This window comes from Halolactibacillus halophilus (assembly GCF_900115605.1).
In the GTDB taxonomy this organism is placed as follows: domain Bacteria; phylum Bacillota; class Bacilli; order Bacillales; family Amphibacillaceae; genus Halolactibacillus; species Halolactibacillus halophilus.
In genome coordinates this window covers 1-57,094 of sequence record NZ_FOXC01000014.1, presented here as the reverse complement: position 1 = coordinate 57,094, position 57,094 = coordinate 1, and the positions used below count along the sequence as shown (strand labels likewise).

Annotated in this window: 70 protein-coding genes, 2 pseudogenes and 1 other annotated feature (1 of these 73 cut by a window edge); of the genes and pseudogenes, 66 read left to right on the top strand and 6 right to left on the bottom strand. The window is 40.1% G+C overall.

The genetic code is table 11. From position 1 onward, the window contains the following. Positions 1-559: the 5' portion of a hypothetical protein gene (locus tag BM098_RS06775; RefSeq protein WP_089831717.1), read on the bottom strand. Its footprint begins 38 nt before the window's first position; only the first 559 of its 597 coding nucleotides appear in the window; it begins with the start codon at positions 557-559; the stop codon falls past the left edge of the window. Positions 560-701: 142 nt separating this feature from the next. On the opposite strand from BM098_RS06775, the gene BM098_RS13690 reads away from it, so the two are divergent. Next, positions 702-926, top strand: a complete 225-nt coding sequence (locus BM098_RS13690) for a hypothetical protein (protein ID WP_089831715.1) — start codon at positions 702-704, stop codon at positions 924-926. Between the two features lie 267 nt (positions 927-1,193). On the opposite strand, the gene BM098_RS06765 is transcribed toward BM098_RS13690, so the two are convergent. After that, the gene (locus BM098_RS06765) at positions 1,194-1,451 is read right to left on the bottom strand and encodes a helix-turn-helix domain-containing protein (protein ID WP_089831713.1); all 258 of its coding nucleotides are present in this window, start codon (positions 1,449-1,451) and stop codon (positions 1,194-1,196) included. Between the two features lie 178 nt (positions 1,452-1,629). Continuing rightward, positions 1,630-3,336, bottom strand: a complete 1,707-nt coding sequence (locus BM098_RS13570) for an IS200/IS605 family accessory protein TnpB-related protein (protein WP_200795836.1) — start codon at positions 3,334-3,336, stop codon at positions 1,630-1,632. 263 nt (positions 3,337-3,599) lie between these two features. On the opposite strand from BM098_RS13570, the gene radA reads away from it, so the two are divergent. The 62 genes from radA to BM098_RS06450 all read left to right on the top strand — a co-directional run bounded on the left by radA (position 3,600) and on the right by BM098_RS06450 (position 50,812). Next, positions 3,600-4,967, top strand: a complete 1,368-nt coding sequence (radA, locus tag BM098_RS06755) for a DNA repair protein RadA (protein WP_089831711.1) — start codon at positions 3,600-3,602, stop codon at positions 4,965-4,967. 104 nt (positions 4,968-5,071) lie between these two features. After that, on the top strand, positions 5,072-6,175 hold the full coding sequence (locus tag BM098_RS06750; protein WP_089831709.1) for a PIN/TRAM domain-containing protein: 1,104 nt from the start codon (positions 5,072-5,074) through the stop codon (positions 6,173-6,175). Positions 6,176-6,336: 161 nt separating this feature from the next. After that, on the top strand, positions 6,337-7,809 hold the full coding sequence (gene gltX, locus BM098_RS06745; RefSeq protein WP_089831707.1) for a glutamate--tRNA ligase: 1,473 nt from the start codon (positions 6,337-6,339) through the stop codon (positions 7,807-7,809). A gap of 294 nt (positions 7,810-8,103) precedes the next feature. Further along, a complete protein-coding gene (gene cysE, locus BM098_RS06740) occupies positions 8,104-8,757 on the top strand; it encodes a serine O-acetyltransferase (protein ID WP_089831705.1) in 654 nt (217 codons plus the stop codon). Next, complete coding sequence (cysS, locus tag BM098_RS06735; RefSeq protein ID WP_089831703.1) at positions 8,754-10,145, top strand: cysteine--tRNA ligase; 1,392 nt, start codon at positions 8,754-8,756, stop codon at positions 10,143-10,145. Before cysE ends, cysS begins: the two co-directional genes overlap by 4 nt. A 3-nt stretch (positions 10,146-10,148) precedes the next feature. After that, on the top strand, positions 10,149-10,556 hold the full coding sequence (locus BM098_RS06730; protein WP_089831701.1) for a Mini-ribonuclease 3: 408 nt from the start codon (positions 10,149-10,151) through the stop codon (positions 10,554-10,556). Continuing rightward, entirely contained in the window at positions 10,553-11,299 is a 747-nt protein-coding gene (rlmB, locus tag BM098_RS06725; protein ID WP_089831699.1) for a 23S rRNA (guanosine(2251)-2'-O)-methyltransferase RlmB, read from the top strand. Before BM098_RS06730 ends, rlmB begins: the two co-directional genes overlap by 4 nt. After that, a complete protein-coding gene (locus BM098_RS06720; RefSeq protein WP_089831697.1) occupies positions 11,299-11,808 on the top strand; it encodes an NYN domain-containing protein in 510 nt (169 codons plus the stop codon). Before rlmB ends, BM098_RS06720 begins: the two co-directional genes overlap by 1 nt. Before the next feature lie 68 nt (positions 11,809-11,876). Beyond that, positions 11,877-12,542 carry an RNA polymerase sporulation sigma factor SigH gene (sigH, locus tag BM098_RS06715; protein WP_089831695.1) on the top strand — a complete coding sequence of 222 codons (666 nt, stop codon included), beginning with the start codon at positions 11,877-11,879 and terminating at the stop codon, positions 12,540-12,542. Between the two features lie 87 nt (positions 12,543-12,629). Beyond that, positions 12,630-12,776, top strand: a complete 147-nt coding sequence (rpmG, locus tag BM098_RS06710) for a 50S ribosomal protein L33 (protein WP_082394497.1) — start codon at positions 12,630-12,632, stop codon at positions 12,774-12,776. 45 nt (positions 12,777-12,821) lie between these two features. Continuing rightward, positions 12,822-13,001: a preprotein translocase subunit SecE gene (gene secE / locus BM098_RS06705; RefSeq protein ID WP_089831693.1), complete on the top strand. Its 180-nt coding sequence runs from the start codon at positions 12,822-12,824 to the stop codon at positions 12,999-13,001. Between the two features lie 190 nt (positions 13,002-13,191). Then, a complete protein-coding gene (gene nusG, locus BM098_RS06700; protein WP_089831691.1) occupies positions 13,192-13,728 on the top strand; it encodes a transcription termination/antitermination protein NusG in 537 nt (178 codons plus the stop codon). 164 nt (positions 13,729-13,892) lie between these two features. After that, positions 13,893-14,318, top strand: coding sequence for a 50S ribosomal protein L11 (gene rplK, locus BM098_RS06695; RefSeq protein WP_062321740.1), 426 nt, complete (start codon positions 13,893-13,895; stop codon positions 14,316-14,318). 177 nt (positions 14,319-14,495) lie between these two features. Then, positions 14,496-15,191 (top strand): 50S ribosomal protein L1, encoded by a 696-nt coding sequence (rplA, locus tag BM098_RS06690; RefSeq protein WP_089831689.1) that lies wholly within the window; start codon positions 14,496-14,498, stop codon positions 15,189-15,191. Between the two features lie 40 nt (positions 15,192-15,231). Then, positions 15,232-15,379, top strand: a sequence feature (ribosomal protein L10 leader region). Positions 15,380-15,430: 51 nt separating this feature from the next. Beyond that, complete coding sequence (rplJ, locus tag BM098_RS06685; protein WP_089831687.1) at positions 15,431-15,931, top strand: 50S ribosomal protein L10; 501 nt, start codon at positions 15,431-15,433, stop codon at positions 15,929-15,931. Between the two features lie 58 nt (positions 15,932-15,989). Continuing rightward, on the top strand, positions 15,990-16,352 hold the full coding sequence (rplL, locus tag BM098_RS06680; RefSeq protein WP_089831685.1) for a 50S ribosomal protein L7/L12: 363 nt from the start codon (positions 15,990-15,992) through the stop codon (positions 16,350-16,352). Between the two features lie 128 nt (positions 16,353-16,480). After that, positions 16,481-17,086 (top strand): class I SAM-dependent methyltransferase, encoded by a 606-nt coding sequence (locus BM098_RS06675; RefSeq protein ID WP_089831683.1) that lies wholly within the window; start codon positions 16,481-16,483, stop codon positions 17,084-17,086. Positions 17,087-17,549: 463 nt separating this feature from the next. Next, complete coding sequence (gene rpoB / locus BM098_RS06670) at positions 17,550-21,086, top strand: DNA-directed RNA polymerase subunit beta (RefSeq protein ID WP_089831681.1); 3,537 nt, start codon at positions 17,550-17,552, stop codon at positions 21,084-21,086. Between the two features lie 71 nt (positions 21,087-21,157). Then, the gene (rpoC, locus tag BM098_RS06665; protein WP_089831679.1) at positions 21,158-24,778 is read left to right on the top strand and encodes a DNA-directed RNA polymerase subunit beta'; all 3,621 of its coding nucleotides are present in this window, start codon (positions 21,158-21,160) and stop codon (positions 24,776-24,778) included. 159 nt (positions 24,779-24,937) lie between these two features. After that, entirely contained in the window at positions 24,938-25,189 is a 252-nt protein-coding gene (locus BM098_RS06660) for a ribosomal L7Ae/L30e/S12e/Gadd45 family protein (RefSeq protein ID WP_089831676.1), read from the top strand. 108 nt (positions 25,190-25,297) lie between these two features. Beyond that, positions 25,298-25,717, top strand: a complete 420-nt coding sequence (gene rpsL / locus BM098_RS06655) for a 30S ribosomal protein S12 (RefSeq protein WP_089831674.1) — start codon at positions 25,298-25,300, stop codon at positions 25,715-25,717. A 41-nt stretch (positions 25,718-25,758) separates the two neighbouring features. Then, the gene (gene rpsG / locus BM098_RS06650) at positions 25,759-26,229 is read left to right on the top strand and encodes a 30S ribosomal protein S7 (RefSeq protein WP_089831672.1); all 471 of its coding nucleotides are present in this window, start codon (positions 25,759-25,761) and stop codon (positions 26,227-26,229) included. 88 nt (positions 26,230-26,317) lie between these two features. Further along, on the top strand, positions 26,318-28,396 hold the full coding sequence (gene fusA / locus BM098_RS06645) for an elongation factor G (protein ID WP_089831670.1): 2,079 nt from the start codon (positions 26,318-26,320) through the stop codon (positions 28,394-28,396). 116 nt (positions 28,397-28,512) lie between these two features. Then, the gene (tuf, locus tag BM098_RS06640) at positions 28,513-29,703 is read left to right on the top strand and encodes an elongation factor Tu (protein ID WP_089831668.1); all 1,191 of its coding nucleotides are present in this window, start codon (positions 28,513-28,515) and stop codon (positions 29,701-29,703) included. A gap of 731 nt (positions 29,704-30,434) precedes the next feature. Continuing rightward, the gene (rpsJ, locus tag BM098_RS06635) at positions 30,435-30,743 is read left to right on the top strand and encodes a 30S ribosomal protein S10 (protein ID WP_089831666.1); all 309 of its coding nucleotides are present in this window, start codon (positions 30,435-30,437) and stop codon (positions 30,741-30,743) included. A gap of 28 nt (positions 30,744-30,771) precedes the next feature. Then, positions 30,772-31,407 carry a 50S ribosomal protein L3 gene (gene rplC, locus BM098_RS06630; RefSeq protein ID WP_089831664.1) on the top strand — a complete coding sequence of 212 codons (636 nt, stop codon included), beginning with the start codon at positions 30,772-30,774 and terminating at the stop codon, positions 31,405-31,407. A gap of 21 nt (positions 31,408-31,428) precedes the next feature. Beyond that, complete coding sequence (gene rplD, locus BM098_RS06625) at positions 31,429-32,052, top strand: 50S ribosomal protein L4 (protein WP_089831662.1); 624 nt, start codon at positions 31,429-31,431, stop codon at positions 32,050-32,052. Beyond that, positions 32,052-32,345, top strand: a complete 294-nt coding sequence (gene rplW, locus BM098_RS06620) for a 50S ribosomal protein L23 (protein ID WP_062321767.1) — start codon at positions 32,052-32,054, stop codon at positions 32,343-32,345. Before rplD ends, rplW begins: the two co-directional genes overlap by 1 nt. Positions 32,346-32,376: 31 nt before the next feature. Continuing rightward, positions 32,377-33,207, top strand: coding sequence for a 50S ribosomal protein L2 (gene rplB, locus BM098_RS06615; RefSeq protein ID WP_089831659.1), 831 nt, complete (start codon positions 32,377-32,379; stop codon positions 33,205-33,207). Between the two features lie 57 nt (positions 33,208-33,264). After that, positions 33,265-33,543 carry a 30S ribosomal protein S19 gene (gene rpsS / locus BM098_RS06610; protein ID WP_062321770.1) on the top strand — a complete coding sequence of 93 codons (279 nt, stop codon included), beginning with the start codon at positions 33,265-33,267 and terminating at the stop codon, positions 33,541-33,543. 20 nt (positions 33,544-33,563) lie between these two features. Then, complete coding sequence (gene rplV, locus BM098_RS06605; RefSeq protein ID WP_062321772.1) at positions 33,564-33,905, top strand: 50S ribosomal protein L22; 342 nt, start codon at positions 33,564-33,566, stop codon at positions 33,903-33,905. Positions 33,906-33,908: 3 nt separating this feature from the next. Further along, complete coding sequence (rpsC, locus tag BM098_RS06600; protein WP_089831658.1) at positions 33,909-34,550, top strand: 30S ribosomal protein S3; 642 nt, start codon at positions 33,909-33,911, stop codon at positions 34,548-34,550. A gap of 17 nt (positions 34,551-34,567) precedes the next feature. Further along, the gene (gene rplP, locus BM098_RS06595) at positions 34,568-35,002 is read left to right on the top strand and encodes a 50S ribosomal protein L16 (protein WP_089831656.1); all 435 of its coding nucleotides are present in this window, start codon (positions 34,568-34,570) and stop codon (positions 35,000-35,002) included. After that, positions 34,992-35,192, top strand: a complete 201-nt coding sequence (gene rpmC, locus BM098_RS06590; protein ID WP_018934219.1) for a 50S ribosomal protein L29 — start codon at positions 34,992-34,994, stop codon at positions 35,190-35,192. The genes rplP and rpmC overlap by 11 nt, the downstream gene beginning before the upstream one ends. 26 nt (positions 35,193-35,218) lie before the next feature. Then, a complete protein-coding gene (gene rpsQ / locus BM098_RS06585; RefSeq protein WP_089831654.1) occupies positions 35,219-35,482 on the top strand; it encodes a 30S ribosomal protein S17 in 264 nt (87 codons plus the stop codon). 46 nt (positions 35,483-35,528) lie between these two features. Next, positions 35,529-35,897 (top strand): 50S ribosomal protein L14, encoded by a 369-nt coding sequence (rplN, locus tag BM098_RS06580; protein ID WP_062321780.1) that lies wholly within the window; start codon positions 35,529-35,531, stop codon positions 35,895-35,897. A gap of 63 nt (positions 35,898-35,960) precedes the next feature. Beyond that, positions 35,961-36,272, top strand: coding sequence for a 50S ribosomal protein L24 (rplX, locus tag BM098_RS06575; protein ID WP_089831652.1), 312 nt, complete (start codon positions 35,961-35,963; stop codon positions 36,270-36,272). 26 nt (positions 36,273-36,298) lie between these two features. Continuing rightward, complete coding sequence (gene rplE, locus BM098_RS06570; RefSeq protein WP_089831650.1) at positions 36,299-36,838, top strand: 50S ribosomal protein L5; 540 nt, start codon at positions 36,299-36,301, stop codon at positions 36,836-36,838. Between the two features lie 30 nt (positions 36,839-36,868). Beyond that, positions 36,869-37,054 (top strand): type Z 30S ribosomal protein S14, encoded by a 186-nt coding sequence (locus BM098_RS06565; protein WP_062321786.1) that lies wholly within the window; start codon positions 36,869-36,871, stop codon positions 37,052-37,054. 29 nt (positions 37,055-37,083) lie between these two features. After that, complete coding sequence (rpsH, locus tag BM098_RS06560) at positions 37,084-37,482, top strand: 30S ribosomal protein S8 (protein WP_089831648.1); 399 nt, start codon at positions 37,084-37,086, stop codon at positions 37,480-37,482. A gap of 34 nt (positions 37,483-37,516) precedes the next feature. Further along, on the top strand, positions 37,517-38,053 hold the full coding sequence (rplF, locus tag BM098_RS06555) for a 50S ribosomal protein L6 (protein ID WP_089831646.1): 537 nt from the start codon (positions 37,517-37,519) through the stop codon (positions 38,051-38,053). Between the two features lie 64 nt (positions 38,054-38,117). Beyond that, complete coding sequence (gene rplR / locus BM098_RS06550) at positions 38,118-38,480, top strand: 50S ribosomal protein L18 (protein WP_089831645.1); 363 nt, start codon at positions 38,118-38,120, stop codon at positions 38,478-38,480. 21 nt (positions 38,481-38,501) lie between these two features. Further along, the gene (gene rpsE, locus BM098_RS06545; RefSeq protein ID WP_062321794.1) at positions 38,502-39,005 is read left to right on the top strand and encodes a 30S ribosomal protein S5; all 504 of its coding nucleotides are present in this window, start codon (positions 38,502-38,504) and stop codon (positions 39,003-39,005) included. Positions 39,006-39,017: 12 nt separating this feature from the next. Next, entirely contained in the window at positions 39,018-39,203 is a 186-nt protein-coding gene (gene rpmD / locus BM098_RS06540; RefSeq protein ID WP_089831643.1) for a 50S ribosomal protein L30, read from the top strand. Positions 39,204-39,228: 25 nt separating this feature from the next. Next, positions 39,229-39,666, top strand: a complete 438-nt coding sequence (gene rplO, locus BM098_RS06535; protein ID WP_089831641.1) for a 50S ribosomal protein L15 — start codon at positions 39,229-39,231, stop codon at positions 39,664-39,666. Next, the gene (gene secY / locus BM098_RS06530; RefSeq protein WP_089831639.1) at positions 39,666-40,961 is read left to right on the top strand and encodes a preprotein translocase subunit SecY; all 1,296 of its coding nucleotides are present in this window, start codon (positions 39,666-39,668) and stop codon (positions 40,959-40,961) included. Before rplO ends, secY begins: the two co-directional genes overlap by 1 nt. A gap of 47 nt (positions 40,962-41,008) precedes the next feature. Continuing rightward, positions 41,009-41,659, top strand: a complete 651-nt coding sequence (locus BM098_RS06525) for an adenylate kinase (protein WP_089831637.1) — start codon at positions 41,009-41,011, stop codon at positions 41,657-41,659. A gap of 265 nt (positions 41,660-41,924) precedes the next feature. After that, complete coding sequence (locus BM098_RS06520) at positions 41,925-42,260, top strand: KOW domain-containing RNA-binding protein (RefSeq protein ID WP_062321805.1); 336 nt, start codon at positions 41,925-41,927, stop codon at positions 42,258-42,260. Continuing rightward, positions 42,238-42,456 carry a translation initiation factor IF-1 gene (gene infA / locus BM098_RS06515; RefSeq protein WP_062321807.1) on the top strand — a complete coding sequence of 73 codons (219 nt, stop codon included), beginning with the start codon at positions 42,238-42,240 and terminating at the stop codon, positions 42,454-42,456. The genes BM098_RS06520 and infA overlap by 23 nt, the downstream gene beginning before the upstream one ends. A 33-nt stretch (positions 42,457-42,489) precedes the next feature. Continuing rightward, positions 42,490-42,603, top strand: coding sequence for a 50S ribosomal protein L36 (gene rpmJ, locus BM098_RS06510; RefSeq protein ID WP_089831635.1), 114 nt, complete (start codon positions 42,490-42,492; stop codon positions 42,601-42,603). Positions 42,604-42,627: 24 nt separating this feature from the next. Next, on the top strand, positions 42,628-42,993 hold the full coding sequence (gene rpsM, locus BM098_RS06505) for a 30S ribosomal protein S13 (RefSeq protein ID WP_062321809.1): 366 nt from the start codon (positions 42,628-42,630) through the stop codon (positions 42,991-42,993). A 25-nt stretch (positions 42,994-43,018) separates the two neighbouring features. Further along, positions 43,019-43,408: a 30S ribosomal protein S11 gene (gene rpsK / locus BM098_RS06500; RefSeq protein ID WP_089831633.1), complete on the top strand. Its 390-nt coding sequence runs from the start codon at positions 43,019-43,021 to the stop codon at positions 43,406-43,408. A 222-nt stretch (positions 43,409-43,630) separates the two neighbouring features. Further along, positions 43,631-44,575, top strand: a complete 945-nt coding sequence (locus BM098_RS06495) for a DNA-directed RNA polymerase subunit alpha (protein ID WP_089831631.1) — start codon at positions 43,631-43,633, stop codon at positions 44,573-44,575. Positions 44,576-44,617: 42 nt separating this feature from the next. Next, positions 44,618-44,971, top strand: a complete 354-nt coding sequence (gene rplQ, locus BM098_RS06490; RefSeq protein WP_062321816.1) for a 50S ribosomal protein L17 — start codon at positions 44,618-44,620, stop codon at positions 44,969-44,971. A 272-nt stretch (positions 44,972-45,243) separates the two neighbouring features. Next, entirely contained in the window at positions 45,244-46,080 is an 837-nt protein-coding gene (locus BM098_RS06485; RefSeq protein ID WP_089831630.1) for an energy-coupling factor ABC transporter ATP-binding protein, read from the top strand. Next, positions 46,056-46,919, top strand: coding sequence for an energy-coupling factor ABC transporter ATP-binding protein (locus BM098_RS06480; RefSeq protein WP_089831628.1), 864 nt, complete (start codon positions 46,056-46,058; stop codon positions 46,917-46,919). The genes BM098_RS06485 and BM098_RS06480 overlap by 25 nt, the downstream gene beginning before the upstream one ends. After that, positions 46,919-47,716, top strand: coding sequence for an energy-coupling factor transporter transmembrane component T family protein (locus BM098_RS06475; RefSeq protein ID WP_089831626.1), 798 nt, complete (start codon positions 46,919-46,921; stop codon positions 47,714-47,716). The genes BM098_RS06480 and BM098_RS06475 overlap by 1 nt, the downstream gene beginning before the upstream one ends. 110 nt (positions 47,717-47,826) lie before the next feature. After that, complete coding sequence (locus tag BM098_RS06470; RefSeq protein WP_089831624.1) at positions 47,827-48,618, top strand: AAC(3) family N-acetyltransferase; 792 nt, start codon at positions 47,827-47,829, stop codon at positions 48,616-48,618. Between the two features lie 26 nt (positions 48,619-48,644). Then, entirely contained in the window at positions 48,645-49,403 is a 759-nt protein-coding gene (gene truA, locus BM098_RS06465) for a tRNA pseudouridine(38-40) synthase TruA (protein WP_089831622.1), read from the top strand. Positions 49,404-49,587: 184 nt separating this feature from the next. Then, on the top strand, positions 49,588-50,025 hold the full coding sequence (gene rplM / locus BM098_RS06460; RefSeq protein ID WP_089831620.1) for a 50S ribosomal protein L13: 438 nt from the start codon (positions 49,588-49,590) through the stop codon (positions 50,023-50,025). Positions 50,026-50,045: 20 nt separating this feature from the next. Beyond that, positions 50,046-50,438 (top strand): 30S ribosomal protein S9, encoded by a 393-nt coding sequence (gene rpsI / locus BM098_RS06455; protein WP_062321826.1) that lies wholly within the window; start codon positions 50,046-50,048, stop codon positions 50,436-50,438. A gap of 185 nt (positions 50,439-50,623) precedes the next feature. Next, entirely contained in the window at positions 50,624-50,812 is a 189-nt protein-coding gene (locus BM098_RS06450) for a hypothetical protein (RefSeq protein WP_089831618.1), read from the top strand. A 513-nt stretch (positions 50,813-51,325) separates the two neighbouring features. Here BM098_RS06450 and BM098_RS06440 read toward each other — a convergent pair. Further along, a complete protein-coding gene (locus BM098_RS06440) occupies positions 51,326-51,577 on the bottom strand; it encodes a hypothetical protein (protein ID WP_089831613.1) in 252 nt (83 codons plus the stop codon). Between the two features lie 71 nt (positions 51,578-51,648). Between BM098_RS06440 and BM098_RS06435 the strand changes: the two are divergent. Then, a pseudogene (locus BM098_RS06435) lies at positions 51,649-52,937 on the top strand (transketolase family protein); the annotation flags it as partial. 121 nt (positions 52,938-53,058) lie between these two features. Here the strand turns inward: BM098_RS06435 and BM098_RS06430 are convergent. Continuing rightward, entirely contained in the window at positions 53,059-53,202 is a 144-nt protein-coding gene (locus BM098_RS06430) for an IS3 family transposase (RefSeq protein WP_146913873.1), read from the bottom strand. A gap of 744 nt (positions 53,203-53,946) precedes the next feature. Here BM098_RS06430 and BM098_RS06425 point away from each other — a divergent pair. Together BM098_RS06425 and BM098_RS06420 are read left to right on the top strand one after the other, a co-directional pair. Then, positions 53,947-55,185, top strand: a complete 1,239-nt coding sequence (locus BM098_RS06425; protein ID WP_089831609.1) for an EAL and HDOD domain-containing protein — start codon at positions 53,947-53,949, stop codon at positions 55,183-55,185. A gap of 215 nt (positions 55,186-55,400) precedes the next feature. Further along, complete coding sequence (locus BM098_RS06420; RefSeq protein ID WP_307725251.1) at positions 55,401-56,444, top strand: Mrp/NBP35 family ATP-binding protein; 1,044 nt, start codon at positions 55,401-55,403, stop codon at positions 56,442-56,444. Between the two features lie 247 nt (positions 56,445-56,691). On the opposite strand, the pseudogene BM098_RS13425 reads toward BM098_RS06420, so the two are convergent. Next, positions 56,692-57,094 (bottom strand): annotated as a pseudogene (locus tag BM098_RS13425) (hypothetical protein); the annotation flags it as partial.

The following is a 57,094-nucleotide window of genomic DNA, read 5'->3' as shown; positions in this document are numbered from 1 at the left end:
TAACGGAACTTTTTATTCTTGCGCGAACACCCAATCCAACTGTAGGTCCATTTATCCAATCAACAGAACCAGATGTTTGGAAGTCATACGTAGCTAATCTAGTACTTCTTTGAGTTAGTTCTGCTGAATCAACTCCCATAATAAAGAAATAAGGTCCAGGAAGAACATAATCAATTAATCCGTCATCGGTATATAACTCAAATTCAGCATACTGTTGCCCAAATTCTCCTCTAACGGTAAACGAAGCAGTACCTGAAACTGGCACAGTTTGATAATCAACAATTTCACTCATGATAGATATACCATCATTAGCATTATCCAATTGTTCACTGTTTTTTGTAACGGTGTATGTAGCATCTTCACCATTTACAGAAACAGTTTCTTTGTAAGTATCTCCAACACGCATATCATCCGGTAATTGAATACCAGTATCATTTTTCTCTACAACGCTACTTTCAATTGCTGTATCGTCATATTCACTTGCTGAAGCTGTAGTTGCAAATCCACCAGCTAGTAATAAAAAAGCAATTGTTCCAACTAAGATTTTCTTGATTGACAAAAAAACACTTCCTTTTCTTTTATTTTATGACTATATAAACACCTTAACACAAATAAAATTGTATTCAAAAGATATACATACAAAATAGTCATAAAAATAAAACCTTAAGGGGACTTCCTCCCCTTAACAACCCCAGAGCCTCTTGCAACCAGAGTTGAAAAGCCCTGGTGCTGCAATGACTGTTAAAGCTTCAGGAAGTAAAGGCACAGGTCGTATTTTTGAGAAAACCACTCAAAAATCTCCACCTTTCCGCCTTGACGTCCTGATTTTTGCCATTGTGCATTTTCGTGCCGAAAGCTACACAGAGTTGACTGTCAACTGGGTAGCTCTCGGCTTTTTTAGTGTAATGGCAAAAAACGCTAGTTGAGCAGCTTTTAATTTTCAAGAGGATTTGATATAGTATAAAACATAGCCAGATGTAGAAGCTGACACCGTTCGCTGGGAACAGTAAAATCAGAAACTATTTAATATAAAAGAGTGGGCTAAATTTAGCCCACTCTTTTTTTATGCTTCAAAACCATTGGGCCGCAAGGCCTCAGAATTATGAAATTCATTCAGTTAAATAATATTTGGATTAATTGAAACATAAATATCGGCATGGAAGTCATCCGGTTTTCTAGTCTTTCTGTTTCTTCTATGCAACATCTTGATAAGACTCTTCTGTTCTTAATTTATATTGTAGAACATCTAACTTAAATTGAACAGAATAAGTTTTATGTGACTTTCTCTTTTTTAGACCTGATTCACCCATCGTTTCATAAACTTTAACCCATTTTCTAACAGTGCTTTTATCAGAAATTGAAAATTGATTAGCTAATGATTTATAACCTCCTTTGCCTGCTAAATAAGCAGTTACTACTTCTAATTTAAATTCAAAATTATATTTCACCATAAGAAACACCACACTAAAGGGTGTCTTTTTTTGTTGTTTTTTAAAGAAAAGCTAAGACCGGGATGTTTTTCTCGTGGGTTCATCGTGTGAATTGAACTACCCCCACCTAACATTCTCACGAATGTTTGAGGAAGGGGATTCCTTAAGGACACCCTAAGGGCGACCCATACTCGTTCAACTAAGCATAGGCTTTTCTACTCTCCAACCGCCGCAAACCTATTTTCTCAACATCTGTTAAAGCATGTTGGGGAAATAGTGTGTTCCAGGAACACAACTTGCTTTGGTCGAATCGTTCTGTCTGGTAGAACGCATGGGTTCTAACAAAAGACAGGGTACGCATCATATACGCCCATTGCGCCCAATGGTGTAGACCTTGTTTCTGCTCTGGAACAAGTGAATACAACATCGGTGGGAGTATTTCTTTAAAACCCATTGCCCGACGGGCAATGACATAAGCGGCTGCCATGTGAATGGACACACCGAGTCGCTTCATATATTTCATCTTGCCAATTTGACTGGTATAAGCAGGGTTAACAACGTAGACAGCCACCCCCATTTTTTCAGCTCTTGATTTGATCGCTTGGATCATCTTTTGATAAGCAAACTGACTCATTCGTCGATTAGCTTTTTTGTATTTATAGGGACGCGACACTTTGGACCGCGTCGTATCCAATCTTTCGATGGCGAGTGGTTTATGATGTTTAACGGCATAGTCAACGAGGGCAATAACCTCTGCTTCTATTATTTTCGTCGCCTGCCCACTGGTTTTACCCTCTAAATTAAACGGAAGGGTAAAGGCATCCACACATTGACCAATGTCGTTGACATTGGCGACAGCGAGATGATTCACATTCAAATCAACACCAACCATACCGGTCGACGTTGAGGTATTCAGGTAGGGTGTAGCCGGCACATCGATTAAGCATTTAACGATATAGTAGTCACCATGGTCCTCAAGCGACCATCCAATAGGCTTCCCGTACTTTTTCTTATCTTTCAGGTTCATTTGTGTCTGAATGGCATGGTTGACATGGTCTTGGCCATAAGGAAAAACAACGTCAGTGAGACGAATGACACATTGGTCGATCGCTTTGAAGGTAAGGGTATGCGTCTCTGGGTGATAATGAAAGACAAAGTTACCTGATTTAGCATCTTTCCGTCCCGAAATAGTCATCTTACCGTAACGCGCCGCTGCCCAATCTTTCTGCCAACGCTCTGGATGAGCGTGATAAGACTTTTGTGTTAACCGGCCACGGGCGAGTTTCTTACTCCCGAAACACACACCTGCCACTTTGCTTGTCAATTGTGTCTGTTCTTTTTCATATCGATCTTTCTTAAAGTTCAATTGGCCCAAGCGAGACTTTAGGTGTTTGATTTGAACATCAAGGTGTTGATGTTCAAAATCATAGGCGCAGTAAAATAAGCGTGTGGAATGCTTATATGTCACAACAAAAAAGGCCCCTTTTTGTTGTTCGCGTGACGTTTTATTGAACGTCGGTGTTCCTTTGACAAAAGAGGCTTTTATCTTTTGAAGTGTCGTCAAGCGCGCCTTCGTCGCTTTTATTTTTCTTTTAACGGCGTTGATTTGTTCTTTTTTATTACGCATGTACATGTTCTTCAATTCTTTTTGCGCGGATAGAAGGGCGCGTCCTTGTTGAACAGCACTGTTCGCATAATAATCATTTAATCCGTAACGTTGCTTTAACCGTTGATGGATGGAGACGGAACTTTTCGCTTTCGAGCCTCTAAGCTCCCGGACCTCCGTTTGATACCGAAAATGTTTGGCTTGATTAAACACCCGAAGGGTGTGAGTCATGGACATCACAAAATCAGGGTCGATTTTATGCTTATATAAGCGATTTGAAAAAATGGCCTTCATGCCCATGATACCCACCCTCCCTTGGTTTTGTGACGGTCACTGTTAGTGCTTTAATTATACCATGCGGAATATATGTTTGTCACTTCAAAAATATTCAAAACAAGCGATTCATCACCCACCTAGTGCTGACGCACTTGAGGAAGGTGTCTTCTCGCCCTAAAACGATAAAACAAAAATAAGAAATTCCATCTTTTTTACACAATTAATTTATCGGTTTGTAACCATGGCGGGCGTGATTTCATGTATAATAACAAATAAGAGGTGAGTGTATGGCAAAGTCAAAGACACGATTTGTCTGTCAAGAATGTGGATACGAAAGTGCAAAATGGATGGGGAAATGTCCAAGTTGTCAACAATGGAATACATTAGTTGAGGAAATGGTGGTCAAATCATCCCCGAAACATACCGGAATTGGCTCAAATACAAGTCAAAAACCAGAAAAAATCACCTCGATTGAAACAAGAGAAGAGACAAGGATATTAACCCAAATGCCTGAGTTTAACCGGGTGTTAGGTGGTGGGATTGTACCAGGATCGCTCGTTTTAATCGGTGGGGACCCGGGAATCGGAAAGTCCACCCTGCTCCTACAAATCTCGCAGCAACTCGCAGATAAAAAGGTGACGGTGTTATATATTTCGGGTGAGGAATCGACCCGACAAACGAAGTTAAGAGCCGATCGTCTTGGGGCGATGAGTGATGAGTTGTACGTATTATCTGAAACAAACTTAAATTTAATTAAAGCGCAGATTGAACAGCTATCACCAGATTTTATTGTGATTGATTCGATTCAAACAATCTTTAAAGATGAAGTCACGAGTGCACCTGGAAGTGTCTCTCAAGTAAGAGAGTGTACAAGTGAACTAATGCGGATTGCAAAAACAAAACATATCCCGATTTTTATTGTCGGTCACGTGACTAAAGAAGGGGCCATTGCTGGGCCGAGAATGCTTGAACATATGGTTGATGTTGTCTTGTACTTTGAAGGCGAACGCCACCACAGTTTTAGAATTTTACGCGGGGTTAAAAACCGCTTTGGTAGTACGAACGAAATGGGTATATTTGAAATGAAAGAAGAAGGTTTAAAGGAAGTCATGAACCCATCTGAAATCTTTTTAGAAGAACGATCAGAGGGTGTTGCCGGGTCGTGCGTGGTCGCTTCAATGGAAGGGACGCGCCCTGTGCTCGTTGAGATTCAATCCCTGATTTCACCAACCAGTTTCGGTAACCCACGCCGGATGGCAACCGGGATTGATCATAACCGGGTGCCGCTCTTAATGGCTGTTTTAGAAAAACGTGTGGGTCTCATGATGCAAAATCAAGATGCATATGTTAAAGTAGCGGGTGGTGTGAAATTAGATGAACCGGCGATTGATTTAGCTGTTGCGATTAGCATCGCCTCTAGCTTTAAAAATAAGCCGTGTCGTGCACATGATGTCTTAATTGGTGAAGTTGGCTTGACCGGAGAAATTCGCCGCGTATCACGGATGGAACAACGGATTCAAGAAGCAGCTAAACTCGGCTTTAAGCGAGCGATTATTCCAAAGCGTAATGTTGGTGATTTGGTAATTAAAGATGATATCGAAGTCATCGGTGTTGAGTCAATCCAACAAGCGTTAAAAGCGACACTAAATGAATAATTTTTTTAATGAAGACGTATGGTTTTTCTCATCTTGATGATTAAAATAGGAAAAAATGACCGCACTTGATGGGTCAAACAATTATGTATAAGGGGGTGAATGTGGTGCTAAAAAGATTTGTGCAATTGTTTATACTTGTCACTGGGGGAACGATTGGATTTTTATATTTTCCAGCGTTAGTAAATGCGGTTGAGTTTTTAAACGGCAGTTTTATTGACCGGGTGTATATTGCTCCGTATGTTGGTCTCGTGTTAGGCGCACTTATTTTATATTTATTATCTTTTTGGTTTGTTGACCACATCGTAGAATTTATTCAATGGTTAGAAGAGGTGCTGTTGAAAGCACCGTTAACAAATTTAATTTTTGGGAGTTTTGGATTAGTTTTCGGGTTAGTTATTGCTTATTTTATTTCCCAGCCGATTCAGGACTTTGATGTTCTCGTCATATCACAAGTCGGTCCGTTATTCTTGACGGCCTTACTCGGATATTTAGGGTTTCAAGTCGGATTTAGACGCCAATATGAATTTTTATTCTTAATCCAGAAAAAAGATAAGGACCAAAAAGCTGATAATACAGAGGAAGAAAATAAAAAGCCAAGTGTGAAACCCAAATTACTCGATACGTCCGTCATTATTGACGGTCGGATTGCGGATATTTGCCAGACAGCCTTTTTAGAAGGGACGCTGGTGATTCCGATGTTTGTGTTAGAGGAATTACAACATATTGCGGACTCATCTGATGCTTTAAAGCGTAACCGTGGGCGTCGTGGCTTAGATGTTTTAAATCGTCTGCAAAAAGAAATTGATGTTGACGTTGAAATGTATGACGGTGACTTTGAAGAGATTCAAGAAGTCGATAGTAAACTAGTGAAACTTGCTAAAGTGATGGACGGCATTGTCGTGACCAATGACTTTAACTTAAATAAAGTCTGTGAGTTTCAAAACGTGCCCGTCTTAAATATTAATGACTTAGCCAATGCGGTGAAGCCAGTTGTCTTACCAGGGGAAAAACTTGTTGTCCAAGTGATTAAGGACGGAAAAGAACAAAATCAAGGGGTGGCGTACTTAGATGACGGTACGATGATTGTTGTAGAAGAAGGACGTAATTACATCCATCAAACGATTGATGTTCTCATTACCAGTGTCTTACAAACATCAGCCGGCAGAATGATCTTTGCCAAGCCAAAGGCACTTGAAAAAGTTCAATAAAAAAGGTATAAAAATAAAGAAGAGTGAAGTGATAACGAGTGTTATCACTTTTTCTTCGTGACCTTAAAGAAGAGAAATCACGCATATTTAAGGCAAAACATATGAAAAAGTGATAAAATAAAAAAAGATATGTGGAAATACTGAAAGGGGAACATACAAAAATGACAAACGACGTGCGTGTACGTTATGCTCCAAGTCCAACCGGACACTTACACATTGGGAATGCAAGAACGGCACTATTTAATTACTTATTTACGAAAAATCAAGGCGGGAAATTTATTATTCGGACCGAAGACACGGACCAAAAACGTAATGTTGAAGGCGGCGAAGAAAGCCAATTAAACTACTTAAAGTGGTTAGGACTTACGTGGGATGAAGGGGCAGACATCGGTGGTGAGTATGGTCCTTATCGTCAAATGGAACGGTTAGATCTTTATGATAAATATGTAGCGGACTTACTGGATCGTGGTCTTGCTTATAAATGTTACATGACAGAAGAAGAGCTAGAAACAGAACGTGAAGCACAACGTGCAAACGGTGAAGTGCCTAAATATTCAGGCGCGCATCGTGACTTAACAGATGATCAAATCAAAGCCTTTGAAGCAGAAGGTCGTTCATACAGTATCCGTTTCCGCGTACCGGAAGAAACAACCTATACGTTCGACGATATGGTGCGTGGCGATATTACCTTCCAATCAAGTGACTTCGGCGATTGGGTTATCGTGAAAAAAGACGGTGTGCCGACGTATAACTTTGCGGTTGTGGTTGATGATCACTTAATGGCGATTTCTCACGTCTTACGTGGTGAAGAACATATTTCTAACACACCAAAACAAATGATGGTGTTTGAAGCGTTTGGCTGGACAGCTCCGCGTTACGGTCATATGACCTTGATTTTAAATGAAGACCGTAAAAAGTTATCCAAACGTGATCAACACATTTTACAGTTTATCGAACAATATAAAAACTTAGGCTACTTACCAGAAGCGATGTTTAATTTTATCGCCTTGCTTGGTTGGTCACCTGTAGGCGAAGAAGAGATCTTTACTCAAGAACAATTTATTGAGATGTTTGATGCGAAGCGTTTATCAACGTCACCAGCAATCTTTGATCCGGTGAAATTAAAGTGGATGAACAATCAGTATATTAAACAGCTATCAGCACAAGAAGTGATCGACCTTGCGATGCCACATCTTATTGCGGCAGGAAAGCTATCAGATGATATGACAGCAGATGAAAGAAACTGGGCAGAAGCGGTTATCTTACTGTATAAAGATCAATTAAGTTACGGGCAAGAAATTGTTGAACTCACAGAACTGTTCTTTCAAGAAGAAATCCATCACGGTGAAAAAGAAGAAGAGCTACTCTCAGGCGAGGATGTTTCAATCGTCCTTAGTCACTTCCTAACGGAACTTGTGGCGTTAGAATCATTTGAAGCAGCTGAAATTAAAGCAGCCATTAAGCATACCCAAAAAGCAACTGGCGTGAAAGGTAAAGGTCTATTTATGCCAATCCGTGTTGCGACAACTGGTCAAATGCATGGACCAGAATTACCACAAGCGATTGCTTTATTAGGGCTAGATGTTGTGTCTACCCGTTTACGTCAAGTGCTCCATCAAGATGTAGAAGAATAGATTATCAAAAGAATAAATAAAATCACGTAGATGAGGAATCAACAAGTAAACAAAGCGACGACTAGAGAACATCACCTAGGCTGGAAGTGATGGGTTGCTTTTGCTTGGTGTTGCCCCTCGGAGTCTTTAGTTGAACAGTAAAGTAGACTAGAGCGGTCAGGTTGACCGTTATCAACCAAAGCGTTTGGGGTTTAAAGCCTAAACAGAGTGGAACCACGCCAAAAAGCGTCTCTGTGCCTATTTGTCACAGTGGCGCTTTTTTTACTTTTAGGTTAGAAAAAGAGGTGAAGATTGGTGCATTTTTTTAAACAATTAAAAGAAGATGTGGATGTCATCTTTGACCAAGACCCAGCAGCGCGGTCTTATGTGGAAGTCATTTTAACATATGCCGGTCTCCATGCGGTTTGGTCACATCGGCTCGCACATGTTTTTTACCGGAAGAAGTTTTTCTTTATTGCGCGGGTTATCTCGCAAATCAGTCGGTTCTTTACCGGCGTGGAGATTCATCCTGGTGCTAAAATCGGTCGTCGGTTCTTTATTGACCACGGCATGGGTGTTGTGATTGGTGAGACGTGTGAGATTGGTGACAATGTCACCATCTATCAAGGGGTCACCTTAGGTGGAACAGGAAAAGAAAAAGGGAAACGGCACCCGACATTGAAAAATAATGTGTTAATCGCATCCGGAGCAAAAGTACTTGGTGCAATTATGATTGGTGAAGAGTCTAAAATTGGGGCAGGCTCAGTTGTGTTAAAAGATGTGCCTGATTATTCAACGGTCGTAGGGATCCCGGGACATGTCGTTATGCAAAATGGTAAGAAAATTAAACGTGACTTACAACACAACAAGTTACCTGACCCTGTAGATGACTGTCTGGAAGAATTAAAAGATGACGTCCGTCAGTTGAGACAAGAATTACAGGAACTAAAGGAGGCGAACAAATCATGACGATTCGATTATATAATACTTTAACCCGTCAAAAAGAAACCTTTGAACCAATTGAACCGGAACATGTCCGGATGTATGTCTGTGGCCCAACGGTATATAACTATATCCATATCGGTAATGCTAGACCAGCGATTGTCTTTGATACGGTTAGACGCTACTTAGAGTACCGCGGCTATCAAGTGACATATGTATTAAACTTTACCGATGTTGATGATAAAATCATTCGCGCCGCACAAGAAGTAGGGATGGATTTAAAACAATTAAGTGATCAATATATCGCTGCCTACCAAGAAGATGTGACTCGTCTAGGGGTAAAAGCAGCGACGGTGTATCCGCGCGTGACGGAGTCAATGGATGGAATCATTACGTTTATTCAGACGTTGATTGATAAGGGGTTTGCTTATGAATCTGAAGGTGATGTCTATTTTCGAGCACGTAAATTTGACGATTATGGTAAGCTTAGCCACCAATCACTCGATGATTTGCGGAGCGGAGCACGTGTAGAAGTAGACGAGCGAAAAGAAGACCCGATTGATTTTGCGTTATGGAAGAAAGCAAAGCCGAGTGAAGCATACTGGGAAAGCCCATTTGGACAAGGGCGTCCAGGATGGCACATCGAATGTTCAGCAATGGCAAAAGAGCACCTAGGTGAGACGATTGATATTCATGCGGGTGGACAAGACTTAACCTTCCCACACCATGAAAATGAAATCGCTCAGTCAGAAGCGTGCAATGGTCATCCGTTTAGCCATTACTGGATGCATAACGGCTATATTAATATTGATAATGAGAAAATGTCGAAATCGATTGGTAATGTTGTTTTGGCACGTGACTTGATTGATCAGTATTCAGGTGTGTTACTACGTTTCTTTATGCTGAGTGTGCATTACCGTAGTCCAATTAATTTTAGCCATGAGCTCATTAAGCAATCAGAACAAGGGCTGAAACGCATTGAGAATACAGTTAAAAGTTTAGTAGAGCGTTTAGATACAGCAACGTCTAAAGAGGCATCTGTGACACCGGATATTGCTGATTTGACCGTTAAGTTTGAACGGGCGATGGACGATGACTTTAATACTGCTAATGCGATAGCGGTGATTTTTGACGCGGTTAAAGTCATCAACACGTATTTGGCGAAGGCTGACGTTCGAACGTCAGATTTAGAAGCTTTCAGTCAGCTGTTGAATCGCTTCTTTGCTGTTTTAGGGTTAGATATTAAAGCAGAGAAAGAATTACTTGATGAGGAGATTGATCAATTATTAATTGAGCGAGAAGACGCACGGAAAAATCGGGACTTTAACCGGGCGGACGAGATTCGCGATCAATTAAAAGCTGAAAATATTATTCTAGAAGATACCGCTAACGGTACGCGTTGGCGTCGGGGTTAGGCGATGGAAAAAATACACGTTTTACAGATGAAAAGTTTAGCTCTTGCGTATATGGGGGATGTGGTCTACGAGTACTATGTCCGTGATTATCTCCTTCGTCAAGGTAAAGTCAACGTTAATAAGTTGCATAAATCAGCTGTCAGATTCGTTCAAGCGAAACAACAAGCGAAAGTCTTAAGGCAATGGCTTGATAACGAAGTACTTGATGAAGACGAACAAGGTGTTGTCAGACGTGGACGCAATGCCAAATCTGGCTCGGTACCGAAAAATACCGATGTGATGACGTACCGCTATTCAACGGCATTTGAAGCCTTACTCGGTTATCATTATTTTTTAGACAATCATGACCGATTGATGTGGTTAGTAGAAGCGGCCATTAACTATATAGAAAAAGGAAGTGAAACAACATGAATGATGAATGGATTATTGGAAAGAACCCCGTCACAGAAGCATTAAAAAGCGGACGGTCAATTAATAAGATATTTATTCAAGATCATTTGAATCCAAAAACAACCCAGCAATTAATGCGTTTAGCTAAAGAAGCGGGGATCATTGTTAAAAAAGTACCGAAGAAAAAATTAGATCAACTTGTTGAAGGTCAACACCAAGGGATTGTCGCAAGTGTGGCCGCGTATCGCTATTATGAATTAGATGATTTATTTAAGGTCGCAGAAGAACGCGCACAAGCGCCATTCTTTATGATCTTAGATGAAATTGAAGATCCACATAACTTAGGGTCGATTTTACGTACGGCTGATGCGGCAGGTTGTCATGGGGTTATTATTCCCAAGCGTAGAGCGGTTGGTTTAACCGCAACGGTTGCCAAAACGTCGGCAGGTGCGATTGAATATGTGCCGGTTGTTCGTGTAACAAATATTGCGAAAACGATTGATGAACTTAAAGACCGTAACGTATGGGTTGTTGGTACAGAAGCGGAAGCCGATAAAGATTACCGTGAATTAGAAGGTGATATGCCACTAGCGTTAGTAATTGGTAACGAAGGAAAAGGTATGAGCCGCTTAGTTAGAGAGAAGTGCGACTGGACAATTAAACTTGGGATGACAGGGGAAGTATCCTCACTTAATGCCTCGGTTGCGGCTAGTCTATTGATGTATGAAGTGTTTAGAAAAAGGAACCCCTTAGGTGATGGATAATGGATGTGTTACTGGTTGATGGTTATAACATTATTGGCGACTGGGAAGAACTCAGTCGTCTTAGGGATAAGGACCTTAGTCAAGCACGGAAATTGTTGATTGAAAAGATGGCCGAGTATAAAGCGTATCGGGGGTACCGGGTCATTGTGGTATTCGATGCTTATGAAGTAAAAGGATTAGGTTCAAACGAGGACCAATTTGGTGTTGAAGTGATTTATACGAAAGAAAAAGAAACCGCCGATGAATGTATTGAACGGTTAGTAAAATCATTAAAAAACGTTAAAACAAAAGTGTACGTGGCAACGTCAGACTATGCTGAACAACGTACCATTTTTCAGCAAGGGGCGTATCGCAAGAGTGCGCGTGAGTTGAAGTTAGAAGTGGGGCACATTCAACGGGAAATTTTAGCGGATTTAGAAGATTATCAGAATAAACAGTCGTCGCGTAATCCTATCATTGACCCTGAGACTTGGGCGGCATTAGAGAAAATGCGCCGCGGGAAAGATTGAACTAAGAGTTGACGCGTAGGAAACGCTTACAGTATAATATTTCTATTATGTGTTTATTGCAGGAGGGAATGCTTTTGAGCGAGGTCCACCACACATTTAACAGTCAACAAGGTGCTTACAAACGGATGGATGACGTCGGTTTAATTGATGCTGTTCAACAGGGGGATTCAACTGCTTTAGACTTTTTAATTCGAAAATATCGGGGCTTTGTTAGAGCAAAAGCGAGTACCTATTTCCTTGTGGGTGCTGATTATGATGATTTGATTCAAGAAGGTATGATTGGTTTATATAAAGCGATTCGTGATTATAAACAAGATAAAGAAGCGTCATTTAAGGCGTTTGCAGATATCTGTGTCACCCGGCAAATTATTACGGCGATTAAGTCGGCGACACGAATGAAACACGGTCCGCTTAACTCCTATGTCTCGCTAGATAAACCGATGTTTGATGAAGATTCTGAGCGGACGTTAATCGATATTATCGCCAATGAGCAAGACATGATTGACCCGGAAGCTTTGTTAATCAGTCGGGAGCGTTATCAAGTAGTGGAAGAAAAACTAGGAGCGGTCTTGAGTGAATTAGAGCTCGAAGTGTTACTGCTTTATTTAGATGGACGGAGCTATCAAGAAATCTCAGAATTGCTCAATCGTCATGTGAAAGCAATCGATAATGCGTTGCAGCGGATTAAGAAAAAATTCGAACGTCATTTAGAGGATGTCGTGATTTTGTTGTGATACAATAAATTGCGTTAAGAACGTTGACACATAGGGGTGAAGGTGCTACATTAGGTAGGATAGTAATCTATCTAGAGGGTGAACAAGATGAAAAAGAAAATTGTACTCGCTTGTACAGAATGCCTGAGTCGAAATTACCACTCAGATAAACATACACAAGAAGCAGAACGATTAGAACTAAAAAAGTTCTGTAAAAAGTGTAATAAACACACCGTACATCGTGAAACGAAGTAACGAACTGTACAAAGATTAATTCAACCGAGTTTGGAGGAACTATTAGTGAAGATTGTATCGTTTTTTAAAGATGTTTCACGCGAAATGAAAAAGGTATCTTGGCCAAGAGGTAAAGAGTTAACGAATTCAACCATAACAGTTATAGCGACAGTTACATTCATCGCGCTATTCTTTGTCGTTATTGATTTAGGAATTAGCCAAATATTAAATCTGTTTTTTGAGTAGAAACTGGTCTTTTATGTTATACTAGGAATATCGTTAAGCAAGATGTATGTTGACCTGTCAAAAACCCGTCCACTTTATGCGGGTTTTTTAAATTGGGGAAAAATAAGTCTGTCAAGACATGTCAACCATTGAAGTCGTTATGTTTAAGATGAAACAAAGAATAAGTAAAATAACAAAAGGAGGGAAAATGATGGAAAAACAGTGGTATGTTGTTCACACGTATTCGGGGTATGAAAATAAAGTGAAAACAAACTTAGAAAAACGTTTAGCATCGATGGGGATGGAGGATAAAATTTTCCGTATTCTTGTACCTGAAGATGAAGAGACTGAAGTCAAAGATGGCAAGAAAAAAGTTGCGATGAAAAAAGTCTTTCCTGGCTATGTTTTAGCTGAGATGGTTATGACGGATGATTCTTGGTATGTCGTTAGAAATACACCAGGTGTGACGGGGTTTGTTGGCTCAACAGGTTCAGGGTCAAAACCAACACCGTTACTACCCGAAGAAGCAGAAACGATTCTAAAACGTATGGGTATGAAAGAAACTGTCATTGAAATTGATTTTAATGAGGGTGACCAAGTGACAGTGACCGACGGTTCATTTGAAGGCCGCGAGGCTGTTGTGCAAGAACTTGATATGGATCATCAGAAGGCAAAAGTACTTGTTGATCTTTTCGGTCGTGAAACGCCAGTTGAGTTAGATTTCAAACAAATTAAACACATGGATTAAGATATTTATTAATTTTTATTCGCTCGACCCTTGCATTATTTTGATGGGCATGATAAAATTCTAATGTTCTTATATGCCTCGAGTATAAGGTTAGATAGAATATGAAATTGAGTGGGAGGGGTCAAACCCTGTGACCACATCACGGACTTAAGGAGGTGTGTCTCGTGGCTAAAAAAGTAATCAAAGTAGTAAAACTTCAAATTCCAGCGGGCAAAGCAAACCCAGCACCACCAGTTGGACCAGCATTAGGTCAAGCAGGTGTTAACATTATGGGATTCTGTAAAGAATTCAACGCTCGTACGCAAGAGCAAGCTGGATTGATTATTCCGGTAGAAATTACGGTATTTGAAGACCGTTCATTTACATTCATCACAAAAACTCCGCCGGCTGCTGTATTGCTCAAAAAAGCAGCGGGTATCGAAACTGCATCAGGTGAACCAAACCGCAACAAAGTTGCAACGTTGAAGCGCGATCAAGTAAAAGAAATCGCTGAAACAAAAATGCCTGATTTAAACGCAGCTGATGTTGAAGCAGCAATGCGTATGGTTGAAGGTACTGCACGTAGTATGGGTATCGTTATCGAAGACTAATATACGTGTGTTGATTTGTGAAGAAGGTTGCGTTTATGGCACTAGTCATTTCGCAACCTTTTTGTAGGCAGATAAGCTAGGAGGCGTAGTCAACTAGTGCTTGCGCATTTTGCGTGAGGTCCGCTTTTTTAAGTGGGAGGTTAAACCGTTAAAACCACATTCAAGGAGGAAATGAAAATGGCTAAAAAATCAAAGAAACAACAAGCGGCTTTGGAAACAGTAGAACGTACAAAATTGTATGATGTAGAAGAAGCGCTTAAATTAGTTAAAGAAAATGCAACAGCTAACTTCGACGAAACAGTTGAAGCAGCATTCCGCTTAGGAGTCGATCCTAAGAAAGCTGACCAACAAATCCGTAGTGCGATGGTACTTCCGCACGGAACAGGTAAAACTCAAACTGTTTTAGTATTTGCTAAAGGTGATAAAGCGAAAGAAGCTGAAGCAGCTGGTGCAGATTACGTAGGTGAACAAGATCTTATCAATAAAATCAACCAAGGATGGTTTGACTTCGACGTGATCGTTGCAACGCCAGACATGATGGCTGAAGTTGGTAAACTTGGTCGTGTCTTAGGGCCTAAAGGTCTTATGCCAAACCCTAAAACAGGTACAGTAACATTTGATGTTGAAAAAGCTGTTAACGAAATTAAAGCAGGTAAAGTTGAATACCGTGTGGATCGTCAATCAAACGTACACGTACCAATTGGTAAAGCGTCATTTGATTTAGAGAAACTCATTGAGAACTTTAACGCACTTGCTAACACAATCGTGAAAGCAAAACCACAATCTTCTAAAGGTATTTACATGAAGAACGTGTCAGTAACATCAACAATGGGTCCTGGTGTTAAAATCGACTCAACAAAATTTGCAAAATAATACTTGACTTATGTTGGTTGTTTCGTTATAATCAACAAGGTTAAAATAATACGTTATACCGTAGACAGCAGGGGCGTTATGCTTAATCAGCCTGCCGAGGTGTTGAATAAAGAGAACGCTGTTCTCTTATCTATTCACGCAATTTCCCCTCACGTCTACTTTCGGCGTGAGGTTTTTTATTGATTTCAATAAAAGGACGCGGATCGGTATGATGTTTAATTCTGGTAGGAGGTGGAACAATGTCAAAAGTTATCGAGAAAAAGAAACAGGTTGTTTCTGAAATCGCAACAAAACTTCGTGAAAGTGAATCAACAATCTTAGTTGATTACCGTGGTCTTGATGTAGCGGAAGTTACTGAACTACGTAAACAACTACGTGAAGCTGGCGTGGAATTCAAAGTGTACAAAAACACTATGTCTCGTCGTGCGGCTGAAGAAGCTGAACTTTCAGAATTAAATGAAGTGTTAGTAGGACCTACTGCGATCGCCTTCAGTAATGAAGATGTCGTAGCACCAGCCAAAGTATTAAACAACTTTGCGAAAGATCATGAAGCGTTGGAGATCAAAGGTGGCGTCATTCAAGGTAATGTTGCTTCTGTTGATCAGATCAAAGAACTTGCGGACTTACCAAGTTACGAAGGTCTACTTTCAATGGTACTCAGCGTACTACAAGCACCAATGCGCAACTTCGCTTACGCAACAAAAGCTGTTGCCGAGCAAAAAGAAGAACAAGGTGCCTAAGTGCATCGTAGCCTAAATCGGGCTTAAAAAACTAAAACTATTCTAGGAGGAAACAAATATGTCTCACGAACAAATTATCGAAGCAATCAAAGAAATGACTGTTCTTGAATTAAACGATTTAGTTAAAGCAATTGAAGAAGAATTCGGTGTAACTGCAGCTGCTCCTGTAGCGGCAGCGGGTGCTGCAGGTGGCGAAGCTGCTGAAGAGCAAACTGAATTTGACGTAGTATTAGAAAGCGCTGGCGCTTCTAAGATTAAAGTTGTTAAAGCAGTACGCGAAATCACTGGTCTTGGTCTTAAAGATGCTAAAGACTTAGTAGATAACGCTCCTGGCGCTATCAAAGAAGGCATTGCTAAAGAAGAAGCTGAAGAAATGAAAGCTAAACTTGAAGAAGCAGGCGCATCTGTAGAATTAAAATAGTCTTTTGACTATCTGAAGTAATAATGGCTCGTCTTTATAGACGGGCTTTTATTTTTCGTTTAAATCATCGATTGCCCCTCTCAGTATGACTGCAACTAAAGTTAACCACAAAAAAAGCAGGTGATCACGTGTCAGAACAATACTTTACACATAATCCCCAAATAAAAAGCGACCGTAAAACATGGACATTCATGTTAAAGGGTCACCGATTTACGTTCACAAGTGATACAGGAGTTTTTTCAAAAAATGAAGTGGATTTCGGTTCAAGAACATTGATTGATGCGTTTGAGGCGCCGGGAATTGAAGGGGATTATCTTGATTTAGGGTGTGGATATGGGCCGATAGGGTTGAGTTTGGCTAAAGCTGATCGAACAAGAATCTGTCATTTGGTTGATGTGAATGAACGTGCGATTGCTTTAGCGAAAGAAAATGCCCGAGTGAACCAAGTTGAGAATGTGAAAATTTATTCGAGCGATCGTTTTGAAAATGTGAATCAAGCCTTCGCGGCCATTTTGACTAATCCGCCGATCCGAGCAGGGAAACAAACGGTGCATCTCATGTTAGAAGAAAGTTTTGCTCACTTGTTGCCAGGTGGCACGCTGTGGGTTGTGATTCAAAAGAAACAAGGGGCGCCCTCAGCGATAAAAAAACTAGAAGCGTTCTCTCGAGAGGTCGATATTGTCTTAAAAAATAAGGGGTATTATATTCTTCGGGCAGTTAAAAATGATGAATAAGCAGTAAAAAAATTGACTATTGGTTCCTATTGTGATAATATAGAAAAATGCCAATAGCACGTTTTTCATGTTCAAGCAACTATTTTTGAGCGTGAATAGATGTGTATGATGTATATGTAGCGTAGATATGGAGTTTAAGAGAGGACAAGGATTAACCATCGTTGATGAAAGCAGTCAAGAACTAATCCTTATTTTTATATGCTCAGAAATCTACCAGTTATATCGTCGCTAAACAGCGTTTGTTGATTCGTGGCTTAAGTCGCCAACAAGCGGTGTTTACTATAAATATTTAACGGATGGACGTTCTGTTTTGTTCCGAACGTATTATCTGACTTAAATTATACCGATTTCATTCTATAAGTCAATAGTTGACAGTTAGGTGAGTTTGCGGTATAGGGGCTTAACAAAATTTTTCTTGATTAAGCTTTTTTGTTTTTTATTCTTGATTTGAGGGGTGAAGCAGTTGACAGGTCAACTAGTTCAGTATGGACGACACCGCCAGCGCAGAAGCTACGCACGAATTCATGAGGTACTTGAATTACCGAATTTAATTGAGATTCAAACAGCTTCTTACCAATGGTTCTTAGACGAAGGTTTACGAGAAATGTTTAAAGATATTTCTCCAATTGAAGATTTCCAAGGGAATCTATCGCTTGAGTTTGTCGATTATAATTTGGGTGAACCAAAATATTCTGTCGATGAATCAAAAGAGCGAGATGTGACGTATAATGCGCCACTTCGGGTAAAAGTCCGATTATTAAATAACGAGACAGGTGAAGTAAAAGAGCAAGAAGTCTTTATGGGTGATTTCCCACTCATGACAGACACGGGAACATTTATTGTTAACGGTGCGGAACGTGTTATCGTTTCTCAGCTTGTTCGATCACCAAGTGTATACTACCACGCTAAAATTGATAAGAATGGTAAACGTGGCTATGGTGCAACGGTTATTCCTAACCGTGGGGCATGGCTTGAGTTTGAAACGGATGCAAAAGATGTTGTACATGTTCGTATCGACCGTACCCGTAAATTACCGATTACTGTTCTATTACGCGCATTAGGCTTCGGTACAGATCAAGATATTATTGATTTGATCGGAGATAATGAATATTTACGTAATACGTTAGAAAAAGATAACACAGAGACAACAGAAAAAGCTTTACTTGAAATTTATGAGCGTCTACGCCCGGGCGAGCCGCCAACAGTAGAGAATGCAAAAAGTTTACTTGTGTCACGCTTCTTCGATCCAAAACGCTATGATTTAGCGCACGTTGGTCGTTATAAGATGAACAAGAAACTCCATATTAAAAACCGTCTCTTTAATCAAGTGTTAGCCGAAACAATTGCAGATCCTGAAACAGGCGAAATTATCGCTGAAAAAGGTGCAACAATTGATCGGCGTTTGCTTAATAAATTATTACCATTACTTGAGCGCGAAGAAGATCGCTTAGGTGATATGTATGTCACGCCAGATGAAGGTGTTATTGACCAAGATGTACGCTTACAACAAATTAAGATTGTTGACCCAACGGACCCAGAAGGAGAACGTACGTTAAACGTCATCGGTAATGCGATTGTTCCAGACGACGTGAAACATATTGCGCCAGCAGATATTTTAGCTGCGGTTAACTACTTCTTTAATATCTTGCATACTGTTGGTTCAACAGATGATATTGACCACTTAGGTAACCGTCGTTTGCGTAATGTTGGGGAATTGTTACAAAATCAATTCCGAATCGGTTTATCACGAATGGAACGTGTGGTACGTGAAAGAATGTCAATCCAAGACACATCAGCGATTACGCCGCAACAATTGATTAATATCCGTCCGGTTATTGCGTCAATTAAAGAGTTCTTTGGTAGCTCACAGTTATCTCAGTTTATGGATCAAACGAATCCACTTGCTGAATTAACACATAAGCGTCGTTTATCAGCCTTAGGGCCAGGTGGTTTGACAAGAGAGCGTGCCGGATTTGAAGTGCGTGACGTTCACTACTCTCACTACGGGCGTATGTGTCCGATTGAAACGCCAGAGGGGCCAAACATTGGCTTGATTAACTCGTTGTCATCATTTGCGAAAGTAAATAAATTTGGTTTTATCGAAACACCTTACCGCCGTGTTGATACAGAAACTGGTAAAGTGACCGAAGAATATGATTATTTAACCGCTGATGAAGAAGATAACTATGTTGTTGCTCAGGCAAATGCACGTCTTGGCGAAGATGGAAGCTTCTTAGATGAAGAAGTTATCTCTCGCTTCCGTGGGGAGAACAAAAGTGTTATCCGTGAAAAAATTGATTACATGGATGTCTCGCCTAAGCAGGTAGTGTCAGCGGCGACCGCTTGTATTCCATTCTTGGAAAACGATGACTCAAACCGTGCGCTCATGGGTGCCAACATGCAACGTCAGGCTGTTCCACTTATTCAACCGCGCTCACCAATTGTCGGTACAGGTATGGAATACGTATCTGGTAAAGACTCTGGTGCTGCTGTTGTTGCACGTTACGAAGGGATTGTGGAACGTGTTGAAGCGAAAGAAGTGCGCGTGAGACGCATTTCAATTGTAGATGGACAAGAAGTTAAAGGCGATGTTGATCGCTACAAACTACAAAAATTCATTCGTTCTAATCAAGGAACGTGCTATAACCAACGTCCAATCGTCAGTGTTGGTGACCGTGTGACAAAGGGTGAAATCCTAGCGGATGGTCCTTCTATGGAAGACGGTGAATTAGCACTCGGTCAAAACGTGCTCGTTGCGTTTATGACATGGGACGGTTACAACTATGAGGATGCAATCATCATGAGTGAGCGCCTCGTAAAAGATGATGTTTACACGTCAATTCATATTGAAGAATATGAATCAGAAGCACGTGATACCAAACTTGGACCTGAAGAGATTACGCGTGACATTCCTAACGTCGGTGAAGATGCCCTACGTGATTTAGATGAGCGCGGGATTATTCGCGTTGGTGCTGAAGTAGAAGATGGCGACTTACTTGTTGGAAAAGTAACACCAAAAGGTGTGACAGAACTTTCAGCAGAAGAACGTCTCTTACATGCGATCTTCGGTGAAAAAGCGCGTGAAGTACGTGATACATCCTTACGTGTACCACACGGTGCCGGCGGTATTGTTCTTGACGTAAAAATCTTTAACCGTGAAGATGGCGATGAGTTACCACCGGGTGTGAACCAGTTGGTACGTGCTTACATCGTTCAAAAGCGTAAGATTCACGAAGGTGATAAGATGGCGGGTCGTCACGGTAACAAAGGTGTTATTTCTCGTATTTTACCTGAAGAAGATATGCCTTACTTACCAGACGGGACACCGGTTGATATCATGCTTAACCCGTTAGGGGTACCATCACGTATGAATATCGGACAGGTATTAGAGTTACACCTTGGTATGGCGGCACGTCAATTAGGTATCCATGTTGCAACACCAGTATTTGATGGGGCAACAGAGGAAGATGTTTGGGAGACAATCGAAGAATCTGGTATGTCGCGTGATGCGAAAACGATTCTTTATGATGGTCGTTCAGGTGAGGCCTTTGATAACCGTGTATCTGTAGGGGTCATGTATATGATCAAACTTGCGCACATGGTTGATGATAAGTTACACGCGCGTTCAACCGGTCCTTACTCACTTGTTACACAACAACCACTCGGTGGTAAAGCGCAGTTCGGTGGACAGCGTTTTGGTGAGATGGAGGTATGGGCCCTTGAAGCGTACGGTGCTGCTTACACATTACAAGAGATTCTAACCGTAAAATCAGATGACGTTGTTGGTCGTGTGAAAACTTATGAATCAATTGTGAAGGGTGAAAACATCCCTGAACCAGGTATTCCTGAATCATTTAAAGTATTGATTAAAGAATTACAGAGTTTAGGTATGGATGTGAAGATGTTATCAGCAGATGAAGAAGAAATTGAATTACGTGATATTGAAGATGAGGACGATACCTCACAAGAACAATTTAATTTAGAACTTGAAGGAAAGTAAGGTTGTTTAGATACTGTTTAATGGCCTAGCATTTGCTAGGCCTACCACATACTAAAAGGGAGGTAGACCCCTTGCTAGATGTAAATAATTTCGAATTTATGAAAATAGGTTTGGCATCACCAGACAAAATTCGGTCATGGTCATTTGGGGAAGTTAAAAAGCCAGAAACGATTAACTATCGTACGTTAAAACCAGAAAAAGATGGTTTATTCTGTGAGAGAATTTTTGGTCCAACGAAGGACTGGGAATGTCACTGTGGAAAGTACAAGCGTGTCCGTTATAAGGGCGTTGTTTGTGATCGTTGTGGTGTAGAAGTCACTAAGGCAAAAGTCCGTCGTGAACGTATGGGTCACATTGAACTTGCCGCACCTGTTTCACATATTTGGTACTTTAAAGGGATTCCAAGCCGGATGGGACTTGTTCTTGACATGTCACCACGCGCACTTGAAGAAGTCATTTATTTTGCGGCTTATATCGTGACAGATGCTGGTGATACAGCACTTGAAAAGAAACAACTATTATCTGAAAGAGAATACCGTGCGTACCGTGATAAGTACGGACAAAGTTTCCACGCACAAATGGGAGCTGAAGCAGTTAAAAAGATCTTACAAGATTTAGACTTAGATAAAGAAGCTGATATGCTTCGTGAAGAGTTAAAATCTGCGCAGGGTCAACGCCGTACCCGTGCAATTAAGCGGTTAGAAGTTGTGGAAGCATTTAGACATTCTGGTAATGATCCATCATGGATGATCTTAGATGTCTTACCAATCATTCCACCGGATTTACGCCCGATGGTTCAACTTGATGGGGGACGTTTTGCGACATCTGACTTAAACGACTTATATCGTCGTGTGATTAACCGTAACAACCGTTTGAAACGTCTATTAGATTTAGGCGCGCCAACGATTATTGTTCAAAACGAGAAGCGTATGCTTCAAGAAGCTGTAGATGCCTTGATTGATAATGGTCGTCGTGGCCGTCCAGTTACTGGGCCGGGTAACCGTCCATTAAAGTCATTGTCACATATGCTTAAAGGTAAGCAAGGTCGTTTCCGTCAAAACTTGCTAGGTAAACGTGTTGATTATTCAGGCCGTTCCGTTATCGTTGTTGGACCAAGCTTGAAAATGTATCAGTGTGGTTTACCGAAAGAAATGGCAGTTGAACTATTTAAGCCATTTATTATGAAGGAACTTGTTGAGCGTGGTCTTGCACACAACATTAAATCAGCTAAGCGTAAAATCGAACGTCTGCATGATGAGATTTGGGAAGTGTTAGAGGATGTTATTAGAGAACACCCAGTCTTACTTAACCGTGCCCCAACGCTTCACCGTTTAGGTATCCAAGCGTTTGAGCCAACCCTTGTTGAAGGACGTGCGATTCGTCTGCACCCACTAGTATGTACAGCTTACAACGCTGACTTTGATGGTGACCAGATGGCTGTTCACGTACCGTTATCAGCAGAAGCTCAAGCAGAGGCGCGTATTTTAATGTTAGCCGCTCAAAATATTCTTAACCCGAAAGACGGTAAACCGGTTGTTACACCGTCACAGGATATGGTATTAGGTAACTATTACTTAACCCTTGAACGTGAAGGCGCAATTGGTGAAGGTTTAATCGTGAAAGATATTGACGAAGCGATGCTTGCGTATCAAAATGGCTATGCTCATTTACACACGCGGATTGCTGTTCAAGCATCATCACTGAATAACCCAAGATTTACTGAAGAACAAAACAGTCAATTGTTATTAACAACTATTGGTAAATTGATCTTTAACGCCATCTTGCCGCCATCATTCCCATATATGAATGAACCAACGATGTACAACTTAGAGGTAGAAACGCCTGCGCATTACTTTGTACCAAAAGGTACTGATGTACAAGAAGAGATTCAAAAGCGCGAGCGTATCTTACCGTTTAAGAAAGGGATCTTAGGAGATATCATTGCGGAAGTCTTTAAGAAGTTCAAAATTAGTGAAACATCTAAAATGCTTGACCGTATGAAGGATTTAGGTTTCAAATATTCTACGAAAGCTGGTATCACCGTAGGTGTTGCCGATATCGTTGTACTCGAAGAGAAGAAAGAGATTCTTGAAGAAGCACAAACGAAAGTAGATAAAGTTATGAAACAATTCCGTCGTGGTCTCATTACAGAAGATGAGCGCTATGAACGCGTTATATCTATCTGGTCACAAGCGAAAGATGTTATTCAAGAGAAACTGATGAAATCACTTAGCCACCGTAACCCAATCTTTATGATGAGTGACTCTGGTGCCCGTGGTAACGCATCAAACTTTACGCAGCTTGCGGGTATGCGTGGTCTGATGGCCAACCCGGCTGGTCGTATTATTGAATTACCGATCAAGTCAAGTTTCCGTGAAGGTTTAACGGTCTTAGAATACTTTATTTCGACGCACGGTGCGCGTAAAGGTCTTGCCGATACCGCCCTTAAGACAGCCGATTCTGGTTACTTAACCCGTCGTCTTGTTGACGTTGCTCAAGATGTGATCATTCGTGAAGATGATTGTCATACCGATCGCGGTCTTCCAGTCCATGCGATTACGGAAGGGACAGAAATCATCGAGCCATTGATTGACCGTTTAATCGGTCGTACAGCCTTTGAAACGGTGAAACACCCTGAAACAGGAGCTGTATTGATTGAGAAGAATGAAGTAATAAATGAAGATACCGCTCGTCTGATTGATGAAGCCGGTATTAAAGAAGTCTTAATTCGTACAGTCTTTACATGTAATACAAAACACGGGGCTTGTAAGAAGTGTTACGGACGTAACCTTGCGACAGGTCAAGAAGTTGAGGTCGGTGAAGCTGTTGGTATTATCGCCGCGCAATCAATTGGTGAGCCAGGTACGCAGTTAACAATGCGTACATTCCACACCGGTGGTGTAGCGGGTAGCGATATTACTCAAGGTTTACCACGTATCCAAGAAATCTTTGAAGCGCGTAATCCAAAAGGACAAGCGTTGATCAGTGAAATCGAAGGTACGGTAACCGATATTACGGAAGTAAAAGATAAACAAGAAATTGTTGTCCAAGGCGTTATTGAACCACGTACGTACACGGTACCTTACGGTGCGCGTGTAAAAGTGGCTATTGGTGACGAAGTAGCTTCTGGTGAAGCACTAACTGAAGGTTCGATTGATCCAAAAGAATTGTTGAAGTTCCAAGGTGTCGACGGTGTTCAGTCTTATCTCCTTAAAGAGGTACAGAAAGTATACCGTATGCAAGGGGTAGAGATTGGTGATAAGCACGTTGAGGTTATGGTACGCCAAATGTTACGTAAAGTACGCGTAACAGAATCAGGTAATACAGATGTATTACCAGGTGCCTTACTGGAAATTCACCAGTTTAAAGATGCGAATAAGAAAGCGTTAATGAATGGTGATGAGCCAGCCGTTGGACGACCAGTCTTACTCGGTATTACAAAAGCCTCACTTGAAACAGATTCATTCTTATCTGCGGCATCATTCCAAGAAACAACACGCGTATTAACTGACGCTGCAATCAAAGGTAAACGTGATGAATTACTCGGACTTAAAGAGAATGTTATCATTGGTAAACTTGTACCTGCCGGTACAGGAATGCAACGTTACCGTAAGATTAAGGCAGAAACAGAAATGCCAGTTGTGAATGTGGTAGAAGAAGAAGCAACAGAAACTGAAGAAACGATTGAATAAATGGTATTAAGGTAAATGAAGAGCCCTTCCTGAATAGGTGCTGCGTATGAATGAAAAATAGTTGTCAAACTTTCATATTTTGAGTTGACATTCCCTTTTCATACGTGGTACTATATTCAAGGTGCTTCTGTTACCTTCATGGCTTTGGAGGATATGTAAATGTCTTATGAAAAAGTTACCCAAGCTAAAGATCAATTAGTTGTTGGTACTAAACAAACAATCAAAGCGATTAAAAGCGGGCACGTAGGAGAAGTGATTATTGCAGCGGATGTTGATCCGTTCATGGTCGAAAAGCTTCTACAACTAGTAGAAAAAATGGATATTCCGTATACAACGGTGGACTCTAAGATTAAACTTGGAAAAGCTTGCGGAATTGAAGTAGGAACAGCAGCCGTAGCGATAAAGCAATAGAGTTTTGGTGAATTGACGGTGTTAATTCATGAAAACTTTGTTTTTTGCTTATAAATGAACCACCTGGATGTGTGGTATTACAAAAAGTAATGAGAGGAGGAAAAAGTTATGCCAACTATTAATCAATTAGTTCGTAAAGGTCGTGTGTCTAAGTCTAAAAAATCTGACTCACCAGCTTTAAATAAAGGTTATAACAGTTTCAAAAAGTCACTGACTAACCAATCATCTCCACAAAAGCGCGGTGTTTGTACACGTGTAGGTACATTAACGCCTAAGAAACCGAACTCGGCTTTACGTAAGTATGCACGTGTTCGTTTAACTAACGGTATTGAAGTTACAGCATATATCCCTGGTATTGGTCACAACCTACAAGAGCACAGTGTTGTTCTTATCCGTGGGGGACGTGTAAAAGATTTACCTGGTGTACGTTACCATGTTGTACGTGGTGCGTTAGATACTGCTGGTGTTGATGGACGTATGCAAGGTCGTTCTAAATATGGAACAAAGCGTCCTAAAGAGAAAAAGTAATTAACTTTTAATAATACTATAAGATGAAAGGAGGTTAGACTATGCCACGTAAAGGTCCTGTAGCTAAACGTGATGTCTTGCCTGATCCGTTATACAACTCTAAACTTGTTACTCGTTTAATCAACCAAATGATGGTTGACGGAAAAAGAGGGAAGTCACAAAAAATTCTTTATTCAGCATTTGATCTTGTTCAAGAACGTAGCGGTCAACCTGCGATTGAAGTATTCGAACAAGCAATGAAAAATGTTATGCCTGTACTTGAAGTACGTGCTCGCCGTGTTGGTGGTTCTAACTACCAAGTACCAGTTGAAGTACGTCCAGAGCGTCGTCAAGCTTTAGGTCTTCGTTACATTACAAATTACTCTCGCTTACGCGGAGAAAAAACAATGGAAGAACGCCTAGCAAACGAAATTCTTGATGCATCTAACAACACTGGTGCAGCAGTTAAGAAACGTGAAGACATGCATAAAATGGCTGAAGCAAATAAAGCATTTGCTCACTATCGTTGGTAATCTAATTTGGTTTGTTCCTTTGGAACAAACCGATTAGATTCACTTATTTATACTAAACTAGATTGAAATAAAGGAAGGAGAAACACATATGCCTAGAAAATTCTCCTTGGAGAATACGCGTAATATCGGGATCATGGCTCACATCGATGCCGGTAAAACAACAACTACTGAGCGTATTTTATTCTATACAGGTCGTATCCATAAAATTGGTGAAACACACGAAGGTGCTTCACAAATGGACTGGATGGAACAAGAGCAAGAGCGTGGTATTACTATTACCTCAGCTGCAACAACTGCTCAGTGGAAAGGTCACCGTATCAACATCATTGATACACCAGGACACGTGGACTTCACTGTAGAGGTAGAACGTTCACTTCGTGTACTTGATGGTGCGGTAACTGTACTTGATGCTCAATCAGGTGTAGAACCACAAACAGAAACAGTATGGCGCCAAGCGACTACATACGGGGTACCTCGTATTGTATTCATTAACAAGATGGATAAGACTGGTGCGGACTTCATGTACTCAGTGGGTACATTAAAAGACCGTCTTGGAGCTAACGCTCACCCAGTTCAGTATCCAATTGGTGCTGAAGATGAGTTTGAAGGTATTATTGATCTTGTTTCAATGCAAGCCTACTTCTATGAAGATGACTTAGGTACACGCGCAGAAGCAAGAGGAATTCCTGCCGACTTAAAAGATAAAGCACAAGAACTTCATCAAAGTCTAATTGAAGCTGTTGCTGAATTAGATGAAGATATGATGATGCGTTATCTAGAAGGTGAAGAATTTACTGAAGAAGAAATCAAAGTAGCGATCCGTAAGGCGACACTAGCTGTTGAATTCTATCCAGTCTTCGTAGGTTCAGCCTTTAAAAATAAAGGTGTTCAATTAGTGATTGATGGTGTAGTTGATTACTTACCATCACCACTTGATATCGAATCAATTGAAGGAATTGTTCCTGATAGTGATGAAGAAATCCAACGTCATGCAGATGACTCAGAACCGTTCTCAGCTTTAGCGTTTAAAGTTGCAACGGATCCATTCGTTGGTAAACTTACTTTCTTCCGTGTATACTCTGGTACATTAAAAGCAGGTTCTTATGTACAGAACTCTTCTAAAGGTAAACGTGAACGTGTAGGTCGTATCCTACAAATGCACGCAAACTCTCGTGAAGAAATTGCAGAAGTATACGCAGGAGATATCGCTGGTGCGGTAGGTTTGAAAGACACGAGTACAGGGGACACTCTATGTGATGAAAAAGGTTTAGTTATCTTAGAATCAATGGAATTCCCAGAACCAGTTATTTCAGTAGCTATCGAACCAAAATCTAAAGCAGACCAAGACAAGATGTCAATTGCTTTAGGTAAATTAGCAGAAGAAGATCCAACATTCAGAACTGAAACAAATATTGAAACAGGACAAACAATCATCTCTGGTATGGGGGAATTACACCTTGATATCATCGTTGATCGTATGAGACGTGAATTCAAAGTTGAAGCTAATGTTGGTGCTCCACAAGTATCTTACCGTGAAACATTCCGTGGATCTGCGGAAGTTGAAGGTAAGTTCGTCCGCCAATCAGGTGGTCGTGGACAGTTTGGTCACGTTTGGGTTAAATTCGAGCCAAACGAAGAAGGTGCTGGATTCGAATTCGTTAATAAAATCGTTGGTGGTGTTGTTCCTCGTGAATACATCCCAGCTGTTGAGACGGGTATTAAAGAATCATTGGAAAACGGTGTCGTAGCTGGTTATCCATTGATCGACGTTAAAGCGACACTTTATGATGGTTCTTACCATGATGTCGACTCTAACGAAACGGCGTTTAAAGTAGCGGCTTCTATGGCGCTTAAGAACGCGAAAAACAAATGTAACCCCGTTCTTCTTGAGCCAATGATGAGTGTTGAAATCGTTATTCCTGAAGAGTATATGGGTGATATCATGGGTGATGTTACATCACGCCGTGGACGTGTGGATGGCATGGAGGCACGCGGTACAGCACAAGTTGTTCGTGCGTATGTTCCATTATCAGAAATGTTCGGTTATGCGACAGCATTACGTTCAAACACACAAGGTCGTGGTACTTACACGATGACATTTGATCATTACGAAGAAGTACCTAAGAGTATTTCTGAAGAAATCGTCAAAAAAAATACTGGACAATAATTGATTTTTATCTCAATTTAAAGTATAACTTGTATTGTGAGCTTCATTATTTCGGTAATGAAGTGAACGATGCAAGTAAATAATAAAAACAATTTATTTTTAGGAGGAATTATATAATGGGTAAAGAAAAATTTGACCGTTCAAAAGACCACGTTAATATTGGTACAATTGGACACGTTGACCACGGTAAAACAACATTAACTGCAGCAATCTCTACAGTACTACACAACAAATCTGGTTTTGGTACAGCTATGGCTTACGACCAAATCGATGGTGCGCCAGAAGAACGTGAACGTGGGATCACAATCTCAACTGCACACGTTGAGTACGAAACTGAAACTCGTCACTATGCACACGTAGACTGCCCAGGACACGCTGACTATGTTAAAAATATGATCACTGGTGCTGCACAAATGGATGGTGCGATCTTAGTAGTATCTGCTGCTGATGGTCCAATGCCACAAACACGTGAGCACATCTTACTTTCTCGTCAAGTAGGTGTACCTGCAATTGTTGTATTCTTAAACAAATGTGATATGGTAGACGACGAAGAACTTCTTGAATTAGTAGAAATGGAAGTTCGTGATCTATTAACTGAATATGACTTCCCTGGTGATGATGTACCGGTAATCAAAGGTTCAGCTCTTAAAGCACTTGAAGGCGAAGAGCAATATGTAAATGCAATTTACGAACTAATGGATGCTGTTGATGAGTATATCCCTCGTCCGGACCGTGACACTGAAAAACCATTCATGATGCCAGTTGAGGACGTATTCTCAATCACTGGTCGTGGTACTGTAGCTACAGGACGTGTTGAGCGTGGTGTAGTTAAAGTTGGTGACGAAATTGAAATCATCGGTCTTGCTGAAGAGCCATCTAAAACAACTGTAACTGGTGTTGAGATGTTCCGTAAGCTTCTTGATTACGCTGAAGCTGGTGACAACATTGGTGCGTTACTACGTGGTGTTGCTCGTGAAGACATCAACCGTGGTCAAGTACTTGCTAAGCCAGGTACAATCACTCCACATACAACTTTCCAAGCGGAAGTTTATGTACTATCAAAAGAAGAAGGTGGACGTCACACTCCATTCTTCGATAACTACCGTCCACAGTTCTACTTCCGTACAACTGACGTAACTGGTATCATCCGTCTTCCTGAAGGCGTTGAAATGGTTATGCCTGGTGACAACGTAGAAATGACTGTAGAATTAATTTCACCAATCGCTATTGAAGAAGGTACTAAATTCTCTATCCGTGAGGGTGGACGTACTGTAGGCGCTGGTGTTGTAGCATCAATCACTAAGTAAGTTTGACTTACTTGTTTATAGAGAAAAGGTAGCACTCCGGTGCTACCTTTTTTTGTGTGTGAAAATAATGAATTTCAAATGATACTTAGATATGCTACCCAAAAGTCTTGATGCACCAATGCTAGGTATATTGAGATTTCATCTCATGAACTAGATTAAACTTTAAATCTTCTTTAGTGAGGTGTTGTCACTTATGACTGTTTCTTCTAAACTTGAAGCAGTGACATCTCTTTTGTTGACCTCGATCACAATGGCGTTTATTGCTTCTGTTTTGTCACTGAAACTGAGTAACAATGAAGTCATCGAAACTTCGATAGGCGATTAAAATTGAAAATGAAACGATATTACTTGCCTTAACTTTGAATAATTTGTAGTTGAAACATAATTGAACCATCCTCACATAGAGCTGACGCATTTGAAGAAGGTGCCTTCTCGCCCCAAACCGATAAAAATACTTCTTAAATTCATCTTTTCTATACTAGCATCGATAAGTCTAAAGATAGTTATAGCAATGAAAGCGCCCACTTTATAAACCGTGAAAAAAAGTTAAGATTTTTAGTAATTTCCCTTGCAATCTATGTTGTAATTCTATATAATGAACAATGTTGGTCATTAAAGGCGATGATGCGGAAGGTTGTCGGCACACCCGGCCCCTTTGCCATGGGTAAGGTAGTCTAGAAATTTCCGCGGAGAATGTCTATTATTAAAATGGGCGAAAAGGAGGGAAAATAATGGCAAATGAGAAAATCAGAATTCGTTTAAAAGCTTATGATCACCGTATTCTTGATCAGTCAGCTGAGAAAATCGTAAGCACTGCAAAGCGTTCGGGTGCTGGTGTATCGGGTCCAATCCCGTTACCAACAGAAAGATCAGTTTATACGGTTTTACGTGCAGTGCACAAGTACAAAGATTCTCGTGAGCAATTTGAGATGCGTACGCACAAGCGTTTAATTGATATTGTAAATCCAACGCCACAAACAGTTGATGCGCTAATGCGTTTAGACTTACCATCTGGCGTGGATATCGAAATCAAATTATAATTTATACAATTTATAGGAGGTGTAACGGATGACGAAAGGAATCTTAGGTCGTAAAGTCGGCATGACACAGATCTTTAGTGAAGATGGCGAATTAATTCCAGTAACAGTAGTTCAAGCAGAACCTAACGTGGTATTGCAAAAAAGAACTTTAGAAAACGACGGCTATGAAGCGATTCAAGTTGGGTTTGCAGACCAAAAACCGGTTAATGCAAACAAACCAGCGACAGGACATGCTGCAAAAGCGAGCACTACTCCTAAGCGCTTCATTCGTGAATTCCGTAACGTGAATCTTGACGAGTATGAAGTAGGTCAAGCTCTTAGCGTAGAGGCATTCCAAGCAGGAGATATTATTGATGTGACAGGTACATCAAAAGGTAAAGGTTTCCAAGGTGCGATTAAGCGCCACAACCAACAACGTGGACCAATGGGGCACGGCTCGCATTTCCACAGATCACCAGGTTCAATGGGTGCAGCTGCAGAACCAGCACGTGTTATGAAGGGTAAAAAATTACCTGGACACATGGGTAGCGTTGTAACAACTCTTCAAAACCTTGAAGTAGTTAAAGTAGATGCAGAGCGTAATCTTCTATTAGTAAAAGGTAACGTTCCTGGACCTAAAAAATCATTCGTGAAAATTACGAGTGCAATAAAGGCTAGCAAATAATAACCGAAGGGAGGATATGTCATGCCTAAAGTAGCACTATATAACCAAAGCGGTTCGCAAGTAGGGGATGTAGAATTAAACGATAGCGTGTTTGGTATTGAACCAAACGAGCATGTGTTACACGATGCGGTCGTTATGCAACAAGCATCACGTCGTCAAGGTACACACGCTGTTAAAAATCGTTCAGCAGTAGCAGGCGGAGGTCGTAAACCATGGCGTCAAAAAGGTACAGGTCGTGCCCGTCAAGGTTCAATCCGTTCACCACAATGGGTTGGCGGTGGCGTCGTATTTGGCCCAACACCACGCAGCTATGGCTATAAATTACCGAAGAAAGTTCGCCGATTAGCACTTCAATCAGCACTTTCATCGAAAGTAAATGAAAACAACCTTGTTGTTTTAGAAGGTTTAGCATTTGATGCACCTAAAACAAAAGAAGTTGTTAAAGTACTAGACGCATTAAAAGTAAGTGAGAAAGTATTAATTGTTACAGCTGATAAAGATGACGTTGTAGCTAAGAGTACGAACAACTTACCAAATGCTAAAGTATTAACTGTAAGTGGTCTTAACGTTCTTGATTTACTTACACATGACAAGCTGATCATCACTAAAGATGCAGCGGATAAAGCAGGGGAGGTGCTTGCATAATGAGAGATGCACGAGATATTATTAAGCGCCCGATTATTACGGAACACTCTGCCGACCAAATGGTTGATAAGAAATATACTTTTGAAGTAAGTACAAAAGCTAACAAAAATCAAATCAAAGATGCTGTTGAAGAAATCTTTGGCGTGAAGGTTGTTAAAATTAACACTTCTAACATTAAAGGTAAATTCAAGCGTATGGGTCGCCACGGAGGTTACCGTCCAAATCGTAAAAAAGCTGTTGTTCAATTATCTGAAGACAGTAAAGAACTAGATTTCTTTGAATCAGTAGAATAATTTCAATTTGTTAGAGAAGGAGGGAATAAAGATGGCGATTAAGAAGTATAAAGCAACTTCTAACGGTAGACGTAACATGTCAACGTCAGATTTCGCAGAAATCACGACGGATAAGCCGGAAAAATCACTATTACAACCACTTTCAAAACGTGGTGGTCGTAACAACCAAGGTAAATTAACGGTTCGTCATCAAGGTGGTGGCCATAAGCGTCAATACCGTGTCATCGACTTTAAACGTGACAAAGATGGTATACCAGGTCGCGTTGCTACTATCGAGTACGATCCAAACCGTTCAGCTAATATTGCGTTAATTAACTATGCAGATGGTGAAAAACGTTATATCTTAGCTCCAAAAGGTATTCAAGTAGGACAAGAAATCTTCTCAGGAGAAGATGCAGATATTAAAACAGGTAATGCATTACCACTTATGAGCATTCCAGTGGGTACTGTTATCCACAATATCGAATTAAAACCAGGTCGCGGTGGACAATTAGCTCGTTCAGCTGGTGCTGAAGCGCAAATTTTAGGCCGTGAAGAGAAATACGTATTAGTACGTTTATCTTCTGGTGAAGTTCGTTTAGTATTAGGTACTTGCCGTGCAACTGTCGGTCAAGTAGGTAATGTTGAACATGAACTTATTCGTGTTGGTAAAGCTGGTCGTTCACGTTGGAAAGGTATCCGCCCAACAGTTCGTGGTTCTGTAATGAACCCTAATGATCACCCACACGGTGGTGGTGAAGGTCGCGCACCAATCGGTCGTAAATCACCAATGTCACCATGGGGTAAACCAACACTTGGTAAGAAAACGCGTCAACGTAACAAGCAATCAGATAAATTTATCGTTCGTAAACGTAAAAAATAACGGGGTTGAAAGACGGGCATTAACACCCGTCCGACAATCACGAAGGGAGGTTTATGTATGGGTCGTAGTTTAAAAAAGGGACCTTTCGTAGATGACCATTTAATGAAAAAAGTTGAAAAATTGAACGAGGACAACAAGAAACAAGTTGTAAAATCTTGGTCTCGTCGTTCTACTATTTTCCCTAATTTTGTGGGACACACTATCGCTGTATATGACGGACGCAAACACGTACCGGTTTATGTAACAGAAGATATGGTTGGACATAAATTAGGTGAATTCGCACCGACACGCACGTTCAGAGGACATGCGAGCGATGACAAGAAAACAAAACGCTAATTGGAGAGGAGGCGCTCTTGATGCAAGCAAAAGCTGTTGCAAAAACTGTTAGAATTGCTCCTCGCAAGGTTCGTTTAGTCGTTGATTTAATTCGAGGCAAAAATGTTGGAGAAGCAATTGCAATTTTAAAAAATACACAACGTGGGGCAAGCCCAGTTGTAGAAAAAGTACTAAACTCTGCGATCGCAAATGCAGAACATAATTATGACATGAACGTAGAAGATCTTTACGTTTCAGAAGCATTCGTAAACGAAGGGGTTACCCTTAAACGTTTCCGTCCACGTGCCCAAGGCCGTGCAAGTGCAATCAATAAGAGAACAAGCCACATTACAGTGGTTGTATCAGAAAAGAAGGAGGGATAATCTGTGGGTCAAAAAGTTAATCCGATAGGACTTCGTGTTGGCGTTATCCGTGATTGGGATTCAAAATGGTACGCTGATAAAGATTATGCAGACTTATTGCATGAAGATATTAAAATCCGTGATTTCGTTGAAACGCGTCTAAAAGATGCATCTGTGTCTAAAGTAGAGATCGAGCGTGCAGCAAATCGTGTTAATATTTCAATTTCAACTGCTAAACCAGGTATGGTTATTGGTAAAGGTGGTTCAGAAGTTGAAGCACTTCGTAAAAAATTAAATGACTTAACTGGTAAACGCGTCCATATCAACATCATTGAAATCAAAAGACCTGATATCGATGCTAAATTAGTAGCAGATAATATTGCTCGTCAATTAGAAAACCGTGTATCATTCCGTCGTGCGCAAAAGCAAGTTATTCAACGCGCTATGCGTATGGGAGCTAAAGGTATTCGTACCCAAGTTTCTGGTCGTCTTGGTGGCGCAGATATGGCTCGTGCGGAAAGTTACAGTGAAGGAACTGTTCCACTACACACACTTCGTGCTGATATTGATTATGGTACAGAAGAAGCAGACACTACTTACGGTAAGTTAGGTGTTAAAGTGTGGATCTATCGTGGTGAAGTCCTTCCAACTAAAAATAATAAGTAAGGAAGGGGGCACAACTTATGTTAATGCCTAAACGTGTTAAATATCGTAGACAACATCGTACAAGTTTAAAAGGTAAAGCCAAAGGTGGTACGGAAGTAACTTTTGGTGAATATGGTTTGCAAGCAGTTGATGCTGCATGGATTACAAGTCGTCAAATCGAGTCTGCTCGTATCGCGATGACTCGTTACATGAAACGTGGTGGTAAAGTTTGGATCAAGATTTTCCCAGACAAGCCTTACACTAAAAAACCTTTAGAAGTTCGTATGGGTTCTGGTAAAGGTGCTCCTGAAGGCTGGGTAGCAGTAGTAAAACCAGGTAAGATTATGTTTGAAATCGCGGGAGTTTCAGAGGAAGTTGCGAGAGAGGCACTTCGTCTAGCGTCACACAAACTTCCAATTAAAACTAAGTTCGTAAAACGTGAAGAAATTGGTGGTGAAATCAATGAAGGCTAATGAAATCAGAGAACTAACCACTGCCGAAATTGAACAAAAGATCAAGTCATTAAAAGAAGAGCTCTTCAACCTACGCTTTCAGTTAGCTACGGGTCAATTGGAAAACACTGCACGTCTTCGTGAAGTTCGTAAATCAATTGCACGTATGAAAACTGTCGTTCGTGAAAGAGAGCTTAGCGTAAATAACTAGTAAACTTGAGAGGAGGTTAGCCTCAAATGACAGAACGTAATAATCGTAAAGTGTATACTGGCCGTGTTGTTTCTGATAAAACAGACAAAACAATTACAGTATTAGTAGAAACTTATAAATTCCATAAATTATATGGTAAGCGTGTAAAGTACTCTAAAAAGTACAAATCACATGATGAAAACAATCAAGCAAAAATGAATGATATCGTAACAATTATGGAGACTCGCCCACTATCTAAAACTAAACGTTTCCGTCTAGTAGAAGTAGTAGAAGAAGCCGTAATTATCTAATTGAAAAGAATCGCTCGGATTGATTCCGAAGGGAGGTAACAACAGTATGATTCAGCAAGAAACTCGTTTGAAAGTAGCAGACAACTCTGGCGCACGTGAAGTCTTAACCATTAAAGTACTAGGCGGATCTGGTCGTAAAACTGCTAATATCGGTGACGTAATCGTCTGTTCAGTAAAACAAGCAACACCTGGTGGCGTTGTCAAAAAAGGTGAAGTTGTTAAGGCTGTTATCGTACGCACTAAGTCAGGTGTGCGTCGTAAAGACGGATCTTATATCAAGTTTGACGAAAATGCAGCGGTTATCATCCGTGATGATAAAAGCCCAAGAGGAACACGTATCTTTGGCCCTGTAGCACGTGAACTACGTGATGCGAAGTTTATGAAGATCGTTTCATTAGCTCCAGAGGTATTGTAAGTTCAAAACACATGTGAAATATAATCGTTTTAATGAAAAGCCTTGTAAGGAGGTGCGTCTAGCATGCATGTAAAAAAAGGTGATAAAGTACAAGTGTTATCTGGTAAAGATAAAGGTAAACAAGGTGTTATCCTTGAAGCATACCCAAAGAAAGAACGTGTACTTGTTGAAGGTGTGAATATCGTTAAGAAACACCAAAAACCTTCACAAGATAATCCACAGGGCGGTATTCTTGAACAAGAAGCGCCGATCCATGTTTCTAATGTATTACCAATTGATCCTAAATCAGGCGAGCCAACTCGTGTCGGATATGAAGATCGTGATGGAAAGAAAGTTCGAATCGCTAAAAAATCTGGTGAGACGTTAGATAAATAATTAGCGACGAAAGGAGGGCTACTCAGATGAACGCATTAAAAGTAAAATATCAAAGTGATATCGTATCATCTCTAACAGAAAAATTTAACTATGATTCGGTTATGCAAGTACCGAAAGTAGAAAAAATCGTAATCAACATGGGCGTTGGTGATGCAGTGCAAAATACAAAAGCACTTGATGCTGCTGTAGAAGAGTTAAAGCTGCTTTCAGGTCAACAACCATTAATTACAAAAGCTAAAAAATCAATTGCAGGATTCCGTTTACGTGAGGGTATGCCAATCGGGGCTAAAGTAACCCTTCGTGGTGAGCGTATGTATGAGTTTTTACAAAAACTTGTCGATGTTTCTCTTCCACGTGTACGTGACTTCCGAGGTATTTCAAATAAAGCATTTGATGGTCGTGGAAACTACACATTAGGTGTTAAAGAACAATTGATTTTCCCGGAAATAGATTATGATCAAGTAAGCAAGGTTCGCGGTATGGATATCGTCATCGTTACAACTGCTAACACTGACGAAGAAGCTCGTGAATTACTCACTTCACTTGGCATGCCTTTCCAAAAATAAGCTAACAGGCTAAAACAAGGAGGGAAAATAGTGGCTAAAAAATCTATGATTGCAAAACAAAAGCGGACAGCTAAGTACCCAGTACAAGAGTATACCCGCTGTGAGCGTTGTGGGCGTCCACACTCAGTTTATCGTAAATTCAAACTTTGCCGTATTTGTTTCCGTGAACTTGCCTATAAAGGTCAAATTCCTGGTGTCAAAAAAGCAAGCTGGTAAAACCCGATTGAGGGAAGGAGGTAAATTTTATGACAATGTCAGATCCAATTGCAGATATGTTAACACGTATTCGTAATGCTAATATGGTCCGCCATGAGAAGCTTGAGCTTCCTGCATCAAACATTAAAACTCAGATTGCAGATATTTTAAAACGTGAGGGCTTTATTCGCGATTATGAAGTGATTAAAAATGATAAACAAGGTGTACTCCGTATGTTCTTAAAATACGGTGCAGCTGATGAACGAGTAATTACTGGTTTGAAACGCATTTCTAAACCTGGTCTACGTGTTTACGCGAAAGCTGATGAGCTTCCACGTGTACTTAACGGGCTTGGTATCGCGGTCGTTTCAACATCAAAAGGTATTCTTACAGATAAAGAAGCGCGTGAGCAAGCTATTGGTGGCGAGGTTCTCGCATACGTTTGGTAAGTATTTTTTAATTAAGATAGGAGGTGCCATGTAGATGTCACGTATAGGTCTTAAAGTTATCGAAATTCCTGAAGGCGTTGAAATCAAAAATGAGAACAACTTTGTGACAGTGAAAGGTCCTAAAGGAACTTTGGCTCGTCAACTTCATGAAGATATGACAATTAGCATCGATGGTAATGAATTAGCGGTTGCAAGACCGTCAGATATTAAATTACACAAAGCTTTACACGGTACAACTCGCAGCCTGATCGCAAATATGGTTGAAGGTGTACACAAAGGCTTTGAAAAGTCATTAGAAATTCAAGGTGTTGGTTACCGTGCAGCAATGCAAGGAACTAAACTTGTACTAAACGCTGGTTACTCTCACCAAGTTGAGATTGAACAACCAGAAGGTATCGAAATTGAAGTACCTGCGAACACGAAAATTGTTGTAAAAGGTATCGACAAGCAATTAGTTGGTGCTATAGCAGCAGACATTCGCGCCGTACGTAAACCAGAACCTTATAAAGGTAAAGGTATTCGCTACGCTGACGAATATGTTCGTCGTAAAGAAGGTAAAACTGCTAAATAAAGCAGCTTAATCTGATAACTTAATTCACGTTAAGTTTGTTACGGAGCAGAAAGGAGTGACCTAGATGATCACAAAGCCAGATAAAAACATGGTGCGTAAGAAAAGACATTTACGTGTACGTAAAAACCTTTTTGGTACGCCTGAACGTGCACGTCTAAACGTATACCGTTCAAACAAAAACATTTACGCGCAATTAATTGATGATGTAAATGGTGTTACTTTAGCTAGTGCATCAACTGTTGACAAAGCATTCGAAGGCGAAGCTACTGGTAACGTTGAAGCTGCTAAACAAGTAGGAAAATTAATCGCGACTCGCGCATTAGATAAAGGCCACAAAAACGTGGTATTTGACCGTGGAGGATACCTCTATCACGGACGTGTTCAAGCATTAGCAGATGCTGCCCGTGAAGCAGGTCTTGAATTTTAATAGTAAAAGGAGGGACACACATTGCGTAACTATATCGACCCAAACAATTTAGATTTAGAAGAACGCGTTGTTACAATCAACCGTGTAGCTAAAGTAGTAAAAGGTGGACGTCGTTTCCGTTTTGCGGCTTTAGTGGTTGTAGGAGATAAAAATGGTCACGTTGGCTTTGGTACTGGTAAAGCACAGGAAGTTCCTGATGCTATTAGAAAAGCAATCGATGACGCTAAGAAAAACTTAATCGAAGTGCCACGTGTTGGTACAACGACACCACACGAAATCACTGGACGCTTTGGTGCTGGAAGTATTTTAATTAAACCAGCTCCAGAAGGTACTGGGGTTATCGCTGGTGGACCGGTTCGTGCTGTACTAGAATTAGCTGGTGTTGGTGATATCGTTTCTAAGTCATTAGGATCAAATACACCAATCAACATGGTACGTGCCACTGTCCAAGGATTATCTGAACTTAAGCCTGCTGAACATATCGCTAAACTACGCGGTAAATCAGTAGAAGAACTGTTAGGATAAGGAGGGAAAAAAATGGCTAATAAGTTAGAAATTACCCTCACGCGCAGTGTTATCGGTAGAACTGAAACACAAAAGCAAACGGTTAAAGCTTTAGGCATTAACAAAGTAAATCAATCCGTTGTACGTGAAGATACACCTGCGGTACGAGGTATCATTAACAAAGTATCACACTTAGTAACGGTGAAAGAAGTAAATTAATTTAGCGCAAAGAGGAGGTGCTCGCATGAAACTTCATGAATTGAAGCCATCACAAACTCGCAAGAGTAGAAATCGTGTAGGTCGTGGAATGTCCTCTGGTAACGGAAAGACTTCAGGTCGCGGACATGGCGGTCAAAACTCTCGTTCAGGCGGCGGTACTCGCCCAGGATTCGAAGGGGGCCAAATGCCTTTATTCCAACGTTTACCAAAACGCGGTTTTACAAATATCAACCGTAAAGAATATGCTGTTATTAACTTATCAGCACTAAATACATTTGAAGAAGGTACAGTAGTAACACCTGAGCTTTTACTTGAAACAGGTCTTGTAAGCAAGTTAAAAGCTGGCATTAAAGTTCTTGGCAATGGTTCGATTGAAAAGAAACTTACTGTAAAAGCTCACAAGTTCTCAGCTTCAGCAAAAGAAGCAATTGAGGCAGCGGGCGGTCAAACTGAGGTGATCTAATGTTCCAAACAATCTCGAATTTCTTTCGTGTGAAAGACATCAGAGACAAAATTATCTTTACTTTACTTATGTTAGTTGTGTTTCGGTTAGGTACCTTTATCCCGGTACCTTTCACTGATCGCACTGCACTAAGTATGATGAATAATCAACAAAATGTGTTTGGATTCTTAAACACATTTGGAGGCGGGGCATTACAAAACTTTTCCATCCTAGCTATGGGAATTATGCCATACATTACTGCCTCAATCATTATGCAGTTGTTACAAATGGATGTCGTACCAAAATTTGCCGAGTGGAAAAAGCAAGGTGAAGTTGGACGACGTAAATTAGCTCAAGTGACACGTTATGCAACGATTGTACTTGCGTTTATTCAAGCCATTGCAATGTCAATTGGATTTAATGCCATGGTTGGAGGCGGCTTAATTGCTGATCCAGGTGTGGATAAATTCTTAGTCATTGCAATCGTATTAACAGCAGGAACAGCTTTCTTAATGTGGTTAGGTGAGCAAATAACTGCATACGGTGTTGGGAACGGCATTTCAATTATTATCTTTGCAGGTATTGTTGCTGCTATTCCGAATACAATCAACCAAATTATCACGCAATATTTTACAGGCGCAAGTGATGACGAGTTATTCATTAACGTCGTGATCGTTGCCTTGATTGCGTTAGTTGTATTAGGTGTTACAGTTGGTGTTATCTTTATCCAACAAGCAACACGGAAAATTCCCATTCAATATGCGAAACGTTTAGTCAATCGTTCGCCAGTAGGTGGTCATTCAACACACTTACCACTGAAAGTGAATACAGCAGGTGTTATTCCTGTTATTTTCTCTGTGTCATTCATTATGGCGCCTAGAACGATTGCTGGGTTCTTCGATGGCGGTTTTGCTAATACCATCGAACGTATTTTTGATTATACGCAACCGATTGGTATGGTCATTTATGTCGTTCTTATCATTGCCTTTTCATATTTCTACACATTCGTTCAGTCTAACCCTGAGCAAATGGCAGAGAACTTGAAAAAACAAGGTGGTTACATTCCTGGTATCCGTCCTGGTAAGAAAACTGAAACGTATCTTACTCGTGTTCTTTATCGTTTAACCTTTGTAGGGGCGATTTTCTTAGCTGCAGTCGCTGTATTACCAATTATTTTAGGTGGACTTGCGGGACTTCCACAGTCTGTCCAAATTGGCGGTACAAGCATGCTGATCGTTGTTGGTGTAGCACTGCAAACAATGAAACAATTAGAAAGTCAATTAGTAAAACGCCATTATAAAGGCTTTATTAAATAAATAGTCGCTACAACTATGTGAATGAAATGAGAGCGAGGGGAATTGCAGTGAATTTAATTCTAATGGGTCTTCCAGGTGCCGGAAAAGGTACACAAGCTGAAAAGATAGTAGAAAAATATCAGATCCCTCATATTTCGACTGGAGATATGTTCCGTTCAGCAATTAAAGAAGGAACTGACCTTGGTAAAAAAGCAAAGTCATTTATGGATCAAGGAGAACTTGTTCCTGATGAAGTAACCATCGGGATCGTTAAAGAACGATTGCAAAAACCGGATTGTGAGAAAGGTTTCTTACTAGATGGATTCCCACGTACGATTGCGCAAGCAGAAGCACTTGAGAATTTATTAAAAGAACTCAACTCACCGCTAGATTATGTTTTACATGTTGATGTACCACAGGAAAAGCTTGTAGACCGTTTAACTGGTCGTCGTGTTTGTCCTGAGTGCGGTGCAACTTATCACGTTCTTTACAACCCACCAAAGGTTGAAGGGAAATGTGACAATGATGGAGCAGATCTTATCCAACGGGAAGATGATCGTCCAGAAACGGTTTCTAAACGTCTAGAAGTTAACGTTGCTCAGCAACAACCGCTACTAGATTTTTATGAAGACAAAAACTATCTTGTGAACATAGATGGTGATCAAGACATTAATGTCGTGTTTGAAGATGTTGATAAGCAACTTCAAACATTAGCATAAACTGTTATCGTGCGAAATTTGCCGCGAATATGTTCAGCATGTCGTGGTACGATTTGCACCAATGATATAGCAATCATCAAGTGATGATAAGAGGTTATTTTCAGCCTCGTAATTAGATAAACTTAGCACCGTTCTTGGTTCGGATATAATTCTAATCGTTGGACGTGTGCACAAAAACATGGTAGAATATAAGCTTGAGAATCAACATGTTTAAACAATAAGTTCGTTATCTTATTAACAAAAACTTAAGTGAAGGTGATCATGTTTGAATGATACGGAGTCGCGTCCCAAGATCGGTCAAGTAGTTCAAATCTTCAAAGGACGAGAAGCAGGTCAATTTGCCATCGTCATAGAGATTGTTGATGATCATTTTGTGCTGCTTGCAGACGGAGAAAAACGGAAGTATGATCGACCAAAGAAGAAGAACTTTAGTCACATCGTACCGATGAATTATATTTCTCCAGAGGTTCAAAATAGCCTTCTAGAAACAGGTCGCGTAACGAATGGTAAGCTACGGTTTGCTATATCAAAATTTGTCAAAGAAGTAGTGACTGATTTGAAGAAGGGAGATCAACTCAATGGCCAAAGACGATGCAATTGAAGTAGAAGGTACCGTGGTTGACACGTTACCTAATGCAATGTTCAAAGTTGAATTAGAGAATGGTCACACCGTTCTAGCACACGTGTCTGGTAAAATTCGTATGCACTTCATCCGAATCTTACCTGGAGACAAAGTAACGGTTGAACTTTCTCCATATGATTTAACAAGAGGGCGTATTACGTACCGTTATAAATAATGATAAGCTCCGAATATAGAGGAGGTATGGGTGATGAAGGTAAGACCATCTGTAAAACCAATGTGCGAAAAATGTAAGGTTATTCGTCGTAACGGAAAAGTTATGGTAATTTGCGAAAACCCTAAGCATAAACAAAAACAAGGCTAATCAATAAGGAGGTGCAATGACAGTATGGCACGTATTGCAGGTATTGATGTTCCACGTGAAAAACGTGTAGTAATTTCTTTAACTTATATTTATGGTATCGGGAAGAAAACAGCTCAAGATATTCTTAAAGCTGCTGATGTATCAGAAGATACACGTGTACGTGATTTAACTGAAGATGAGTTAACACGTATTCGTACAGAGGTTGATAAGTTTAATACTGAAGGGGATCTTCGTCGTGAAGTTTCACTTAACATTAAACGTCTAATCGAAATCGGTTCATACCGTGGCTTACGCCACCGTCGTGGGTTGCCAGTTCGCGGTCAAAAGACTAAGAACAACGCGCGTACACGTAAAGGACCAAGTAAAACAATCGCTAACAAAAAGAAATAAGCTATAAAGGAGGTTAATGATTCTAATGGCTCGTAAAACTAATACACGTAAAAAGCGTGTGAAAAAGAATATTGAGACGGGTATTGCACATATCCGTTCAACATTTAACAACACTATCGTCACAATTACTGATGTTCAAGGTAATGCCATTACATGGAGCAGTGCTGGTGCATTAGGTTTTAAAGGTTCACGTAAATCTACACCATTTGCAGCGCAAATGGCAGCAGAAGCTGCAGCAAAAACTGCACAAGAAAATGGTATTAAATCATTAGAAGTAACTGTTAAAGGTCCTGGTGCTGGTCGTGAAGCTGCTATTCGTTCACTTCAAGCTGCAGGTATTGAAGTTACTGCCATTGTTGACGTAACACCAGTTCCTCACAATGGTTGTCGCCCACCAAAACGTCGCCGTGTATAATTTTATCCGTATAGGATTTGTCAGCTTGTCTATAATGGATGATAAATGCTTTCGGTAAAACAGATTAAAGACTTAAAACTTTAACAGTTTTAATTAAGCAGAAAAGTACTGACAGAAAAATACGAATAAAAGATAGTGCAGATACGGGAACTGCCTACCTGAGGAATTTCGGTTAGACGTTTGTCTAACCGGGGTTTCGACGTTCAAAGGAGGGTTTTATAAATGATTGAAATCGAAAAACCGAAAATAGAAATTGTAGAGATCGCTGATGATGCTACTTTTGGAAAATTTGTCGTAGAACCACTAGAACGTGGATATGGGACTACACTAGGAAACTCCTTACGTCGTATTCTATTATCCTCATTACCAGGTGCTGCAGTGACATCTATCCAAATCGATGGCGTCCTTCATGAATTCTCAACAATCGATGGGGTTGTTGAAGATGTGACAACAATTATTCTGAACCTCAAGAAACTTGCGCTTAAGATCTACTCAGAAGAGACGAAGACGCTTGAAATTGATGTGTCAGGTGAAGGTGTTGTAACAGCTGCAGACATTACTTATGATAGTGATGTAGAAATTCTTAATCCGGAATTACACATCGCTACTTTAGGTGCAAATGCGCACTTGCGTATGAGAATGACTGCAGAGCGTGGCCGTGGTTACCGCCCGGCAGACGTCAACAATCATGATGATCAGCCAATTGGCGTTATTCCAGTGGATTCGATCTTCACTCCAGTGACACGTTGTACTTTCCAAGTGGAAAATACGCGTGTTGGTCAGATGACGAATTTCGATAAATTAACATTAGATGTATGGACTGATGGAAGCATTCGTCCTGAAGAAGCAACTTCTTTAGGTGCGAAAATTCTTACAGAACACTTAAATATCTTTGTTGGTTTAACTGATGAAGCACAAAATGCTGAAATCATGATCGAAAAAGAAGAAGACCAAAAAGAAAAAGTATTAGAAATGACGATCGAAGAATTAGATTTATCTGTACGCTCTTATAACTGCTTGAAACGAGCAGGCATTAATTCTGTACAAGAACTTGCTGATAAATCTGAGGACGATATGATGAAAGTTCGTAACTTAGGTCGTAAATCACTTGAAGAAGTGAAGAATAAGTTAACAGACTTAGGACTTGGCCTTCGTAAAGAAGAATAGTCTTAAATTTGATCGAGATTTAAACAAAAGGAGGGATAATCGATGGCTAGAAAACTAGGGAGAACGACTGATGCACGTATGGCATTACTCCGTAACCTTGCAACTGACTTGATTATTCATGAACGCATTGAAACAACTGAAGCGAAAGCTAAAGATCTACGTTCAGTAGTTGAGAAAATGATTACATTAGGTAAACGTGGTGACCTTCATGCTCGCCGTCAAGCAGCTTCATTCCTTTATCGTAAAGATGCAAGTGAAACCGAAGATGCTGTACAAAAGTTATTTAATGATGTCGCAAAACGTTACGAAGACCGCCAAGGTGGATATACTCGCGTATTAAAACTTGGAGAGCGTCGCGGTGACGGTGCTAAAATGGCGATTATTGAGTTAGTCTAACTTAATAAGATGAATGAAGGGCAGGATGATCTCTTTCGAGGTGACTCCAGGCCCTTTTTTTGTAGCTGCAGGTGGGTATCTAGAAACTTAGCTGATAGGCAATGACGGATTTAGACGCTACCATTTATTAGTTTAGCTATTGTATAAGCAATTGCTCTGAGATTGTGATAAAATAAGCAGTTAAGAATGTAAAATGTCGTAACGATACAGCAACTATAGAGACTGATAAATCATTTCCTAGGAAATAATTTGTCGATATTGGGGGAATGAGAATGGCAACGGATCAAGTCATTTTTAAAAATGTGTCATTTAGATATGCAGAAGACCAGCCTTGGGTACTTAAAAATGTTAGCTTTTCAATTAAACAGGATGAATGGGTAGCTATTTTAGGACACAACGGTTCAGGTAAATCAACAATTGCTAAATTAATGAATGGTTTATTATTCCCCGATGAGGGGACGATTTATGTGCATGGTATTGAAGTAACCCCTGACACGGTTTGGGATATCCGTGAAAAAGTTGGCATGGTTTTTCAAAACCCTGATAACCAATTTGTCGGTACAACGGTCAGAGATGACGTTGCTTTTGGACTTGAAAACCGAGGGGTTGACCGAGAGATTATGTTGAATCGGATCGAGGAGAGCTTGAAGAGTGTGCGCATGACGGATTATCTATTTCATGAGCCTCACCGCCTTTCTGGTGGTCAAAAGCAGCGAGTAGCTATTGCTGGGGTTCTAGCGATTCAACCGGATTTAATTATTTTGGATGAAGCTACTGCTATGCTTGACCCGCGTGGCAGAAAAGAGATTATGATGACGGTTAATGATTTGCGAGAAGAGACTAAAGTAAACTTGGTCAGTATCACCCACGATTTAAATGAAATCGTCGGGGCAGATCGAGTCATTGTCATGAATGATGGTGAGATATGGCTAGAAACGGTTCCACGGGAACTGTTTAAACAAGAAGAATCGCTGCGTGAGATTGGCTTAGATGTCCCATTTACAGCAAAAGTAACGAATCGATTAAAAGATACCGTTGATTTTGATCAACAACCATTAACGCAAAAGGAGCTATTAGATCAACTATGGATATTTCATTCAAAGCAGTAAGTCACACTTATCAACCTAATAGTCCTTTCGAATATCGTGCGTTAAAGGATTTATCATTCAACATTCAGTCAGGGCAATTTGTAGCTATTGTCGGTCATACTGGTTCAGGCAAATCAACCTTGATTCAGCACCTTAATGGGTTACTTAAACCGACATCAGGAGAAGTGATGATTGGTGGTTACCGGTTAAAAGCAGGTGAGAAAACAGCTAACATTAAAGGTTTACGCGAAAAAGTAGGGGTTGTGTTTCAATACCCTGAACATCAATTATTTGAAGAAACGATTGAAAAAGATATCGCCTTTGGACCGAAGAATTTCGGTGCCACTGAAGAAGAGATTCAGACGCGGCTACCGAAAGTGCTAGAGGCTGTTAATTTAGATGCCAAGCTTCTTGACCGCTCGCCGTTTGATTTGAGCGGGGGACAAATGCGTCGCGTGGCGATTGCTGGCGTTCTTGCGATGGAACCTGAGGTACTTGTTTTAGATGAGCCGACGGCAGGACTTGATCCTAAAGGGCAACAAGAGGTGATGGATATGTTTTACCGTCTCCATCATGAAAAAGGCTTAACAACTATCCTTGTGACGCATAGCATGGAAGATGCCTTAAAGTATGCCGACCATGTTATCATTTTAGAGCAAGGAAAGAAACATTTAGAGGGTCAGCCGGAGGAAATCTTTGTCCAAAAAGAACGCTTAAAACAAGTGCAGCTGGATGTGCCTGAAGAAATTCAGTTTTTAATGGATTTAAAGACACGTCTAGGGATTAGTATAACGTACGATAAACATTCAGTTGATGATTTAGTTAGAGAAATAAAAGCACAAATTGGAGGTGGCAGATAATGGCGAGTTCCTTAATTATTGGCCAATATGTGCCAGCTGATTCTGTTGTGCATAAACTGGACCCAAGAACGAAAATTATGATGATCTTTACTTTTGTCGTCGTCATCTTTTTCGCGAATAATGCTTACAGTTATTTATGGCTAACGGTATTTAGTTTATCTGCAGCTGCGCTCACAAAAATAAAGCCGCACTTTTTACTAAAAGGACTAAAGCCAGTTTGGTTTTTGATTGTATTTACCTTTCTGTTGCATTTATTTGTGACACGGGAAGGTGATGTACTCACGACTATTTTTGGGTTGCCAATTTACTCGGGTGCGCTTATTCAAGGGTTTCAAATCTCATTACGGTTTTTCTTATTAATTTTAATCACATCACTGTTAACACTAACGACAACACCAATTGAAATTACCGATGCGATTGAAACATTGTTGCACCCATTAAAGAAAATTAAATTCCCGGTCCACGAATTGGCACTGATGATGTCTATTTCCTTAAGATTTATCCCGACGTTGATGCAAGAGACAGAAAAAATCTCAAAAGCTCAAGCCTCGCGTGGCGTTGATTTTAAAACAGGCCCCTTAAAAGAACGGATTCAAGCAGTTGTGCCGTTACTCGTGCCGCTATTTGTTAGTGCATTTAAACGTGCAGAAGAGTTAGCGATGGCGATGGAAGCAAGAGGCTATCGTGGTGGTGAAGGTCGCACACGTTTAAGAGAACTTGAAATTGTGAGACGAGATTATATGGCCATTGGATTATTTTTAATTGTGATGATCGGTTTGTTTGTTCTTCGAACATAATCGTTAAAGTGATTGACGTGATGACTGGTATGGCCTTTTAGGTCATACCAGGTTTTACTATGTCACTGGATAAAAACGGTATTACATAGATATAATAAAGGGGTGTACCGATGTATACAAAAGACCAGTTAAAACAACAGCTTGTTAATATGGGGTTACAACCGTCTGACACAGTCCTTGTTCATTCATCAATGAAAGCTATTGGCGAAGTAGAAGATCGTGCAGAAGGTGTGCTCGATGTCCTAATGGATTACTTTAAAGACGGTCTCTTAATTTTTCCAACGCACACGTGGGAACAGATGGGAGAGAAGAAACTCCTCTTCGATCCAAAAACGGAACCGAGTTGTGTGGGACTGTTATCTAATTTGTTTCTAAAACGAGCGGGGGTGAGTCGTTCGCTTCACCCGACCCATTCTGTAGCGGCGATTGGGGAAAAAAGTGAAAAGTACTTAAGTGATGATGATACTCACGGAACACCATGTCATCGGTACGGTTGTTTTGGTAAGTTATATGACTATAAGGCGAAGTTGCTTCTTATCGGTGTAGGGATGGATAAAAATACGTTTATTCATAGTGTTGAAGAGTGGATGGATGTACCGGACCGACTAACGGATCGTCCGGTACGGTTTAAAGTGAAGTTACCAAACGGTGCTCAACAACATGCGGCAACTTACCGTCATGTGAAAGGTGGCATCGCTGAAAAATATGTCAAAATGACGGAACCGTTTTTGGCAAAAGGATGTATGACTTCAGCCCACTTTGGTGAGGCGGATTGTTATGTTGGTGATGCGGTGAAAATGGACGATTTACTGGTAAACTACTTAGAGCGCGATTTACATCTATTCGATGATTTTTCGCCGGTACCCGTTTCATGGTACAAAGATGAGGACATAAAAAATTAAGGAAAATGTTATAAAGGATGATTGTTATGCGTTTACTCGCTCGAGTGAGTTATGATGGCACGCGCTATCGTGGTTATCAAGTGCAGCCAAATCAACTTACAGTTCAAGCTGTGATTGAGGCAGCCTTAACCCGTATTCATAAAGGAAACGAAATAAAAGTTACTGCTTCCGGCCGTACTGATGCCGGGGTGCATGCGTTAGGACAAGCATTTCACTTCGATAGTACGTTAAGAATCCCTGAAGGAAACTGGGTACGGGCTATGAACAGTCAATTACCAGATGATATCGTTATTACCGATGTCCATCAAGTAGCTGATGACTTCCATGCGCGCTTTAACGTGATTGAGAAGTGGTATGAGTACCGTATGTATAATACAACACTCATTGATCCGTTTAAACGCCATTACAGCCATTATGTTAAAATGCCATTGGATGTCGCATTGATGAATCAGGCTTGTCAGTATTTAGTCGGCACGCATGACTTTACCGCTTTTTGTTCTGCGAAAAGTAATGTGAAAGCTTCTAAAGTACGAACGATTTTTCATGCGACATGTGAATACCAATCAGATGAGATTGTTTTTACAATCAGTGGTAGTGGTTTTTTATATAACATGGTACGCATTATTGTTGGTAGTTTAATTGACGTAGGGAAGGGCCGAAAACCACCTGAAGTGATCCAGCAAGCTCTACAGAATTTTGACAGAAATACCCTCGGAAAAACCGCGCCAGCTAAAGGTTTATACTTAAAACACGTGGTTTATGATAAAAATGAAAAAAAGTTTTGAAAAAAACAACGGAACCGGGCGAACAGCTATTGACATTCCTTCATTTTTAGGATAAGATGGTCTATGGCATTTTATTTCTATACCACGATTAGCCCCGGAAAGTTAATTGTGTAGAATATAAGATCAAACCAATATAATTGGACAAAAAACATCGAAAGACAAGATATACAGGAGGGTAATGAATATGCGCACAACTTTCATGGCAAATGAAACAAACATTGAACGCAAATGGCTTGTAGTTGATGCTGAAGGCAAAACACTTGGTCGTTTATCAAGTGAAGTTGCTTCACTACTACGTGGTAAGCATAAAGTAACTTACACACCACACGTTGACACTGGTGACCACGTAATTATCATCAACGCAGAGAAAATTGAATTAACTGGTAACAAACTTAAAGACAAAATGTATCACCGTCACTCAAATCACCCAGGTGGCTTAACAAGCACATCAGCTGGTGAAATGCGTGAGAAGAAACCTGAGAAAATGTTAGAACTAACAATCAAAGGTATGCTTCCAAAAGGTAAATTAGGTCGTAAAATGGCTAAAAAACTTCACGTATTCCGTGGAGTAGAACACACACATGCAGCACAAAAACCAGAAGTTTACGAACTTCGCGGATAATTTAAAGGAGGTAACGCATAGTGGCACAAGTACAATACTACGGTACCGGACGCCGTAAAAGTTCAACAGCTCGCGTACGTTTAGTACCTGGGACTGGTCAAATTACAGTAAATAATCGTGATGCGGAAAGTTATTTCCCATATGAAACATTACGTACAATCATCAAGCAACCTTTAGTATCAACAGAAACTGAAGGTACTTATGACGTATTAGTTAACGTACATGGTGGTGGATTCACAGGTCAAGCTGGTGCAATTCGTCATGGTGTATCTCGTGCATTATTAGAAGCAGATCCAGAATACCGCGCAACACTTAAGCGCGCTGGATTCTTAACACGTGATGCTCGTATGAAAGAGCGTAAGAAGCCTGGTCTTAAAGGCGCTCGTCGTGCACCACAATTCTCAAAACGTTAATATGTTTAAAGAATTCAAAAAGAACCTCTTTTTTTCAAAAGGGGTTCTTTTTTTCGGTAAATCAGTCCAATGGTCACGTCTCTTGATGAATAGAGTGTTGACTGATCCCTACAGTAGCAAACCTTAAAATATAATATATGTATGATAGTATGACCATTATATGAACGCCTAACAGGAGGAAGAAGATGAATAAACGCTGGACGATTGATGAAATTAGACAATATGTAGAAACAAAGACAGATGCACAATTACTATCGACGGAATACCATGGCTATTCACAAAAGTTATTATTCAAATGTGGGTGTGGCAATAACTTTGAAAAAACATGGACGAAGTTTAAGAGTAAAAAGCAACAGACATGTGGTGAGTGTTAGTACCATTATATTGATAGAGTGACTGAGGGTGACTTTCTTAAAAAAGAGGGTTGCCCTTTCTTAATACTACATGCAGTTAGAATCGATAACACCAGTTAACTCGATCGGATTGAACTACCCCCACCTAACATTCGTGAGAATGTTAGGTGGGGGTAGTTCAATAAATTAACGATCAATCTGATATATCCGTTTACCTCTCATTCAAATAAAAAGAATAAAGATAGGATAACAATATTGATCGGTAAACTAATCTTCATAAAGAATACTATATATTCAGGAGGTTTTGGTCCTTTCTTTACAATTGAATAACTTTCTATACCCATATTACTTATTGTAATTAACAAGGTTATCAATGTATATAGCAGTATATTTTCAGAAAACATTTTTGTGAATGAGATAGAAAAAAGAATCAAAAACGTAAATTGCTGAAATGTACCTCTAGAAAAAAGATCTAATCTACCTCCTAAAAATCTTCGAAGACTAAATGTAGTTTCCAATATAGCAACCTCCTATTTAATCAGATAAACAACCTGCTGCACTACCAGCTAACCAAACAGTACCAACAGCATTACCAAGTGCCCAACCTACTGGACCACTAACGCCGGCAGCTGCCGCTAAACCTGAAAATGCTGTTGTGTGGGCGAATCCGGCAATACTCACAGCCCCACAATTACTTATACCTTGTATTGATATGCCACCAGTTGAGTTTTGATTAACTTCCGCAAGAATTTGTCTTTTGAATTCTTCTCCTTGCTCCTTGCTCATAACTTTATTTAATTTATTATTTCAAATTAATTACAGTATTAGCGTAGCAAAAAAAATGTCACCGTCAAGAACCTACTTTGATAGAAGTGAAGACTGTTATTGGTTTTGGTTCAGCAAATAAAAGTGGTAAATCTAGTTCCCATGGTGCGCCTTTAGGGAGCGATGAAGCAAAACTATCTGAAGATACTTACAAGTGGACATTTGAGGAAGACTTTTATGTTCCTGAAGAAGTATACACTCATTTTAAAGAAGCAGTAAAACTAAAAGGTGAATATTATGAGGAAAGTTGGGAAAAACGCTTTGGTGAATATAAAATTAAATATCCAGAATTAGCAGAAGAACTAGAGGATAATATTGATGATGTTCTGCCAGAAGGCTGGGCAAGTGGCTTACCTAAATACGAAGCAGGGACATCTATTTCAACTCGTGAAGCGTCGGGCAAAGTGATTAACTATTTATCTGAAGTATTACCCAATCTTTTTGTAGGATCGGCTGATTTAGCAGGCTCTAATAAGACTGCTATTAATAAAGAAGCAGATTTTTCAAAAACAGATTATACAGGCCAAAATATTTGGTTTGGAGTGAGAGAGTTTGCGATGGGTGCTGCTTTGAATGGGATTGCACTTCATAGTGGTCTAAAAACTTTTGGCGGAACATTCTTCGTTGTTTCTGATTATATGAGACCGGCTATGCGTTTGGCGGCACTAATGAAACTGCCGGTTACGTATGTATTTACACACGATAGTATTGCCGTCGGGGAAGATGGACCGACTCATGAGCCAATAGAACATTTAGCTTCACTAAGAGCTATGCCGAATCTATCAATAATCCGTCCTGCAGATGCAAATGAAGCGAGTGCGGCATGGAAATTAGCAGTTAAATCAAAAGATAAGCCGACGGGGTTAGTTTTATCAAGACAGAATCTTCCGGTCTTAGAAGGGACAACGGAAAACGTTTTTGAAAATGTTTCTAAAGGCGGCTATATTATATCGCCATCTAAACAAAATACACCAGATGTGTTACTGCTTGCATCTGGTTCAAAAGTACATCTTATAGTTGAAGCTCAAAAACAACTACAACAAGAGGGGATAGATGCATCGGTCGTAAGTATGCCTTCTTTTGATTTATTTGAGGCGCAACCCCAGGATTATAAAGAACAAATCTTGCCGCGAGCTGTGGAGAAACGTCTGGCGATTGAGACTGGGCTTCATTTGGTTGGGACCGATTTGTTGGCTTAGACGGCAAAATTATTGGTTTAGATCACTTTGGTGCATCAGCACCTGGCGATATATTGATGAAGAAATTTGGATTTACGGTAGATAATATTATTACTCAAGTAAAAGACATGTTAAATAATTGAGTATTTATATTAAGTGCCCGTTATCGTAATAATGTGGACCCTTTGTCACAGATATTAAAAAAAGACTCTCATAAAATATTTAATAAATATTGCTCTCTGTAACTAACGGGGGGCAAATTTTTTAGTTCCATTGACCGCGCTCATAATTATAATAATCAATATAATCATCAACGACACCATGTAATTCATGAATAGTTTTAAAGTGATGATAGTTCATATCATCTTTTAAGTGGCCGAAGAATGATTTCTGAGGTGCATTGTCCAACTTTTTTTGAGAATACGATAGATCGAAAACAAGTTAAGAAATGCGCTTCGATTCTATCGTCATTCCTTACATAGACTGGAAGTGATGTAAGCTCCGTTTTCATAATTCTTAAGCTCTCTTCAATTTCCCAGCGCTGTTCATCAGCGTCAATAAGTTTCTCCATATTTTCGTAATTACTATCGACGGAATACCATGGCTATTCATAAAAGTTATTATTCAAATGTGGGTGTGGCAATAACTTTGAAAAAACATGGACGAAGTTTAAGAGTAAAAAGCAACAGACATGTGGTGAGTGTTAATACAGTCATATTGATAGGGTGATTTTAGGGCGACTTTCTAAAAAGAAGGTTGCTCTTTTGTGTTAGAAGTGATTTAGACGATTGATAGCTTATCGAGGAGTAAGCTAGATGAGTTGTCAAAAAATATTTCCTGATTGTATAGGTTTGTTATCCATATATAGAAATGTATAGAAAGAAGTAAGGCTGTATAAAATATAGAGGTGCTAGTGTGAGCAACCTTTGTCTCACTTTAATAACGCTAAATATTATAAAACCTTTGATCAATGAGTAGAGTGCGTTAATATGCTGTATTATGGTATATTTTTAAAAAATAAGGTGAAAAAATAATTATAAAACTATTAACACTGGCTATTATTATCCGATATTAAGTTAAAGTATGGATAAATTATAATACAAAATACATATAAGAGCTTGCTTATAAATATGGTTATAGGGAGAGAGAGCTTTGAGTAAAGCGTTAGTTGCGAAACAACCAATTTTAGATCGTCAAAGAAAACTGTATGCGTATGAATTACTGTACCGGTCTGATCGCGTGAATCAAATGTGGGATGGTGACAAGGCAACGGTAGAAGTTGTGATTAATGCTTTTTTAAATATTGGTATTGACCAAATAGCTGGACACTACCCGGTATTTGTTAATTTCACTGAAACATTACTACTATCTGAACGCTTTGATGATGTTGCATCTCAAAATATCGTGATTGAAATATTAGAAGATGTTGAGCTGACGCCCAAAATGATTGCAAAAATTAAATATCTGAAAAGACAGGGTTATCGCTTAGCACTAGATGATGTTACACAACCCCTTTATAATAAGTGGGTAAAAGCAGGTGTGATTCATTGTCTTACCTACTTGAAAGTAGATTTTTTAACAACAACAAGACTTGATCAAGAACGGATTATTAATGACATGCGCCTCCACTATCCATCTGTGAGTTTAATCGCAGAAAAGGTCGAAACGATGGATGACTTTGATTTTGCTAAACGGATAGGCTACCATCTGTTTCAAGGTTTCTTCTTTATGGAGCCGGAAATATTAGAAACATTTGAGATTCCTGCGTATTATTTATCTTACCTTAACTTAGTAAAAGAAATTGAGCGTAGTGATGTAGAATTACTGACACTTGCTAAGACGATTCAAAAAGATTTATCATTATCATATAAATTACTTAAGCTTATCAATTCTCCGGCGTATAGACGGGTCCAAAAGATCAACTCTATCGAACGGGCCGTCGTCTTATTAGGACAACAAGAGTTAAAGAAATGGTTATATATCTTAGCGTTAAGAGATATGTCTCAAAAACAAGATATGGTTTATGTGGAACCATTGATTAAAAGTTCTTATTACCGTGCTAAGATGTGTGAAAATCTAGCGGAAAAATTATTGCCTAATCAAACTCAAGAAGCCTTTTTAGTTGGTTATTTTTCACAGCTTCCGGCTATTTTACGGCAGCCAATGGATCAATTGCTCCAGGCCTTGTCGTTAAATGATACAATCGAAACAGCCTTATCAGAAGGGCAAAGTCAATTATCGGACTTTTTGCGTTTAGCTGTGGGCTATGAACAAGTTGATTGGGAAGCGATCGATGTTCTTACGAAACAATTAAATTTAACAGAAGCAGTTGTACAAACATGTTATCAAGAAGCGAATGATTGGGTACAGACCTTGTTTCAAGCTCATTAACAAAGATACGATCTTACAAGAAAGCGGCCGATCCGTTTTCTTGTGAGATTTTTTTATGTTAAGGCTTCATAGCTGGCGTTGTCGATGTGTTTGAAATTGTGTAAAAGCTATGTGACCGACTTAAAAGCATGCCGTATGCGCTGTGAACAAAAGTGAAAGAGGAGTATGTTATACTACTTTGTAGAAACTGATACAACATAAGGGGGAAGACTGTCGTGAAAAAACAACAAGTGATGACGATTTTAAGACCGGTCCAAGACCCGTTTATACATAAACGATTTGTGGAAACGGATGCGATTAAATCGGTTGAAATAGATGAAGATAATGGGAAGTTGACGATTAATATAGCATTAAGTAAATTAAACCAACCAGAAAATGATCAATTAAACAAAGAACTTACTAATAAATTAATGCAAGCAGGTGCAAGTGAAGTCACTATTCACTTCACTAAGTTGCCAGAAGAACAGTTAAAGAAATATCCTCAATATCAAGTCATGATGTCTCCGTTATTAAATGGAGAAGCAGACACTACTTTTCTCGCGATTGCCAGTGGTAAAGGCGGCGTTGGCAAATCAACAGTGACGGCCAATCTTGCGGTCAATTTAGCGCGACAGGGTAAACGAGTGGGGATCATTGATGCAGATATTTATGGGTTTAGTATCCCTCATATGATGGGCGTGACAAAGAAGCCGACCTTACAAGGGAATAGAATCATACCTGTAGAAGTACATGGTGTAAAAGTAATGTCGATGGATTTCTTTGTTGAAGGAAATGATCCTGTCATTTGGCGTGGACCGCGACTCGGTAAAATGCTCAACAGTTTTTTTATAGAAGTTGAATGGGGAGACCTCGATTACTTGTTATTAGATTTGCCTCCAGGGACAGGGGATATGGCGTTAAATGTTCACACAACTTTGCCGTCTTCGAAAGAAATTATCGTGACAACACCTCATGAGACGGCTGCTCATGTAGCCTCACGTGCCGGGAAGATGGCACTAAATACACAGCACGATATTGTGGGTGTAATTGAAAATATGTCTTATTTTGAAAGTCAATTAACACATGAACGCGAGTATATTTTTGGACAAGGTGGCGGTAAGTGGTTAGCTAAAGAATTAAATGCGCCATTACTTGCAGAAATTCCATTAGGTCAACCCCAGAACGCTCAATCGGGAGGTTCTATCTATGCAGAAGATGAAGTTATTGGTATGATCTACCGCCAGATGGCTGAAGCGGTGATCCATGAGACCAGAAGGTAGTCAATAAAGCTTTCATACTTTTAGAGTGAAGATACAGATGACAAAAGTTGAAGCCAGAGGATTAATTAACCTCTTGGACTTCAGCTTTCTTTTTTTAATAATAATAGTTGGTTGAGTAGAGTCTTATATAGGTGATTTAGTTAAAAATTTTATGTTATAGATTGAACTACCCCCACCTAACATTCTCACGAATGTTTGAGAAGGGGATTCCGTAAGGACACCCTAAAGGCGACCCATGCTCGTTCAACTAAGCATAGGTTTTTCTACTTTCCAACCGCCGCAAACCTATTTTCTCAACATCTATTAAAGCATGTTGGGGAAATAGTGCGCTCCAGGAGCACAACTTACTTGGGTCGAATCGTTCTGTCTGATAGAACGTATAGGTTCTGACAAAAGACAGGGTACGCGTCAAATACGCCCACCCGGCCCAATGATGTAGACCTTGTTTCTGCTCTGGAACAAGTGAATACAATATCGGTGGGAGTTTTTCTTTAAAGCCCATTGCCCGACGGGCAATGACATAAGCGGCTGCCATGTGAATGGACACACCGAGTCGCTTCCCATATTTCAACTTATCTTTCAGGTTCATTTGTGTCTGAATGGCACGATTGACATGATCTTGACCATAAGGAAAAACAACGTCAGAGAGA

What these genes read in the sequence shown, in the direction of transcription:
- BM098_RS06765 (WP_089831713.1), bottom strand. Translation starts at nt 1,451, where the DNA reads ATGGTGAAATATAATTTTGAATTTAAATTAGAAGTAGTAACTGCTTAT.
- BM098_RS13570 (WP_200795836.1), bottom strand. Translation starts at nt 3,336, where the DNA reads ATGGGCATGAAGGCCATTTTTTCAAATCGCTTATATAAGCATAAAATC.
- radA (WP_089831711.1), top strand. Translation starts at nt 3,600, where the DNA reads ATGGCAAAGTCAAAGACACGATTTGTCTGTCAAGAATGTGGATACGAA.
- gltX (WP_089831707.1), top strand. Translation starts at nt 6,337, where the DNA reads ATGACAAACGACGTGCGTGTACGTTATGCTCCAAGTCCAACCGGACAC.
- cysS (WP_089831703.1), top strand. Translation starts at nt 8,754, where the DNA reads ATGACGATTCGATTATATAATACTTTAACCCGTCAAAAAGAAACCTTT.
- BM098_RS06730 (WP_089831701.1), top strand. Translation starts at nt 10,149, where the DNA reads ATGGAAAAAATACACGTTTTACAGATGAAAAGTTTAGCTCTTGCGTAT.
- rlmB (WP_089831699.1), top strand. Translation starts at nt 10,553, where the DNA reads ATGAATGATGAATGGATTATTGGAAAGAACCCCGTCACAGAAGCATTA.
- BM098_RS06720 (WP_089831697.1), top strand. Translation starts at nt 11,299, where the DNA reads ATGGATGTGTTACTGGTTGATGGTTATAACATTATTGGCGACTGGGAA.
- sigH (WP_089831695.1), top strand. Translation starts at nt 11,877, where the DNA reads ATGCTTTTGAGCGAGGTCCACCACACATTTAACAGTCAACAAGGTGCT.
- rpmG (WP_082394497.1), top strand. Translation starts at nt 12,630, where the DNA reads ATGAAAAAGAAAATTGTACTCGCTTGTACAGAATGCCTGAGTCGAAAT.
- nusG (WP_089831691.1), top strand. Translation starts at nt 13,192, where the DNA reads ATGGAAAAACAGTGGTATGTTGTTCACACGTATTCGGGGTATGAAAAT.
- rplA (WP_089831689.1), top strand. Translation starts at nt 14,496, where the DNA reads ATGGCTAAAAAATCAAAGAAACAACAAGCGGCTTTGGAAACAGTAGAA.
- rplJ (WP_089831687.1), top strand. Translation starts at nt 15,431, where the DNA reads ATGTCAAAAGTTATCGAGAAAAAGAAACAGGTTGTTTCTGAAATCGCA.
- rplL (WP_089831685.1), top strand. Translation starts at nt 15,990, where the DNA reads ATGTCTCACGAACAAATTATCGAAGCAATCAAAGAAATGACTGTTCTT.
- BM098_RS06660 (WP_089831676.1), top strand. Translation starts at nt 24,938, where the DNA reads ATGTCTTATGAAAAAGTTACCCAAGCTAAAGATCAATTAGTTGTTGGT.
- rpsL (WP_089831674.1), top strand. Translation starts at nt 25,298, where the DNA reads ATGCCAACTATTAATCAATTAGTTCGTAAAGGTCGTGTGTCTAAGTCT.
- rpsG (WP_089831672.1), top strand. Translation starts at nt 25,759, where the DNA reads ATGCCACGTAAAGGTCCTGTAGCTAAACGTGATGTCTTGCCTGATCCG.
- fusA (WP_089831670.1), top strand. Translation starts at nt 26,318, where the DNA reads ATGCCTAGAAAATTCTCCTTGGAGAATACGCGTAATATCGGGATCATG.
- tuf (WP_089831668.1), top strand. Translation starts at nt 28,513, where the DNA reads ATGGGTAAAGAAAAATTTGACCGTTCAAAAGACCACGTTAATATTGGT.
- rpsJ (WP_089831666.1), top strand. Translation starts at nt 30,435, where the DNA reads ATGGCAAATGAGAAAATCAGAATTCGTTTAAAAGCTTATGATCACCGT.
- rplC (WP_089831664.1), top strand. Translation starts at nt 30,772, where the DNA reads ATGACGAAAGGAATCTTAGGTCGTAAAGTCGGCATGACACAGATCTTT.
- rplD (WP_089831662.1), top strand. Translation starts at nt 31,429, where the DNA reads ATGCCTAAAGTAGCACTATATAACCAAAGCGGTTCGCAAGTAGGGGAT.
- rplW (WP_062321767.1), top strand. Translation starts at nt 32,052, where the DNA reads ATGAGAGATGCACGAGATATTATTAAGCGCCCGATTATTACGGAACAC.
- rplB (WP_089831659.1), top strand. Translation starts at nt 32,377, where the DNA reads ATGGCGATTAAGAAGTATAAAGCAACTTCTAACGGTAGACGTAACATG.
- rpsS (WP_062321770.1), top strand. Translation starts at nt 33,265, where the DNA reads ATGGGTCGTAGTTTAAAAAAGGGACCTTTCGTAGATGACCATTTAATG.
- rplV (WP_062321772.1), top strand. Translation starts at nt 33,564, where the DNA reads ATGCAAGCAAAAGCTGTTGCAAAAACTGTTAGAATTGCTCCTCGCAAG.
- rplP (WP_089831656.1), top strand. Translation starts at nt 34,568, where the DNA reads ATGTTAATGCCTAAACGTGTTAAATATCGTAGACAACATCGTACAAGT.
- rpmC (WP_018934219.1), top strand. Translation starts at nt 34,992, where the DNA reads ATGAAGGCTAATGAAATCAGAGAACTAACCACTGCCGAAATTGAACAA.
- rpsQ (WP_089831654.1), top strand. Translation starts at nt 35,219, where the DNA reads ATGACAGAACGTAATAATCGTAAAGTGTATACTGGCCGTGTTGTTTCT.
- rplN (WP_062321780.1), top strand. Translation starts at nt 35,529, where the DNA reads ATGATTCAGCAAGAAACTCGTTTGAAAGTAGCAGACAACTCTGGCGCA.
- rplX (WP_089831652.1), top strand. Translation starts at nt 35,961, where the DNA reads ATGCATGTAAAAAAAGGTGATAAAGTACAAGTGTTATCTGGTAAAGAT.
- rplE (WP_089831650.1), top strand. Translation starts at nt 36,299, where the DNA reads ATGAACGCATTAAAAGTAAAATATCAAAGTGATATCGTATCATCTCTA.
- rpsH (WP_089831648.1), top strand. Translation starts at nt 37,084, where the DNA reads ATGACAATGTCAGATCCAATTGCAGATATGTTAACACGTATTCGTAAT.
- rplF (WP_089831646.1), top strand. Translation starts at nt 37,517, where the DNA reads ATGTCACGTATAGGTCTTAAAGTTATCGAAATTCCTGAAGGCGTTGAA.
- rplR (WP_089831645.1), top strand. Translation starts at nt 38,118, where the DNA reads ATGATCACAAAGCCAGATAAAAACATGGTGCGTAAGAAAAGACATTTA.
- rpmD (WP_089831643.1), top strand. Translation starts at nt 39,018, where the DNA reads ATGGCTAATAAGTTAGAAATTACCCTCACGCGCAGTGTTATCGGTAGA.
- rplO (WP_089831641.1), top strand. Translation starts at nt 39,229, where the DNA reads ATGAAACTTCATGAATTGAAGCCATCACAAACTCGCAAGAGTAGAAAT.
- secY (WP_089831639.1), top strand. Translation starts at nt 39,666, where the DNA reads ATGTTCCAAACAATCTCGAATTTCTTTCGTGTGAAAGACATCAGAGAC.
- infA (WP_062321807.1), top strand. Translation starts at nt 42,238, where the DNA reads ATGGCCAAAGACGATGCAATTGAAGTAGAAGGTACCGTGGTTGACACG.
- rpmJ (WP_089831635.1), top strand. Translation starts at nt 42,490, where the DNA reads ATGAAGGTAAGACCATCTGTAAAACCAATGTGCGAAAAATGTAAGGTT.
- rpsM (WP_062321809.1), top strand. Translation starts at nt 42,628, where the DNA reads ATGGCACGTATTGCAGGTATTGATGTTCCACGTGAAAAACGTGTAGTA.
- rpsK (WP_089831633.1), top strand. Translation starts at nt 43,019, where the DNA reads ATGGCTCGTAAAACTAATACACGTAAAAAGCGTGTGAAAAAGAATATT.
- BM098_RS06495 (WP_089831631.1), top strand. Translation starts at nt 43,631, where the DNA reads ATGATTGAAATCGAAAAACCGAAAATAGAAATTGTAGAGATCGCTGAT.
- rplQ (WP_062321816.1), top strand. Translation starts at nt 44,618, where the DNA reads ATGGCTAGAAAACTAGGGAGAACGACTGATGCACGTATGGCATTACTC.
- BM098_RS06485 (WP_089831630.1), top strand. Translation starts at nt 45,244, where the DNA reads ATGGCAACGGATCAAGTCATTTTTAAAAATGTGTCATTTAGATATGCA.
- BM098_RS06480 (WP_089831628.1), top strand. Translation starts at nt 46,056, where the DNA reads ATGGATATTTCATTCAAAGCAGTAAGTCACACTTATCAACCTAATAGT.
- BM098_RS06475 (WP_089831626.1), top strand. Translation starts at nt 46,919, where the DNA reads ATGGCGAGTTCCTTAATTATTGGCCAATATGTGCCAGCTGATTCTGTT.
- BM098_RS06470 (WP_089831624.1), top strand. Translation starts at nt 47,827, where the DNA reads ATGTATACAAAAGACCAGTTAAAACAACAGCTTGTTAATATGGGGTTA.
- truA (WP_089831622.1), top strand. Translation starts at nt 48,645, where the DNA reads ATGCGTTTACTCGCTCGAGTGAGTTATGATGGCACGCGCTATCGTGGT.
- rplM (WP_089831620.1), top strand. Translation starts at nt 49,588, where the DNA reads ATGCGCACAACTTTCATGGCAAATGAAACAAACATTGAACGCAAATGG.
- BM098_RS06450 (WP_089831618.1), top strand. Translation starts at nt 50,624, where the DNA reads ATGAATAAACGCTGGACGATTGATGAAATTAGACAATATGTAGAAACA.
- BM098_RS06440 (WP_089831613.1), bottom strand. Translation starts at nt 51,577, where the DNA reads ATGAGCAAGGAGCAAGGAGAAGAATTCAAAAGACAAATTCTTGCGGAA.